Source organism: Streptomyces sp. NPDC051310 (assembly GCF_044455245.1).
Lineage (GTDB): Bacteria > Actinomycetota > Actinomycetes > Streptomycetales > Streptomycetaceae > Streptomyces.
The window spans coordinates 159,192-213,479 of the sequence record NZ_JBITEO010000001.1; the positions used below are offsets into that span (position 1 = coordinate 159,192).

At 74.1% G+C, this 54,288-nt stretch carries 56 protein-coding genes, 1 pseudogene and 1 riboswitch (1 of these 58 cut by a window edge); of the genes and pseudogenes, 34 read left to right on the forward strand and 23 right to left on the reverse strand.

Translation table 11 applies throughout. The features are described from left to right. The 3 genes in view from ACIA79_RS00680 to ACIA79_RS00690 are tightly spaced (each overlapping or abutting the next) and all read right to left on the reverse strand, a layout consistent with a single transcriptional unit that may run on beyond the window. Positions 1 to 185, reverse strand: the beginning of a protein-coding gene (locus ACIA79_RS00680; RefSeq protein ID WP_399425677.1) for a bifunctional RNase H/acid phosphatase. 1,261 nt of this gene lie to the left of the window's left edge; only the first 185 of its 1,446 coding nucleotides appear in the window; the start codon lies at positions 183 to 185; its stop codon lies off the left edge, out of view. Then, on the reverse strand, positions 185 to 928 hold the full coding sequence (locus ACIA79_RS00685; RefSeq protein WP_399426254.1) for a zinc ribbon domain-containing protein: 744 nt from the start codon (positions 926 to 928) through the stop codon (positions 185 to 187). Before ACIA79_RS00685 ends, ACIA79_RS00680 begins: the two co-directional genes overlap by 1 nt. After that, on the reverse strand, positions 925 to 1,740 hold the full coding sequence (locus ACIA79_RS00690) for a Nif3-like dinuclear metal center hexameric protein (RefSeq protein WP_399425678.1): 816 nt from the start codon (positions 1,738 to 1,740) through the stop codon (positions 925 to 927). Before ACIA79_RS00690 ends, ACIA79_RS00685 begins: the two co-directional genes overlap by 4 nt. Before the next feature lie 275 nt (positions 1,741 to 2,015). Here ACIA79_RS00690 and ACIA79_RS00695 point away from each other — a divergent pair, with 275 nt between their 5' ends. Continuing rightward, the gene (locus ACIA79_RS00695) at positions 2,016 to 3,146 is read left to right on the forward strand and encodes a hypothetical protein (RefSeq protein ID WP_399425680.1); all 1,131 of its coding nucleotides are present in this window, start codon (positions 2,016 to 2,018) and stop codon (positions 3,144 to 3,146) included. A gap of 49 nt (positions 3,147 to 3,195) precedes the next feature. Then, complete coding sequence (locus ACIA79_RS00700) at positions 3,196 to 3,351, forward strand: hypothetical protein (RefSeq protein ID WP_399425682.1); 156 nt, start codon at positions 3,196 to 3,198, stop codon at positions 3,349 to 3,351. A gap of 83 nt (positions 3,352 to 3,434) precedes the next feature. Here the strand turns inward: ACIA79_RS00700 and ACIA79_RS00705 are convergent, their stop codons facing one another. The 6 genes from ACIA79_RS00705 to ACIA79_RS00730 all read right to left on the reverse strand — a co-directional run bounded on the left by ACIA79_RS00705 (position 3,435) and on the right by ACIA79_RS00730 (position 8,937). Continuing rightward, entirely contained in the window at positions 3,435 to 4,352 is a 918-nt protein-coding gene (locus ACIA79_RS00705; RefSeq protein WP_399425683.1) for a 3-oxoacyl-ACP reductase, read from the reverse strand. A gap of 32 nt (positions 4,353 to 4,384) precedes the next feature. Then, entirely contained in the window at positions 4,385 to 5,464 is a 1,080-nt protein-coding gene (locus tag ACIA79_RS00710) for a Zn-dependent alcohol dehydrogenase (protein WP_399425685.1), read from the reverse strand. A gap of 16 nt (positions 5,465 to 5,480) precedes the next feature. After that, positions 5,481 to 6,335 carry a MaoC/PaaZ C-terminal domain-containing protein gene (locus tag ACIA79_RS00715; protein ID WP_399425687.1) on the reverse strand — a complete coding sequence of 285 codons (855 nt, stop codon included), beginning with the start codon at positions 6,333 to 6,335 and terminating at the stop codon, positions 5,481 to 5,483. A gap of 189 nt (positions 6,336 to 6,524) precedes the next feature. Beyond that, positions 6,525 to 6,746, reverse strand: a complete 222-nt coding sequence (locus ACIA79_RS00720) for a hypothetical protein (protein WP_031069430.1) — start codon at positions 6,744 to 6,746, stop codon at positions 6,525 to 6,527. A gap of 53 nt (positions 6,747 to 6,799) precedes the next feature. Continuing rightward, positions 6,800 to 8,245 carry an MFS transporter gene (locus ACIA79_RS00725; protein WP_399425688.1) on the reverse strand — a complete coding sequence of 482 codons (1,446 nt, stop codon included), beginning with the start codon at positions 8,243 to 8,245 and terminating at the stop codon, positions 6,800 to 6,802. 107 nt (positions 8,246 to 8,352) lie between these two features. Next, positions 8,353 to 8,937: a TetR/AcrR family transcriptional regulator gene (locus ACIA79_RS00730; protein WP_399425690.1), complete on the reverse strand. Its 585-nt coding sequence runs from the start codon at positions 8,935 to 8,937 to the stop codon at positions 8,353 to 8,355. 154 nt (positions 8,938 to 9,091) lie between these two features. On the opposite strand from ACIA79_RS00730, the gene ACIA79_RS00735 reads away from it, so the two are divergent. Next, the gene (locus tag ACIA79_RS00735) at positions 9,092 to 9,922 is read left to right on the forward strand and encodes an SDR family NAD(P)-dependent oxidoreductase (RefSeq protein WP_399425692.1); all 831 of its coding nucleotides are present in this window, start codon (positions 9,092 to 9,094) and stop codon (positions 9,920 to 9,922) included. Between the two features lie 76 nt (positions 9,923 to 9,998). Continuing rightward, positions 9,999 to 10,286: a chorismate mutase gene (locus tag ACIA79_RS00740; protein WP_399425694.1), complete on the forward strand. Its 288-nt coding sequence runs from the start codon at positions 9,999 to 10,001 to the stop codon at positions 10,284 to 10,286. Here the strand turns inward: ACIA79_RS00740 and ACIA79_RS00745 are convergent. Together ACIA79_RS00745 and ACIA79_RS00750 are read right to left on the reverse strand one after the other, a co-directional pair. After that, positions 10,270 to 10,557 (reverse strand): DUF397 domain-containing protein, encoded by a 288-nt coding sequence (locus ACIA79_RS00745; protein WP_399425696.1) that lies wholly within the window; start codon positions 10,555 to 10,557, stop codon positions 10,270 to 10,272. The two genes, ACIA79_RS00740 and ACIA79_RS00745, sit on opposite strands and share 17 nt — an antisense overlap. Further along, positions 10,517 to 11,365: a Scr1 family TA system antitoxin-like transcriptional regulator gene (locus ACIA79_RS00750; protein ID WP_399425698.1), complete on the reverse strand. Its 849-nt coding sequence runs from the start codon at positions 11,363 to 11,365 to the stop codon at positions 10,517 to 10,519. Before ACIA79_RS00750 ends, ACIA79_RS00745 begins: the two co-directional genes overlap by 41 nt. A gap of 84 nt (positions 11,366 to 11,449) precedes the next feature. On the opposite strand from ACIA79_RS00750, the pseudogene ACIA79_RS00755 reads away from it, so the two are divergent. The 8 genes and pseudogenes from ACIA79_RS00755 to ACIA79_RS00790 all read left to right on the forward strand — a co-directional run bounded on the left by ACIA79_RS00755 (position 11,450) and on the right by ACIA79_RS00790 (position 17,064). After that, positions 11,450 to 11,886, forward strand: a pseudogene (locus ACIA79_RS00755) (ATP-binding protein). 134 nt (positions 11,887 to 12,020) lie between these two features. Further along, positions 12,021 to 12,323, forward strand: a complete 303-nt coding sequence (locus ACIA79_RS00760; protein WP_399425700.1) for a hypothetical protein — start codon at positions 12,021 to 12,023, stop codon at positions 12,321 to 12,323. Positions 12,324 to 12,494: 171 nt separating this feature from the next. Further along, positions 12,495 to 13,076: a class I SAM-dependent methyltransferase gene (locus ACIA79_RS00765; protein ID WP_399426256.1), complete on the forward strand. Its 582-nt coding sequence runs from the start codon at positions 12,495 to 12,497 to the stop codon at positions 13,074 to 13,076. A 4-nt stretch (positions 13,077 to 13,080) separates the two neighbouring features. After that, positions 13,081 to 13,599 carry a hypothetical protein gene (locus ACIA79_RS00770; RefSeq protein WP_399425702.1) on the forward strand — a complete coding sequence of 173 codons (519 nt, stop codon included), beginning with the start codon at positions 13,081 to 13,083 and terminating at the stop codon, positions 13,597 to 13,599. 135 nt (positions 13,600 to 13,734) lie between these two features. Further along, complete coding sequence (locus ACIA79_RS00775) at positions 13,735 to 14,625, forward strand: N-acetylmuramoyl-L-alanine amidase (RefSeq protein ID WP_399425704.1); 891 nt, start codon at positions 13,735 to 13,737, stop codon at positions 14,623 to 14,625. A 97-nt stretch (positions 14,626 to 14,722) separates the two neighbouring features. Further along, positions 14,723 to 15,604, forward strand: a complete 882-nt coding sequence (locus ACIA79_RS00780) for a hypothetical protein (RefSeq protein WP_399425706.1) — start codon at positions 14,723 to 14,725, stop codon at positions 15,602 to 15,604. Positions 15,605 to 15,696: 92 nt separating this feature from the next. After that, positions 15,697 to 16,701, forward strand: coding sequence for an LLM class F420-dependent oxidoreductase (locus tag ACIA79_RS00785; RefSeq protein ID WP_399425708.1), 1,005 nt, complete (start codon positions 15,697 to 15,699; stop codon positions 16,699 to 16,701). Positions 16,702 to 16,770: 69 nt separating this feature from the next. Further along, complete coding sequence (locus tag ACIA79_RS00790; RefSeq protein ID WP_399425710.1) at positions 16,771 to 17,064, forward strand: hypothetical protein; 294 nt, start codon at positions 16,771 to 16,773, stop codon at positions 17,062 to 17,064. 31 nt (positions 17,065 to 17,095) lie between these two features. Here ACIA79_RS00790 and ACIA79_RS00795 read toward each other — a convergent pair whose 3' ends face one another. After that, positions 17,096 to 17,761, reverse strand: a complete 666-nt coding sequence (locus ACIA79_RS00795; RefSeq protein ID WP_399425711.1) for a 1,4-alpha-glucan branching protein — start codon at positions 17,759 to 17,761, stop codon at positions 17,096 to 17,098. Between the two features lie 335 nt (positions 17,762 to 18,096). Here ACIA79_RS00795 and ACIA79_RS00800 point away from each other — a divergent pair, with 335 nt between their 5' ends. Then, entirely contained in the window at positions 18,097 to 19,065 is a 969-nt protein-coding gene (locus ACIA79_RS00800) for a LuxR C-terminal-related transcriptional regulator (RefSeq protein WP_399425713.1), read from the forward strand. 837 nt (positions 19,066 to 19,902) lie between these two features. Next, the gene (locus ACIA79_RS00805) at positions 19,903 to 20,331 is read left to right on the forward strand and encodes a hypothetical protein (protein ID WP_399425715.1); all 429 of its coding nucleotides are present in this window, start codon (positions 19,903 to 19,905) and stop codon (positions 20,329 to 20,331) included. Positions 20,332 to 20,464: 133 nt separating this feature from the next. Here ACIA79_RS00805 and ACIA79_RS00810 read toward each other — a convergent pair whose 3' ends face one another. After that, complete coding sequence (locus ACIA79_RS00810; RefSeq protein ID WP_399425716.1) at positions 20,465 to 20,860, reverse strand: cupin domain-containing protein; 396 nt, start codon at positions 20,858 to 20,860, stop codon at positions 20,465 to 20,467. Between the two features lie 52 nt (positions 20,861 to 20,912). Between ACIA79_RS00810 and ACIA79_RS00815 the strand changes: the two genes are divergently transcribed. Further along, a complete protein-coding gene (locus tag ACIA79_RS00815) occupies positions 20,913 to 21,905 on the forward strand; it encodes a GlxA family transcriptional regulator (RefSeq protein ID WP_399425718.1) in 993 nt (330 codons plus the stop codon). A gap of 163 nt (positions 21,906 to 22,068) precedes the next feature. Here ACIA79_RS00815 and ACIA79_RS00820 read toward each other — a convergent pair whose 3' ends face one another. The 3 genes from ACIA79_RS00820 to ACIA79_RS00830 form a co-directional block, all read right to left on the reverse strand. Continuing rightward, a complete protein-coding gene (locus ACIA79_RS00820) occupies positions 22,069 to 23,145 on the reverse strand; it encodes a prenyltransferase (RefSeq protein ID WP_399425719.1) in 1,077 nt (358 codons plus the stop codon). Next, entirely contained in the window at positions 23,142 to 23,882 is a 741-nt protein-coding gene (locus tag ACIA79_RS00825) for a class I SAM-dependent methyltransferase (RefSeq protein ID WP_399425721.1), read from the reverse strand. The genes ACIA79_RS00820 and ACIA79_RS00825 overlap by 4 nt, the downstream gene beginning before the upstream one ends. Before the next feature lie 64 nt (positions 23,883 to 23,946). Further along, on the reverse strand, positions 23,947 to 25,275 hold the full coding sequence (locus ACIA79_RS00830; protein ID WP_399425723.1) for a glycosyltransferase family 4 protein: 1,329 nt from the start codon (positions 25,273 to 25,275) through the stop codon (positions 23,947 to 23,949). A gap of 214 nt (positions 25,276 to 25,489) precedes the next feature. Between ACIA79_RS00830 and ACIA79_RS00835 the strand changes: the two genes are divergently transcribed. Then, a complete protein-coding gene (locus ACIA79_RS00835; RefSeq protein WP_399425725.1) occupies positions 25,490 to 26,110 on the forward strand; it encodes a TetR family transcriptional regulator in 621 nt (206 codons plus the stop codon). 119 nt (positions 26,111 to 26,229) lie between these two features. Here ACIA79_RS00835 and ACIA79_RS00840 read toward each other — a convergent pair whose 3' ends face one another. Together ACIA79_RS00840 and ACIA79_RS00845 are read right to left on the reverse strand one after the other, a co-directional pair. Beyond that, positions 26,230 to 26,463 (reverse strand): ferredoxin, encoded by a 234-nt coding sequence (locus ACIA79_RS00840; RefSeq protein WP_399425728.1) that lies wholly within the window; start codon positions 26,461 to 26,463, stop codon positions 26,230 to 26,232. After that, on the reverse strand, positions 26,463 to 27,935 hold the full coding sequence (locus ACIA79_RS00845; protein ID WP_399425730.1) for an aldehyde dehydrogenase: 1,473 nt from the start codon (positions 27,933 to 27,935) through the stop codon (positions 26,463 to 26,465). The genes ACIA79_RS00840 and ACIA79_RS00845 overlap by 1 nt, the downstream gene beginning before the upstream one ends. A gap of 101 nt (positions 27,936 to 28,036) precedes the next feature. Between ACIA79_RS00845 and ACIA79_RS00850 the strand changes: the two genes are divergently transcribed. From ACIA79_RS00850 to ACIA79_RS00880, 7 genes are all read left to right on the forward strand, one after another. Next, positions 28,037 to 29,113, forward strand: a complete 1,077-nt coding sequence (locus ACIA79_RS00850; RefSeq protein WP_399425732.1) for an MBL fold metallo-hydrolase — start codon at positions 28,037 to 28,039, stop codon at positions 29,111 to 29,113. Between the two features lie 11 nt (positions 29,114 to 29,124). Beyond that, positions 29,125 to 29,258: riboswitch (cobalamin riboswitch) on the forward strand. Positions 29,259 to 29,392: 134 nt separating this feature from the next. Further along, positions 29,393 to 30,709: a prenyltransferase/squalene oxidase repeat-containing protein gene (locus tag ACIA79_RS00855; RefSeq protein WP_399425735.1), complete on the forward strand. Its 1,317-nt coding sequence runs from the start codon at positions 29,393 to 29,395 to the stop codon at positions 30,707 to 30,709. Further along, positions 30,709 to 31,437 (forward strand): SCO2322 family protein, encoded by a 729-nt coding sequence (locus tag ACIA79_RS00860; RefSeq protein ID WP_399426258.1) that lies wholly within the window; start codon positions 30,709 to 30,711, stop codon positions 31,435 to 31,437. The genes ACIA79_RS00855 and ACIA79_RS00860 overlap by 1 nt, the downstream gene beginning before the upstream one ends. After that, positions 31,434 to 32,525, forward strand: coding sequence for an energy-coupling factor transporter transmembrane component T (locus ACIA79_RS00865; protein ID WP_399425737.1), 1,092 nt, complete (start codon positions 31,434 to 31,436; stop codon positions 32,523 to 32,525). Before ACIA79_RS00860 ends, ACIA79_RS00865 begins: the two co-directional genes overlap by 4 nt. Further along, positions 32,522 to 34,372 carry an ABC transporter ATP-binding protein gene (locus ACIA79_RS00870; RefSeq protein ID WP_399425739.1) on the forward strand — a complete coding sequence of 617 codons (1,851 nt, stop codon included), beginning with the start codon at positions 32,522 to 32,524 and terminating at the stop codon, positions 34,370 to 34,372. The genes ACIA79_RS00865 and ACIA79_RS00870 overlap by 4 nt, the downstream gene beginning before the upstream one ends. Beyond that, positions 34,336 to 35,208 carry an ECF transporter S component gene (locus ACIA79_RS00875; RefSeq protein ID WP_399425741.1) on the forward strand — a complete coding sequence of 291 codons (873 nt, stop codon included), beginning with the start codon at positions 34,336 to 34,338 and terminating at the stop codon, positions 35,206 to 35,208. Before ACIA79_RS00870 ends, ACIA79_RS00875 begins: the two co-directional genes overlap by 37 nt. Before the next feature lie 311 nt (positions 35,209 to 35,519). Continuing rightward, entirely contained in the window at positions 35,520 to 35,927 is a 408-nt protein-coding gene (locus ACIA79_RS00880) for a transglycosylase SLT domain-containing protein (RefSeq protein ID WP_399425743.1), read from the forward strand. Between the two features lie 188 nt (positions 35,928 to 36,115). Here the strand turns inward: ACIA79_RS00880 and ACIA79_RS00885 are convergent, their stop codons facing one another. After that, complete coding sequence (locus ACIA79_RS00885; protein WP_399425744.1) at positions 36,116 to 37,285, reverse strand: steroid 3-ketoacyl-CoA thiolase; 1,170 nt, start codon at positions 37,283 to 37,285, stop codon at positions 36,116 to 36,118. Positions 37,286 to 37,658: 373 nt separating this feature from the next. Here ACIA79_RS00885 and ACIA79_RS00890 point away from each other — a divergent pair, with 373 nt between their 5' ends. The 4 genes from ACIA79_RS00890 to ACIA79_RS00905 all read left to right on the forward strand — a co-directional run bounded on the left by ACIA79_RS00890 (position 37,659) and on the right by ACIA79_RS00905 (position 41,335). After that, entirely contained in the window at positions 37,659 to 38,927 is a 1,269-nt protein-coding gene (locus ACIA79_RS00890) for a cytochrome P450 (RefSeq protein WP_399425746.1), read from the forward strand. 95 nt (positions 38,928 to 39,022) lie between these two features. Then, on the forward strand, positions 39,023 to 40,171 hold the full coding sequence (locus ACIA79_RS00895) for a DUF2330 domain-containing protein (RefSeq protein ID WP_399425748.1): 1,149 nt from the start codon (positions 39,023 to 39,025) through the stop codon (positions 40,169 to 40,171). Continuing rightward, a complete protein-coding gene (locus ACIA79_RS00900) occupies positions 40,168 to 40,836 on the forward strand; it encodes an O-methyltransferase (protein ID WP_399425750.1) in 669 nt (222 codons plus the stop codon). The genes ACIA79_RS00895 and ACIA79_RS00900 overlap by 4 nt, the downstream gene beginning before the upstream one ends. A gap of 4 nt (positions 40,837 to 40,840) precedes the next feature. Next, on the forward strand, positions 40,841 to 41,335 hold the full coding sequence (locus ACIA79_RS00905) for a GNAT family N-acetyltransferase (RefSeq protein WP_399425752.1): 495 nt from the start codon (positions 40,841 to 40,843) through the stop codon (positions 41,333 to 41,335). A 129-nt stretch (positions 41,336 to 41,464) separates the two neighbouring features. Here ACIA79_RS00905 and ACIA79_RS00910 read toward each other — a convergent pair whose 3' ends face one another. After that, the gene (locus tag ACIA79_RS00910; protein ID WP_399425754.1) at positions 41,465 to 43,522 is read right to left on the reverse strand and encodes a DHA2 family efflux MFS transporter permease subunit; all 2,058 of its coding nucleotides are present in this window, start codon (positions 43,520 to 43,522) and stop codon (positions 41,465 to 41,467) included. 353 nt (positions 43,523 to 43,875) lie between these two features. Here ACIA79_RS00910 and ACIA79_RS00915 point away from each other — a divergent pair, with 353 nt between their 5' ends. Together ACIA79_RS00915 and ACIA79_RS00920 are read left to right on the forward strand one after the other, a co-directional pair. After that, positions 43,876 to 45,222, forward strand: coding sequence for a peptidoglycan-binding protein (locus ACIA79_RS00915; protein ID WP_399425756.1), 1,347 nt, complete (start codon positions 43,876 to 43,878; stop codon positions 45,220 to 45,222). A gap of 160 nt (positions 45,223 to 45,382) precedes the next feature. Next, positions 45,383 to 46,057, forward strand: coding sequence for an HAD-IA family hydrolase (locus tag ACIA79_RS00920; protein WP_399425758.1), 675 nt, complete (start codon positions 45,383 to 45,385; stop codon positions 46,055 to 46,057). Positions 46,058 to 46,190: 133 nt separating this feature from the next. Here the strand turns inward: ACIA79_RS00920 and ACIA79_RS00925 are convergent, their stop codons facing one another. Then, a complete protein-coding gene (locus ACIA79_RS00925; protein ID WP_399425760.1) occupies positions 46,191 to 46,775 on the reverse strand; it encodes a TMEM165/GDT1 family protein in 585 nt (194 codons plus the stop codon). Positions 46,776 to 46,977: 202 nt separating this feature from the next. Next, positions 46,978 to 47,760 carry an ABC transporter permease gene (locus ACIA79_RS00930; protein ID WP_399425761.1) on the reverse strand — a complete coding sequence of 261 codons (783 nt, stop codon included), beginning with the start codon at positions 47,758 to 47,760 and terminating at the stop codon, positions 46,978 to 46,980. A gap of 187 nt (positions 47,761 to 47,947) precedes the next feature. Here ACIA79_RS00930 and ACIA79_RS00935 point away from each other — a divergent pair, with 187 nt between their 5' ends. From ACIA79_RS00935 to ACIA79_RS00955, 5 genes are all read left to right on the forward strand, one after another. Beyond that, positions 47,948 to 48,592, forward strand: coding sequence for an HNH endonuclease family protein (locus tag ACIA79_RS00935; protein ID WP_399425763.1), 645 nt, complete (start codon positions 47,948 to 47,950; stop codon positions 48,590 to 48,592). 74 nt (positions 48,593 to 48,666) lie between these two features. Continuing rightward, on the forward strand, positions 48,667 to 50,319 hold the full coding sequence (locus ACIA79_RS00940) for an alkaline phosphatase D family protein (protein WP_399425765.1): 1,653 nt from the start codon (positions 48,667 to 48,669) through the stop codon (positions 50,317 to 50,319). A gap of 380 nt (positions 50,320 to 50,699) precedes the next feature. Continuing rightward, on the forward strand, positions 50,700 to 52,616 hold the full coding sequence (locus ACIA79_RS00945) for an FAD/NAD(P)-binding protein (RefSeq protein ID WP_399425767.1): 1,917 nt from the start codon (positions 50,700 to 50,702) through the stop codon (positions 52,614 to 52,616). 53 nt (positions 52,617 to 52,669) lie between these two features. Next, positions 52,670 to 53,134, forward strand: a complete 465-nt coding sequence (locus ACIA79_RS00950) for a DoxX family protein (RefSeq protein ID WP_399425769.1) — start codon at positions 52,670 to 52,672, stop codon at positions 53,132 to 53,134. An 88-nt stretch (positions 53,135 to 53,222) separates the two neighbouring features. After that, complete coding sequence (locus ACIA79_RS00955; RefSeq protein ID WP_399425771.1) at positions 53,223 to 53,807, forward strand: DedA family protein; 585 nt, start codon at positions 53,223 to 53,225, stop codon at positions 53,805 to 53,807. 30 nt (positions 53,808 to 53,837) lie between these two features. Here ACIA79_RS00955 and ACIA79_RS00960 read toward each other — a convergent pair whose 3' ends face one another. After that, the gene (locus tag ACIA79_RS00960) at positions 53,838 to 54,077 is read right to left on the reverse strand and encodes a DUF2277 domain-containing protein (protein WP_399425772.1); all 240 of its coding nucleotides are present in this window, start codon (positions 54,075 to 54,077) and stop codon (positions 53,838 to 53,840) included. Positions 54,078 to 54,288: the final 211 nt, after the last annotated feature.

Consider the following 54,288-nt stretch of genomic DNA (forward strand, 5'->3'; position numbering starts at 1 on the left):
CCGGCGATCAGGCCCCGGTACTCGGCGACGTTGTTCGTGGCGACGCCGATGTACTCGGCGGCCTCGGCCAGGGGCTCCCCGGACACGGGGTCCAGGACCACCGCGCCGTACCCGGCGGGGCCCGGGTTGCCCCGGGAGCCGCCGTCCGCCTCGACGATCAGCTCGCGCAGCTCGGCGGCGGGCATCAGAGGCCGGACTCCGACGTACGGACCAGGATGCGGCGGCAGTTCTCGCAGCGCACGACGGTCTCCGGCGCGGCCGCCCGCACGTCGTTGACCTCGGTGATGTTGAGCTCGATGTGGCAGCCCTCGCAGCGGCGCTGGTACAGGCGGGCCGCGCCGACACCGCCCTGCTGCCCGCGGATCTTCTCGTACAGCTTCAGCAGGTCGGCCGGGAGGGACGCCGCGACGACCTCGCGCTCCTTGGTGACGGAGGCGGCCTCGCTGTCCAGCTCCTGCTGCGCCGCGTCCCGCCGCGCCGTCGCGTCGTCGACCCTCGCCTGTACGGAGGCGACGCGCTCGGTCAGCTCGGCCACCCGCTCCTGGGCGGACTCGCGGCGCTCCATGACCTCCAGGACGACGTCCTCCAGGTCACCCTGGCGCTTGGCGAGGGAGACGATCTCCTTCTGGAGGTTCTCCAGGTCCTTGGGGGAGGAGACAGCCCCGGAGTCCAGCCGCTGCTGGTCGCGGACGGCGCGCTGGCGCACCTGGTCGACGTCCTGCTCGGCCTTGGTCTGCTCGCGGGCGCAGTCGCTCTCCTCCGTCTGCGCGGCGACGAGCAGGTCGCGCAGCTGCGTGAGGTCCTTGGTCAGCGATTCGATCTCGGCGTGCTCGGGCAGCGACGTGCGCTTGTGGGCGAGCTGCGACAGGCGGGTGTCGAAGGCCTGGACGTCGAGGAGTCGGATCTGGTCGGCGGGCGCGGCGTTCAGTTGGGGGCTCCAGAGGAAGAGTGGTGGGTCCAGGGGTCGGTGACCGTCTTCGAGACGTGGACCCGCAGGCCCCAGCCGTGGCGGTCGGAAATCTCGTCGAGCTGGGCTGCGGCCAGCTCGCACCAGGGCCATTCGGTGGCCCAGTGCGCGGCGTCGATCAGCCCGAGCGGAGTGCGCTGGGTGGCCTCGGAGGCCGGGTGGTGGCGCAGGTCGGAGGTGAGGAAGGCGTCCACACCGGCGGCCCGTACGGCGTCGAAGAGGCTGTCGCCGGAGCCGCCGCTGACCGCGACGGTACGGACGAGCGCGTCGAGGTCACCCGCGACGCGGATGCCCTGCGCGGTGGCGGGCAGCCGCGCGGCGGCCCGGGCGGCGAAGTCCCTGAGGGTCACGGGCGGGTCGACCTCGCAGATCCTGCCGAGGCCGTTCTCGGGCACGAGCGGGCCGGTGACGCGCAGGTCGAGGGCGCCGGCGAGGGCGTCGGAGACACCGGGGTCGGCCGTGTCGGCGTTGGTGTGGGCGACGTGCAGCGCGATGTCGTGCTTGATGAGCGTGTGGACGACGCGGCCCTTGAAGTGTCCGGCCGCGACCGTCGTCGTCCCGCGCAGGTAGAGCGGGTGGTGCGTGACGATCAGGTCCGCGCCGAGCGCGATCGCCTCGTCGGCGATCTCCTGGACGGGGTCGACGGCGAACAGCACGCGCGTGACGCCGGCGTCGGGGTCGCCGCAGACGGTGCCGACGGCATCCCACTGCTCGGCCCGCTCGGGCGGCCAGAGGGCGTCGAGCTCGGCGATGACTTCAGACAGGCGGGGCACGTAGGAAAGGCTACCTGTCCTGCGCGCCCGGCCGCCCTGGCCTGTGGACAACCCTCCCGCGCGGCACCGGCGACGCACGTCCCGGGGCCCGGACGGGCCCCCGGCGGACGGCCGGCGGACGGCCGGCGGGCCCCCGGCGACCGCCCCCGCAGCACAAAGGCCACCACTTCTCCCGGCGAACCGGGACACCGCCACCCTTATAGGTGAAGCACGGCGACTCGCCCATTCGGTACGGCGTGCGATAACTACGTTCAGTCGCCGGAGGTGACGAGTCGATGACAGTCTGTGCCATCGAGACCGCCGGACGGACGGGTTTCACGATCGCGGCGGACGGTACCTACGCGGCGCGGCTGGCGGGTGACGGCGACGCGCTGTACCCCGAGCGGTGGACCCTGGACGGGCCCGAGCCGTACGCCGTGCCGCTGCCGCTCGGCCAGCCCGAGGACCCCCACGCACAAGTGCTGCCGCTGGCGGACGGACGGGTGCTGATCGCCCGCCGGGCAGGCCGGGGGCACACCTTCTCGCTGCTCTACCCGACCGGCCCCGGCACCGGCCAACTGCCGCTGGGGGCCGTGGAGTCGCCGGCGCTGCGGCTGCTCCCCCCGTCGCCGGACGGCACGTGCGCGTACGCGCTGACGGCCGGCGAGGGCTCGACCGGGGTGTGGCGGGTGGCGGGCGGGGCGTACGGGCCCGAGCACGTCGCCGAGATCGAGGGGCGCTGCACGGGCGGCGTGTGGCTGGACCGCACGGGGCGGCTGCTGGCGCTGGACCGGCAGCTCGACGGCAGGCCGGTGAAGACGGTGGCGGTGGACCTGGAGCGGGGCGGGGAGGTGACCGATCTCCTCCAGATCACCGACGACAGCGAGGACCGGCTGTTACTGGCGGACGCGGACAGCGGGCTGCTGCTCATCCGCTCCGACGCGCCCTCGCCGGGCCACGCCCGGCTCGGCTGGGGCGTGCTGGGCAGCACGCTGCCGGTGCGCTTCCCGGAGTGCCTGCGGCTGCCCGACGCGGCCGTGACGCCGTTCGCCGTCCAGCCGGGGCAGATGCTGATCCCGGAGAGCTGTGCGGTGGCGCTGCGGATCGACGCGGCGGCGGGCAGCTGGCTGGGTGTGTGGCGGCCCTCGGAGCGCCGGATGCGGCAACTGCGGGCCCCGGCCGGGTGGCTGAGGGGGGCCGGCCTGTGGACGCCCGAGGGCGAGCTGCGCCTGCCGTACGTGACGGGGGCGGTGCGGTGCGGACTGGCACGGTACGTTCCGGATGCGGTCACACAACCGTCACAACCGGAAGGCGCGGGCGGGGAACCGTCCGCGCCCGAGGTGACTCCTGGTGTGTGCAAGCCGGTTCCACTGCAGCAGGCTCCCTTGCAGCAGGCTGCGCTGACCGGCCGCACCGCCCGTGACTAGACTCTCGGGCCGCACATCATCAGCGATCACTACGGGGTGAACTTCCCACATGTCTGAGGCCATGACCGACACGACCCAGGCGCGACCGCAGGGGGACGCCGGCGGCTCCGGAAAGCACCGAGGGGGCGCGGCGGCGACGGAGGACTCGACGTCGCAGCCGCACGGCCGGCACCGCAAGGTCCCGCACCAGGGGACCGCGGCCTGACGGCCCGTCGCGACGACATGGAGGGCCGTCCCGGGGAGATCCCCCGGGGCGGCCCTCCCGCATGTACGGCCGCCGCCGCCCGCTCAGCCCTTCCTGAGGCCGAGCACCTCGGCCGCCGCGAAGGTCTCGCCCGCCGGGCGGCCGGCGTAGTGCGGGGTGAGCAGCGCGTCGAGTTCCTCGTACGAGAAGACGTCCTCGGCGGTGTCGAACTTCGCGGCCACCCGCGGCCGGTCGACGATCGCGACCATGCCGCCGTGGACGACCAGCAGCTGCCCGTTGACGCGCGCGGCGGCGGGCGAGGCGAGGTAGCCGACGAGCGGGGCGACGTGCTCGGGGGACAGCGGGTCCACGCCGGTGCCGTCGGGCTCGCCGATGCCGGCGAAGACGTCGCGGGTCATCCGGGTGCGGGCGCGCGGGCAGATGGCGTTGCAGGTCACGCCGTACCGGGCGAGGGCCAGGGCCGTCGAGGTGGTCAGGCCGACGATGCCGCCCTTGGCGGCGGCGTAGTTGGGCTGGCCCGCCGAGCCGGCCAGGAACGCCTCCGACGAGGTGTTGACGATCCGCCCGTGGACGGGTGCCCCGGCCGCCTTCGCGCGCTCGCGCCAGTGGGCGGACGCGAAGTGCGTGGTGTTGTAGTGGCCCTTGAGGTGGACCCGGATCACCGCGTCCCACTCGTCCTCGCTCATCGAGAAGATCATCCGGTCGCGCAGGATGCCCGCGTTGTTGACCAGTACGTCGAGCTTCCCGTACGTGCGGACGGCCAGGCCGACCAGTTCGCCGGCCGTGGTGTGGTCGGCGACGTCGCCGAGGTGCGCGACCGCCCGGCCGCCCGCGGCGCGGATCGCGGCGAGGACCTCCTCGGCCGCGTCCGCCGATCCCGGGCCGTGGTCGTTGACGACGACCGCGGCGCCCAGCCGGGCCAGTTCGAGGGCCTCGGCGCGGCCGAGACCGCGTCCGCCGCCGGTGACGACGGCGCACAGGCCGCGCAGCGGCGTGGCCATGGGCCCCTCCCCGGTGGTGGTCACGGAGCCGCTCACGGGATCTCGACGCAGGTGCGCAGGGCCTCGCCCGTCCGCATCTGCTCCAGCGCGTCGTTGATCCCGTCGAGCCGCACCCGGTGGGTGATCATGCCCGCGAGGTCGATGCGGCCCGCGCGCCACAGCGCGATGGCCCGTTCGTAGGACCGGAGCACGTCGCCGCCCCCGTACAGGGAGGGCAGGATCCGCTTCTCGTCGAAGAACAGCTCGAACATGTTGAGCCGGAGGTGGTCGTCCATGGCGCCCGCGCCGACGACGCACAGGGTGCCGCCGCGCCGGGTGGTCTCGTACGCGGTGCGGGCGGTGGCGGACCTGCCGACCACCTCGAAGACGTAGTCGAAGCCCTCCCCTGCCGTGATCCGCTGCTTGGCGTCGGCGAGGGCGTCGGGTGCGACCGCTTCCGTGGCCCCGAACCGCAGCGCGGCCTCGCGCCGCGACGGCACGGGGTCGACGGCCACGATCTGCGCCGCGCCCTGTAACCGGGCCCCCTGGATCGCCGAGACGCCGACGCCGCCGCACCCGATGACGGCGACCGAGGCGCCGGCCTCCACGCGTGCGGTGGTGAGGGCGGCGCCCAGTCCGGTGGTCACACCGCACCCGATGAGCGCGGCGATGTCGAAGGGCACGTCGTCCGGTATCGGCACGGCGCAGCCGGCGTCGACGACGACCTCCTCGGTGAAGGTGCCGGTCCCGGCGAAGCCGAAGACGTCCCCGCCGGGGCGCCGGAAGTTGGGCGTACCGGCGTTGAGGAAGCCCGCCAGGCACAGCTGGGTCTGGCCGCGCCTGCAGGACGCGCAGGCGCCGCAGGCGGGCAGCCAGCACATCACCACCCGGTCGCCGGGCTTCAGCGCGGTCACGCCGTCGCCCACGTCGAGGACCTCCCCCGCGCCCTCGTGTCCGGGCACGAACGGCGCGGGCTGCGGCAGGACGCCGCTCATCGCGGAGACGTCCGAGTGGCACAGGCCCGTCGCCCGCACCCGGATCCTCACCTTGCCGGGGCCGAAGCCCACCGCCTCGACGTCGTCGAGGACGTCGAGTTCGTCCTGGCCGGTCTCGTGCAGTACGGCTGCGCGCATGGCGACGCGGCTCCCTTCACACGGTTTCGACGAGGGTGTCGGCGAGGACGGGCGCGTCGTCCCGCTCGGCGGCGGACACCGCCACGCGGACTCCCCCGTCCTGCCGCCACATCCGGATGCGCAGGGTCTCGCCGGGGAAGACCACACCGGCGAAGCGGGTGCCGTACGAGCGGACCCGGGTGACGTCACCGTCGAGGAGCGTGTCGACGACGGCCTTCAGGGTCATGCCGTACGTGCACAGGCCGTGCAGGATCGGCCGGTCGAAGCCGGCGAGCTTGGCGAACTCGGGGTCGGCGTGGAGCGGGTTCCAGTCGCCGGAGAGCCGGTAGAGCAGCGCCTGGTCCTCGCGCACGGGCCGCTCCACGGTCCGGTCGGGGGCGCGGCCGGGCGGTTCGGGGCGGGCGGAGGGGCCGCGGTCGCCGCCGAAGCCGCCCTCGCCTCGTACGTAGATCTGGGCGTCCGAGGTCCACAGCGGCCCGTCGTCGTCGGCCGCCTCGGAGCGGAGCACCAGGACGGCGGCCTTGCCCTTGTCGTACACCGCGGCGACGCGGGAGCTGGTGACGGCCCGTCCCTTCACGGGGATCGGCCGGTGCAGCCGGATGTTCTGGCCGCCGTGGAGGACGGCGGCGAGGTCGATGTCGATGCCGGGCGCCGCGAGCCCGCCCATCATGCCCATGCCGGCGCCCGCCACCGTGGCGAAGCTGGGCAGGACGTGCAGCCGGGACTCCAGGGTGTAGCGCAGTTCGTCGGGGTCGGTGGCGGGGCGGCCGGCGCCGAGGCCGAGGTGGTAGAGCTGGACGTCCTTGTGGTCCCAGTGGATCTCGGCGGAGCGGGGCTCCGCCGCGATCGCCTGGCTCGCGTCGATGGGCATGGGGCTCCTGCTCGTCGCTGGAGACCCCGGCACGGCCGTCCGCACCGTCGACCGCACCGAGGCCGTGGAGGGCCCGGCACCCGGAACCGGATTAGAACGCGTTCTAGGGCCGGTGCGCCTCCTGTATAACGCAGCGCACCACGCAAGGGAATACACCCGACGCCGTGCCGGGTCGGGGTGTCGTGGGCTTCAGAGCTTGGTCATGCCCTTGTACGGACTGAGGACCCGGACCCGTCCGGGGCCGAAGTCGACGAGCGTCGCGATGCCGTCCTCGACACCGATCACGGTGCCCAGTCCGTACTGGTCGTGCGAGACGCGGTCCCCCAGGGCGAAGTCCTCGATGGGCAGGACGACGGGGGCCTTGAAGGGGCTGGTGGCGAGGTGGCGCCGGGGCGCGGGTGTTTTCGTCATTTCCGCCAGTATGCGCGCACGGAGCCGTTCTCGGGGAACCGCGACGGTGACGATCAGGACTCGGCGCCCCCTTCCGCGCGCCGCGGCAGCCACAAAAGCATCAGTACGGCACCCGCCAGAAGGATGCCGGTGCTGACCCGGAAAGCCAGGGCGTACCCCGCCGTCAGGGCCTCCGGGCCGGTGCCGCCGGCCGACCTGGCGGCCGCCACGGTGGACAGCGCGGCCAGGCCCAGGGCGCCGCCCATCGTGCGGGAGGTGTTGACCAGTCCGGAGACGAGCCCCGCGTCGCCGGGGGCCGCGCCCGAGGTGGCCAGGGAGGCGAGCGGGGTGATGATCAGCCCGATGCCGAGCATCATCAGGATGCCGGGGCCGAGGATCGTCGTGAGGTACCCGCCGTCCGCCTCCATCAGCGACTGCCAGCCGAAGCCCGTGGCGGCGATCAGCGTGCCGAGCACCGCGAGGTTCCGCGCGCCGGCCACCGGCATGAGCCGTGGCGCCAGCTTGGAGCCGACGATCACGCTGATGGAGCTCGGTACGAGCGCGAGGCCCGCCTCCAGCGGTGTGTAATGCAGCACATTCTGCGCGTACACCGTCATGAAGAACCACATGGCGAACGCCGCCGACCCGTTCACGAGCATCGACAGGTTGGCCGTCGTCACCGCCCGCGACCGGAAGACCTTCAGCGGTATCAGCGGCGCCGCGGTGCGCGCCTCCACCGCGACGAACGCCGCCAGCAGCGCCAGGCCGCCGAGGAGCGGCACCAGCGTCACGGCGGCGCCCCAGCCGGCCTGTTCCGTCTGCACGATGCCGTACGCGACGGCCGCGAGCCCGCCGGTGACCAGTACCGCGCCGGGCAGGTCGAGCCGCCGCCCGCCGCCGGTACGGCTCTCCCGGACCCACAGCGCGGCGCCGATCAGCACCACCACGCCGACGGGCACGTTGATCAGCAGCACCCATCGCCAGGAGAGCATGTCGGTGAGGACGCCGCCGACCAGTCCGCCGGCGGCGCCGCCGCCCGCCCCGACCGCCGACCAGGTGCCTATCGCCCGGGTCCGCGCGGGCCCCGCCGGTACGGCGCCGGTGACGATGGTGAGCGTCGCGGGCGCCAGCACCGCCGCCCCGAGCCCCTGCGCGGCCCGCGCGACCAGCAGCTGCCATCCCTCCACCGCGAGCCCGCCCGCCAGGGACGCGGCCGTGAACAGCCCGAGCCCGATCAGGAACATCCGCTTGTGCCCGAACAGGTCGGCGGCCCGCCCGCCGAGCAGCATGAACCCGGCGAAGGCGATCGTGTACGCGTTGAGCACCCACTGGAGGCCCAGCGCCGACAGCCCGAGATCGGTGCGCATCGAGGGCAGCGCCACATTGACGACGGAGACGTCGAGGACGACGAGGAACTGCCCGGCACAGGCGGCGAAGAGCACCGCCCACGTGTGCGGGGCACGGGGGCCGGCGGTGATCGTGGGAGCGGGGGCGTGGGTGTCGGAGCGCGGCTGGACCATGCGTGTGATGGTCGCAGCTGCCCTGCGGGCCGTACATGGGGTTTCGTCGTACGACCCGGTGTACGCGTCCTACGACAGGACCTACGTCGTAGGGCGCCCCAGGGCGGTCAGGACGCCCCCCGGCGGGGCCCGAAGCCGTGGAAGAGGGTGTCCATGATGCGGGCGGCGAGGGCGTCGGGGTCGTTCGCGGAGCCGGCGTCCTGCAGGGTCTCCCCGATCAGCGCGTAGTAGACGCGGCGGACCCAGAGGAGATCGGCCTCCGCGTCGAACAGGCCCGCCTGCTGGGCTCGCGTCAGAAGGGCCAGGCAGCGGTCCTGCACTCCGGCGAGGATGCGCTCGGCCTCGCCGCCGGGCGTCACGGCGTGGCCCAGCGCGAACCGCCAGCCCAGCTTGACCCGCAGGACGCCCGCGGTGATCTGGTGCAGCGCCACCAGCGGGGGCGCCGTCTCGGGCCGGCCCTCGGTGACGACGTCGTCGAGGTGTCGCGCCGCGTTGCCCGCCAGGGCCTCCACGAGCGCCTGCCGGTTGGCGAACCGGCGGTGGACCGTCGTCCGGGCCACTCCGGCGGCTTCGGCGATCTTCTCCATGGGCGCGGCGGGGTCGGCCTCCAGGACCCGCTCGGCGGCCTCCAGGATCAGCCGGACGCTGCGCTCCGCGTCCGCGCGCAGAGGGCGCTGCGGGGTTGCCTTCATGCCGCCTCCTCATCCCCGGAACCTGCGCAGACCGTACACCAATGAAGCGATTCACCAATTAACTGCTACATCACTGTTGCGGATAAGCCGCGAGTCGCTACAGTCGTGACTCGACGGCGGGAGAGCGACTCCCGCCGGAACGGAGGGATGTGCCATGTCAGCGACCCACCGCCCCACGGCCCTGATCACCGGAGCCTCGTCCGGGCTCGGCGCGGAGTTCGCCGCCCAGCTCGCCGCCCGCGGCAGCGACCTCGTCCTGGTCGCCCGCTCTGCCGACCGCCTCCACGGGATCGCCGGAGACCTGCGAGCCCGGCACGGCATCCGGGCGGACGTGATCGTCCAGGACCTGGCCGAACCCGACGCGGCCTCGCGCATCCACGCCCGCCTCCAGGACCTGGGCCGGAGCGTCGACCTGCTCGTCAACAACGCCGGTTTCGGCACCTGCGGCCGCTTCGAGGAGACGGAAGGAGCACGCGACCACGACCAGCTCATGGTCAACGTGGTGGCGCTGGTGGACCTCACCCACGCGCTGGTGCCCGGCATGCTCCGGCGCGGCGGCGGCGCTGTGATCAACGTCGCCTCCACCGCGGGGTTCCAGCCCTCCCCGTACTTCGCCGTCTACAGCGCGGCCAAGACGTTCGTCCTGAACTTCAGCCTCGCGCTGCGCCAGGAGTACCGGGGCCGCGGCGTACGCGTCCTCGCCCTGTGCCCCGGCCCGGTGGACACCGCGTTCTTCGACGTCATCGGCACCCGCAAGGCAGCGGTCAACGGCACCATGACCACCGCCGCGCCCGTGGTCGGCGCGGCCCTGCGCGCCCTGGACCGCGACCGCGCCTACGTCACCCCCGGGCTCTCCAACGCCCTGGCCGCGCACCTCACCCCGCGCCGGCCGCGCACCTTCGTCACGGCCGTCGCCGAGCGCATCACCCGCAAGGTGCTCGACACCCCGCGCGCCGCGAAGTCCGCCGCGACGGTGGCGGCGTGACGCGGGCCGCCCCGGCCCCGCGCACCACCGCCTGTACCACCTTCCCGCCTCTCACCGGAAGGAAACGACGCATCCCATGTCCGAACCCCAGTCCCTCGCCGAGGTGCGAGCGCACATCGACGCGCTCGACACCGAACTCACCGCCCTGCTCGCCCGCCGCCAGGAACTCGTCTGCAGGGCGGCCGACTTCAAGACCGACGAGGCGACCGTCCGCGCCCCGGGCCGCGTCGAGCAGGTCGTCGCGGCGGCCCGGGCACGGGCCGAAGCCGCCGGGCTCGCCCCCGAGGTCGCCGAAGCCGTCTGGCGGGCCATGATCGCGGCGTTCATCGACCTCGAACTGGCGGAGTTCAGCCGCGACCGGTGAAGCCGTCTTCGGCGGCGGCTGTCACGAACGCGGCGAACGCGGCGGTGGTGATGGTGAAGGCGGGGCCGTCCGGGTCCTTGGAGTCGCGGACGGCGACGCGGCAGGGCTGGGCGGCGATTTCGACGCAGTCGCCGCCGGTGTCCCCGCTGTGGCTGGACTTGCGCCAGGCGGCGGCGCCGAGGGGGGCGCACTCGACGCACTGGCCGCCCGTGTCGCCGCTGTAGCTGGACTTACGCCACCGTGCGCCCGTCAGGTTCTGGATGGTCTCCATAGCGCTCCTCCATTACGCGGGCGATCAGTGCCGCCGAATCCTCGACCGAGAGGGCGGCGGCCTGCAGGTGATCGTAACGGAGGGAACCCTCCCGGAGAGCCTGTGGATTGGCCGTCATATGGCCCTGTACGAAGTCCTCGGTATAGAGGAGATCGGGGTCGTCCTCGAACCTCAAGAGGTTGAACGAGCCCATCAGCCCCGTGTGCGCACCGGCCGTGAAGGGCAGGATTTGCACCTGCACCCACTCCCGCCCCTGGAGGTCCAACAAGTGGGCGAGTTGAGCCCGCATGACCCCCCGGCCACCGATCTCCTGGTGCAGCACCGCCTCGCTCAGCACGGCCCAGACCAGCGGCGGGTTCTCGCGCTCCAGAATCCGTTGCCGCTCCATGCGGGCGGCGACGCGGGTGTCCAGGTTGCCATCGGTCCGAGCGCCCAGCACCGCCCGGGCGTACGCCTCCGTCTGGAGCAGGCCGTAGACCAACTGCGCCTGGTACGTCGAGATGTACGCCGCCTTCGCCTCCATCTCCGCGTACGGCTGGAACCAGTGCGGCAGTTGGCTCCGCAGCACCAGCCCCACCAGCCGGGAGAAGGTCCCACCAGTCCCCAGTGCCGCGTCGGCACGCTCCGAGAAGTCCCGCGTGGGGACCTTCCGGGCGGTCTCGATCTGGCCGATCAGCGAGGCCGTGCAGAAGATGATGTCGCCGAGCTGGGCCTGCTTGAGGCCCGCCGCCTCCCGCAGGCGGCGGAGCTCGGAGCCGTAGTAGTCCAGCGGTGAGGCGCTGGGATCGAGGTCGCGGATGTTGACCATGCGGCGGCCACCCCCAAGTGCACGCCGTGCGGCGTTCGTTTCGTTTCGTAGCCGAGCGTAAGCACGTCGCCGCACTCTGGTGACATGGATCACGGGATTGAACCCTCACCGGCGAACGCGAGCGGCAGCTACCGCATGGGCTTCACCGTCGGCGAGCACTCCGCGCGGCACATCAGGCGCATCCTGCGCATGTTCCTCACGCGCTGGGACCTGGCGGAGCTGAGCGACGCCGCCGAGCTGGCGATGACGGAGCTCGTCGCCAACGTCGTACGGCATGTGCTGGGAGGCGGTGCACCATGCTCATCCTGCGCCGCCCGGAGGGGCTGCGGGTCGAGGTGACGGACGGGTCCGCGCGCCCGCCGCTCGCGGTGCGGCGGGGTGACGAACTCGCCGAGGGCGGGCGGGGGCTGTTGCTGGTGGAGGCGGTGACCGACCGCTGGGGGACGGTGCAGCTGTCGGACGGCAAGACGGTGTGGTTCGAGTGCGATGCGAAGCCGCGGGCCGCCGCACCTTCGGCCTGACGGCGGCTCCGGACGTTGCGGCGTGCTTCTTCGAGAGCTTGAACGGGGGACCGTCCTGGGCTCGGTAGCACCCGGCTCTCCGCCGAGGGACCATGGATTCGGGGATGCAACCACTCGACGTGGGGAGTGCAGCCATGGAGACCAAGCCCGCCTGCGGGCCGGAGCGCGACCCTGAATTCTTCGAAGAGGTCAGCAGACTGTTCGCCAAGTACCCCGAGGCTGCTGGGCGGTATGCGGTGAAATGCAGGAGGTTGGAGCTGGAAGTACTGAGGATCGACTTCAAGCAGCAAATAGGCGTCACGCGTGTCGAGGACGGTCGCATCGTCACGGAGTTCGTCGATCGCGACAAGGTCGACGAGCCTGACGGCCTCGCCCGGCTCTGCTGCGAGTGGCCGGACAACGACGACGGCCTGTGCAACTGGATATGCCCGAAGTGATGCACCCCCTGCGCGGGCACCCGAGGGGGCGGCAGCTCCCGGCCGATGCGCGGCGGGCGGCGGCGCCTACGATGTGACCGCCCAGTACGCACACCAGTCCAGGAGGAACCCGTGGCCTCTGCCGCGCCCAAGCCGGAGACGCTGGCCGCCTTCGAGGCCGCCAAGGGGTTCATGCCCGTACGGGAGGGGCTGGCGCTGTACGCGGCGGCGGCCGAGGCCGCGCGGCTCGGGCTGCCGCTGCTTGAGGTGGGCACGTACTGCGGGCGGTCCACGATCCTGCTGGCCGACGCGGCGCGGGCGGCGGGCACGGTGGTCGTCACGGTCGACCACCACCGGGGCAGCGAGGAGCAGCAGCCGGGCTGGGAGTACCACGACCCGACGGTGGTGGACCCGGAGATCGGACTGATGGACACGCTGCCGACGTTCCGCCGCACGCTGCACAAGGCGGGCCTGGAGGACCACGTCATCGCGGTCGTGGGCCGGTCACCCCAGGTCTCGAAGGTGTGGGCGGGGCCGGTGGGGCTGGTGTTCATCGACGGCGGTCACACCGACGAGCACGCGACCGCCGACTACGAGGGCTGGGCGCCGCGCGTGGCGCCCGGCGGGCTGCTGGTCATCCACGACGTCTTCCCGGACCCGGCGGACGGCGGCCAGGCGCCGTACCGCATCTACCTGCGGGCCCTGGAGTCGGGCGACTTCACCGAGGTGTCGGTGACGGACTCGCTGCGGGTGCTGCGGCGTACCGCCGGATGACCCGGTGACGCCGTACTCGCTGGCGTTCTACGTGGACGTCGTCACGACCGGCACCGTGCTGGGCGCGCGCCCCTCGGACTCCCCGGAGCGCGTCACGCAGGTGCTGGGGGCGGGCTTCACGGAGAACCGCTCCGGTGCGTGCAGCCTGGGGCGGGACTACGGGCTGGCCGAGTTCTTCTGGGACCGGGCCGCCGCCGGTGACCCGTGGTCGGGGCACCACGTCACCTTGCAGGTGCACCGCCTCGCCCACGGCGGCAGCAGGGTCGTCGGCGAGGTGGTGCGCGCCCGGTACGGGCGGTTCACGCCCCGGTTGCGGTTCGACAAGCTGCGGCGCCTGCTGGAGCGGCGCGGGGTCCCGCTGGTCGAGGTGCCGGAGGTGCCGGCGAACGCTCCGTACTACCGGCGGTTCCGGCAGCCCGGGTCGGGGGTCGAGGTGTCGGTCATCGGCACCTACGGCGAGTACTGCACGCCGGACACGCTGCGGGTCGGCGACGTGTACAGCATCCAGGCCGCGGCCCGCTGAGCTCCGGGTACCGGGGGCGGACCCCCGTGTGACCTCCGGTCCCGCGTGGCACGGCCCGCGGCGGGACGTGGCGCGGCTGTGCGCGGGCGTCGCGCGGTCCCACGACCGCGGGGCGCCGGCGCGTAGCATCGCCGGGTGCACGACGACGACAGCCCCTCCCCCGCCCGCCGCCGGGCCGCGGCCCTCGCGGCCGCCGCCGCGGCCCTGATCGCCGCCGCGGCGGGGTGGCTCGCGTGGGAGACGACGAGCGGCGCGGACGGCCCCGACGCGAAGGCGCCGCGGCGCGGCGTACCGACCGCCTCCGCACCCGCGACGGCGGCTTCCACGGCCGGGGCGGTGCCCACCGCGGCCGCGCCCCTCGCCGGAAAGGTCGTGGTGATCGACCCGGGACACAATCCGGGGAATTTCACACACACCCGGGAAATCGCCACGCAGGTGGATATCGGAACGAACCGCAAGGAATGCGACACCACCGGCACTGCCACCGACGCCGGTTACACCGAAGCCGAATTCACCCTGGATGTTTCACACCGTCTTCGCACCCTGCTGCAAAAGCAGGGCGCAACGGTGACTTTCACCCATGACGCCGACCGGCCGTACGGCCCCTGCATCGACGAGCGTGCCCGGATCGGCAACAAGGCGGCGGCCGATGCCGTCGTCTCGGTCCACGCGGACGGCTCGGCGGCCGGCAACCGCGGGTTCCATGTGATCCTTCCCGCCCTGGTCAAGGGCGGTGGAGCGGACACGGCGGCGATCGTCGGCCCGTCGCGCACGCTCGGCGGGCACATCGCGGCGCGGTTCGCCGCGGCCACCGGAAGCGCGCCCTCCAACTACGTCGGCGACGGTACCGGTCTGGACGTGCGCAAGGATCTCGGTGGACTGAATCTGTCGACCGTGCCCAAAGTGTTCGTCGAATGCGGCAATATGCGTGACCCGAAGGACGCCGCATTGCTGACGGATGCCGCGTGGCGGCAGAAAGCGGCCCGCGGGATCGCGGAGGGGATCAGCACCTACCTGCGGGGCTAGTCGAGACGGACGATAGATTCGGCCCGTACGATGGGGCCGCCCCCGTGCTTCGCGCCACCCCCGCACCCGACGAGACAACCGACGAAGGACTTTTCACGTGAACATCCGCTCCCTCACTCGAGGCGATGGCGTGGTGATCGGAGCAGCGGTGGTGCTGTTCGTCGCCTCGTTCCTCGGTCTGACGCCCGGCATCGACTGCCCGGCCGGCAGCAGTGTTTGCCCGGACTACGACGCCCCGAACGCCTGGGACTCCCTGGGCCTCCTGATGAGCATGTTCCTCGCCGGTGTCATCGGCGCGGCCCTGATCGTCGTCGGCCGCGCGATGCCGGGCCGGAAGGTCGTCGGCATCGACCTCGGCCAGTTCGGCGTCGCCTTCTGCATCTTCGCGCTGTGGACGGCCTTCTGGACCATCATCGACATGGAGGCCGACGCGGGCGCCGGCATGATCCTCGGCCTGCTCGCCACCATCGTGCTCGCCGCGGCGGCCGTCGCCGCTCCGCTCGTCCCGGCCTTGAAGGCCCCGCTGATGGGTGCGCCGCGTCCGCAGCAGCCGCAGCCGTACGGCGCGCAGCCGCCGGCGGGTTACGGCTACCCCGGTGGCCCGCAGCAGTCGTTCGGCGGCCAGCCGCAGGGTGGTTACGGCTACCCGGGCGCCCAGGGCGGCCAGCCGGGCCAGCCGCAGCCGGCGCAGGGCCAGCCCGCGCAGCAGCAGCCCCAGCCGGCGCAGGGCCAGGCCCCGGCGCAGGCCCAGGCACCGGGTCAGCAGGGCGGCGCCCCGTCGGACTTCTCGCCGTTCTGGTTCGCCGTCCCGGTCGCCCGTCCGCTGTACGCGGAGGACGGCTCGCCGACGCCGATCGCCGAACTGGCCCCCGGTACCTGGTACCTGGCGGTGGAGCAGCGCGGTCAGGGCCTGGTGGCCCAGACGCAGGACGGCCGCCGCGGCGTGCTCCAGGACACGACGGGCATCCAGCGCGGCTGAGACCGCCCCGCACGGCCCCTCGCCCTTCCGGGCGGGGGGCCGTTGGCGTACAGTCGACCGCTGAACTGACATACCGTCAGGAGGTCGGTGTCATGCGGCTGGGACTGGCACTGGGCTACTGGGGGCGCGGGCCGGACGCCGGTCACCTGGACCTGGCGCGTGAGGCCGAGCGGCTCGGCTACGACTCCGTGTGGACGGCCGAGGCGTGGGGATCGGACGCCTTCACCCCGCTCACCTGGATCGCCGCGCACACGTCGCGGATCCGGCTGGGCACGGCGGTCGCGCAAATGGCCGCCCGGACGCCGACCGCCACCGCGATGCACGCGCTCACGCTGGACCACCTATCCGGCGGCCGGATGATGCTGGGCCTCGGCCTGTCCGGACCGCAGGTGGTGGAGGGCTGGTACGGTCGCCCGTTCCCGGCGAGCCCGCTGACCGCGACCCGCGAGTACATCGAGGTCGTCCGCCAAGTCCTGCGCCGGGAGGGGCGGGTGCGGCTGGCGGGGCGCTTCCACCGCCATCCGTACACCGGTGCGGACGCCACCGGCCTCGGCAAGCCGCTCAAGCCCATCACCCACCCGCTCCGCCCGCACCTGCCGGTCCTGCTGGGCGCCGAGGGGCCGAAGAACATCGCGCAGACGCTGCGCATCGCCGACGGCTGGCTGCCGCTGTACTGGTCGCCGCTGCGGACGGACGTGTACGCCCTGAAGGACCTCCCGGCGGGGTTCACCGTCGCGCCGCTGGTCCGCGCGCAGGTATGCGACGACGTCGCCGCGGGCCTGCTGCCGGTGAAGGCGATGCTGGGCTTCTACATCGGCGGCATGGGCCACGCCGCCCAAAACTTCCACGCCGGCCTGATGGCCAGGATGGGGTACGCGGCCGAGGCCCGCCGCATCCAGGAGCTGTTCGCGCAGGGCCGCCGCGAGGAGGCGGTGCTCGCCGTGCCGGACGCCTTCGCCGACGAGGTCTCACTGGTCGGGCCGCGCGGGCGGATCGCCGAACGGCTGGACCTCTGGCGCGCGGGGCCGGTCACCGACCTGCTCGTGACGGCGCCCGACCCGGCGACGCTGCGGGTGCTGGCGGAGCTGAACGCGTAGGGTGTTCTCCCGATCAGACCGGGCTCGCGACATGCGTTTGACGCGAGCATGCGGGGCAACCCGTACCGCATGTCTCCCCGTCATCGGAACGGAAGCTCGCAGGCGGCGACCGCGGTCGCGGTCGTCGCGGACGTCCTGGCCGCCATCATCGGCCTGTGGATCCTGATGTACCTGCTGGAGGCCAACCGGGCCAACGACCTGGTGCAGTTCGTCCAGGACGCGGCCCGCTTCCTGGCCGGCTGGTCGCACGACCTGTTCACCTTCGACGTGACGTGGCTGCGCGTCGTGGCCGGCTACGGTCTCGCCGCGGTCGTCTACGTCTTCATCGGCCACCTGGTCGCGGGTCGGCTGCGCCGGTACTGACGGCGACCCGCTGCCGTCCCGGCCCCGGGGCTCACCCCTGGGGCGGGCCGTGCAGGACGGCGAACAGCCCCCGGGCGCGCGTGCCGTCCGGCATGCGCCAGGGGCCCGCGACATGGCCGGTCGCACCGCCGGGAAGCGCGAGCGGCCCGTCCGGCGCGGGTCGCAGGGCCCGGTGCAGGCGGAGGACGGTGTCCCGCGCGAGGACCAGGTCGGTGCCCTCCGTGTCGTCCGTGACGGTCAGGCCGGTGGGGCGGCACCGGCCGCCCGTGTGGGAGCGCGCGATCTCCGGGTCCGGGGTGTCGCTGACGCTCTGCTGCTGTGCCTCGGCGCGCCCCTCGACCAGGGCGAGCAACCGGTCGGCGAGCACCGGGTCGTGGCACCCGTCGTAGACCCAGCGGCGCCCCAGCACCCCGTGCTCCGCGGTACCGATCAGGGCGTGCTCGGCCCCGTCGAGCGGGGCGCCGCGGTAGGTGAGCGGCACGAGGCAGGCGACCGGGTGGGGGCCGGAGGAGTCGGTGACCACCATGAACTCGATGCCGACCTCCCCCTGGGGATCGTCCAGCCGGAACCCACCCGCCTTGACCGGCTCCACCCCGCCCGCGCCGGCACCACCGCGGTACCAGGGCCTGGACGGCAGCCAGGAGGCGAGCAGCTCCAGCTTGGTCGGCGTGAGGGTGGTCCGGTGGATGACGGCCATACCGAAGCTCTCTCTCGTTGCGGGGACGCGACGCTGCGAGTCTGCCATCGCCCGCGCGCGACGTCGCCGTTGCCCCGGCGACCGCCACCTCACGAGCTCCCGGGCGGCGCCTTCGGGTGGTCTCGCCTCCGCTGAAAGGGGCGTGCGCAGGAGATCACTATCCTGGACGGGCCGAAGCCGTGTCACCGACCAGTGACGCAGGAACGGGTCGGTGCCCCGGGGTGACTCGTTCGACGACTCGTCCGGGTTGCTCGGACGCGGTTGCGCCGACACGCGCACAGCGGGCTCGGGTGCCGGATGAAGGGGTGCCTGCCGGGGGAACGAGGGGGACTTGCATGTGCTCGGATGCTGCGGCAGGGAGCCAGGGGGCGGCGACGCCGCTGTGCGCGGAGGGGCTCGCCGCGTACCGGGACGCTCTGGGGGCCGGGTCGACGACCGGGCCCGTGCCGGAGTGCCTGCTCGCGTTGGGGCTGATGCGGCCGATGGCGGGGAAGCCCGAGGTCCTCGTACCCGTACCGCCGGACGTCGCGCTCAACGAGATGCAGCGGCCCGTCGAGCGGCAGATCCAGGACGCGCGGCAGCGGATGCTGGCGATGGCGGAGGCCGTCGGGCCCGCCGAGCGGCTGTACCGGGAGGAGCAGGAGCACGTCGTCACCGCGGTGCGGATGCTGCGCGGCATCGATGTCATCACCGACACGCTGCGGACGCTCAACTCCGCTTGCCGTGAGGAGCTCCTGGCGGCCCAGCCGGGCGGCCCCCGTCCGCAGTTCGTCCTCGACGAGACCGGCCCCCAGCTCCTGGCCATGCTCGGCCGGGGCGTACAGCACCGAGCGCTGTACCAGCACACGGTGCGCGCCCACGAGCCGACCCTGGAGTTCATGGCGCGGATGCACCTGGCGGGCAGCCGCTTCCGTACCGACGGGGAGCTGCCCGGGCGCCTGATCATCTACGACCGGTCCGTCGCGGTCGTTCCGGACGACCGGTACGACCGCAGTCACCACGCCCTGCTGGTGGAACACCCGGGCCTGGTGCTCTTCCTGGTCAATGTCTTCGAGCACGCCTGGAGTCTCGCGGAGCCCGTCGAGTTCGCCGCGGCGGGGAAGCCCGCCGCCCTCACGGACGAGAGGCGCCTGTCCGTCCTGCGCCTCATGGTGGAGGGGCACACCGACGCGGCGATCGCCGCGCGTCTGGGCATGAGCCCGCGCACCGTGCAGAACCACATCAAGCGGGCGTCGGACGAGTTCGGCAGTCACAGCCGGACACAGCTCGCGTACCTCCTGGCGAAGCACGGCGCCCTCGACTGACGCCGACCCTGCCGGGTCCGGGCGATACGTCCGGGTTCGCCCCCCGTGCTGCTCTCCGCATTGCCTGATCACGCAGGCCGCAGGCGGTGCGGTCGAAGGTGGCGCGGTGCCATTCTGATCACCGGGCCGCGGAAAGCAGCGGCAATTTCCGGGGGATTCCGTATGCGCACCGCCTCACCACTCCGCCGCAAAGGCCGTTCCGCCTTCGGGGGAACCTTTCGTACGGTGATCGTCTTCCGGGCTTCCGCCGCCATTCTGGCGAAAGGGGCCGAGCCCGGGCCCACGGAGGAGTGGCGGGAGGCCGGACGCGTTTCCTGCGGCCACTCCGGCACCACGGGAAAGGTGTACGAGAGTTTCCGCGGCGACGCTCCGGAACGCGGAGGAGCCGCCCGTGCGCGTGCTCCGCCGCAGGTCGCGAGCTCAGCGCCGCCGGGCGCCGGGCCGTTCAGTGCGATCCGTTCCGTTGGGACGACCCAATGACCCATCACCACGCGAAACGGTGTCATCAAGAGGTGGTTCGCCATCCTCGCCACCGCGGGTGTCACGCTGCTGACCATCCCGCCGGATTCGGCAGCGCCTTCCACCGTGAATGGGAAGGCCGTCGGTACGAACTCCAACTGGCATTGCTCCGACTATGTGAGCCCGTACAACGCCGACGGTCTGCATTTCACGTCGTGCGTCGTGGTGAATGCACCCGCGGCTGCTACTGCACCGCCAAGAGCCTGGGCTGCCGGCGAAGGGACCGGCTACTGCTGAGCCGTTCACGCAACCCCCTCCGCCCGGCCCTTGAGGACCAGCAGCACCCCGAACCACCACTGACAACAACAGGGAGCATCCATGAAGAAGTCGTTCGTACGCCGCTCACTGGCTCTGACCGCGGCAGCCGCCGGCACCGTCGCCCTCGCGGCATCGCCGGCCTCGGCCGCGGAGGTGGGCTGGAAGGCCGTCAGCACCACTCCGGACTGGAATTGCACCCCCTCCGAGTACAAACAGCACAAGGGCTCGAAGAACGTGCTCTTCAAGCTCTGCTGGGTGCACAACTCCAGCGGCGGCACCCAGACCGTCCTGGTGGTGCAGAACAGGGCGAGCGTCGCCATAGCGATCGAGGGGGAGATCCAGACCAACTACGGCGGGGACGTCGACTGCGCGCCGTCCACCCTCCAGCCCGGCTACACCCGCGGTTGCTACGGCCCCACGAAGTCGCCCACCGGCCTGGTGGTGTCGAGCGTGCGGCTGAACTTCAACGGCATCGACGACTGGATCTAGGTTGTGTCCGCCTTCCGGATCCGGGCCGAGCCACGGGGGTGCCCGGCCGGGCCGGGGGCCGGGCCGCCCGCCGGGGCCGGGAACGCCGGGCCTGGGAAGCCGGAGGCCGGAGGCGGCGGGACGCCCCGTCGGCTCAGAGGCCGAGGGCGTGCCCGGTCGTCGCGTCGACGTGGTCGGGGACCTCGTCGTGGCGGTCGCCCACGGACGGTGTGCCGGTGGGCTCGAACATCAGGATGTGGGCGCCGGAGGGAGCGAACGGCCGGTGCGGCGTGCCCCGGGGGACGGTGAAGACCGAGCCCTTCGGGAGCTGGACGGTGCGCTCCCCGGCGGGCTCGCGCAGGGAGATGTGCAGTGCGCCGTCGAGGACCAGGAAGAACTCGTCGGTGTCGTCGTGCGCGTGCCAGACGTGTTCGCCCTCGACCTTGGCGATACGGACGTCGTAGTCGTTGACGCGCGTGACGATGCGGGGGCTCCACAGGGCGTCGAAGGAGGCCAGAGCCCTGCCGAGGGAGATGGGTTCGCTGCTCATGGGCCCATCCTCGGTCGTGGCGCCCGGCCGGGGCGAGTGCTAGGAATCGCACATGGCGCAAGAATCCTCGCACGCGGCGCCGCGCGGCGCGCCGGGTCCGCACCGGGTCGTCGTGATCGTCGACGAGAACTCCAACCCGTTCGAACTGGGGTGTGCGACCGAGGTGTTCGGCCTGCGCCGGCCCGAGATCGGCCCCGATCTGTACGCCTTCCGGCTCTGCTCACCCGAGCCCCGCACCGTGATGCGTGACGGGTTCTTCACGCTCACCGGTGTCGCGGGGCTGGAAGCGGCCGACGAGGCCGACACCCTGATCGTCCCCAACCGTCCCGACGTCGAGGTGCCGCGCCGCCCCGCCGTGCTCGACGCCGTCCGGCGGGCGCACGCGCGCGGCGCGCGGCTGCTCGGCTTCTGCAGCGGGGCGTTCACGCTGGCCGAGGCCGGTGTCCTCGACGGGCGCAGGGCGGCCGTGCACTGGCAGTGGGCGGACTCCTTCCGAGCCCGCTTCCCCGCCGTCCGCCTCGAACGGGACGTGCTGTTCGTCGACGACGGCGACATCCTCACCGCCGCGGGGAGCGCCGCCGCGCTCGACCTCGGACTCCATGTGGTGCGCCGCGACCACGGCGCGGAGATCGCCGCCTCGGTGAGCCGCCGCCTGGTGTTCGCGGCCCACCGGGACGGCGGCCAGAAGCAGTTCGTGGAGCGCCCCATGCCCGACCTGCTGGACGAGTCCCTGGGGCCCGTCCTGGCCTGGGCCCAGGAACGGCTGGACGCACCGCTCACGGTGTCCGACCTCGCGGCGCGCGCGGCGGTCAGCCCGGCGACGCTGCACCGCCGTTTCCGGGCACAGCTGGGCACGACGCCCCTGGCCTGGCTCACGGGGGAGCGGCTCGCGCTGGCGTGCCGGCTGATCGAGCGCGGCGAGTCCCGGTTCGAGGTCGTCGCCCGGCGCAGCGGGCTGGGCACCGCCGCCAACCTGCGCGCGCTGATGCGCCGCGGGACCGGCATCACGCCGTCGGCGTACAAGCGCCGGTTCGGCCCCGGCTGACGCCGGGTTCAGACAGGCGTACGGGCCGGGCCACGGGCCCTCGGGGCGTGCCCCGTCCGTACCGTCCGCCCGGCGGGTGGACGGTACGGACGGGCCGACGGCGAGCGTGCGGACGGCGGCGGCAAGGAGACGGCGGCGGGCGGCTCCGCCCGCCGGGCGTGTCCTATCCGCAGCAGTCCGGTTCCAGCCCCCGCGGCAGGCGCTCGCCGCCGAACACCGCGGTGGTCGCCTCCTCGCCGCCCAGCGCGGCCACCGCCAGCAGCAGGGAGCCCGCCGTCCAGGTGGTGAGTTCCTCCGGCCAGAAGGCGCGGTTGCCCTCGAAGACGTAGCCCGTCCAGTACAAGCCGCCCTCGGCGCGCAGGTGGGCGATCGACTGGAGGATCTCCAGCGCCCGGTCGGACTCCCCCATCGCCCAGAGCGCCAGGGCGAGCTCGCAGCTCTCACCGCCGGTGACCCAGGGGTTGGGCAGCACGCAGCGCACGCCGAGGCCGGGGACCACGAAGTCGTCCCACGCGCTCTCGATGCGCTCCTTGGCCGCCTCGCCGGTGACGGCCCCGCCCAGCACCGGGTAGTACCAGTCCATCGAGTAGCGGCTCTTGTCGAGGAACCGCTCGGGGTGGTTGCGGATGGCGTGGCCGAGGGCGCCGGCCGCGAGCTCCCAGTCGGGCTGCGGCTCCTCGCGCTCCTCCGCGATGGCCAGCGCGCAGCGCAGCGCCTGGTGGATGGAGGAGGACCCGGTCAGCAGCGCGTCGGTGACGGGTGTGCCGTCGGCCTCGCGCTTCCAGCCGATCTGGCCGCCCGGCTGCTGGAGGCGCAGCACGAACTCGACGGCCGCGTACACGGCGGGCCACATCCGGTCGAGGAAGGCGTCGTCGCCGGTGGCCAGGTAGTGGTGCCAGACGCCGACCGCGATGTAGGCGCAGAAGTTGGTCTCGCGCCCCGCGTCCGTCACCCGGGTGTGGTCGCCGTCGTGGTACGCGGCGTACCAGGAGCCGTCGTCGTTCTGGTGGCGGGCCAGCCACTCGTAGGCGCGGGCGGCCGCGGCGTGCTCGCCCGCCGTGTCCAGCGCCATGGCCGCCTCGGTGTGGTCCCACGGGTCGAGGTGGTGGCCGCGGAACCACGGGATGGCTCCGTCCTCGCGCTGCGCGGCGAGGATCCCGGCGACGGTCTCGGCGGCCTGCTCGGCGGTGAGGACGCCGGGCAGGACGAGGTGCGCGGCGACCCTTTCCGGTGACGTCACTTCGTCTCCACCGCGGCGCTGGGCAGGTGGGGCTTGGTCGCGTACACCACGAAGCTCTTGCCCATGACCGGGTTGAGCGCCCGCTCGGCGAGGCGGGTGGCGAGGGGCTTCTTCATGATGTCCCAGACCAGCAGCTTGTGGTAGGCCCGCACCGGCAGCGCCTTGTCGTTGTCGACGCCGAAGGCGCACTTGAGCCACCAGTACGGCGAGTGCAGCGCGTGGGCGTGGTGGGTGCCGTACGGCTTGAGGCCCGCCTCGCGGATGCGGGTGAGGAGTTCGTCCGCCTTGTAGATGCGGATGTGGCCGCCCTCGACCTCGTGGTACGCGTCGGACAGCGCCCAGCAGACCTTCTCCGGGCCGTAGCGGGGGACGGTGACGGCGATGCGGCCGCCGGGCTTCAGCACGCGGACCATCTCGGCGAGCACCCCCTTGTCGTCGGGGATGTGCTCCATGACCTCGGAGATGATCACGACGTCGAACGACGCGTCGGGGAAGGGCAGGTTGAGGGCGTCGCCCTCCATCGCGGTGGCGGTGGCCCCGGCGGGTGCCTCACCGGCCTCCTTCATGGCGGCGAACCACTTGGCGACCTCGCGGATCTCCTCGCCGTTCTGGTCGAGGGCGACGACCTGCGCTCCGCGCCGGTAGCACTCGAACGCATGCCGGCCGGCCCCGCAGCCCAGGTCGAGCACGCGGTCGCCGGGGGCGAGCGGGAAGCGGGTGAAGTCGACGGTCAGCACGAGGGCGGCCTGCTTTCACGGTGGATGTCACGGAGGGGGGAGGGTGTACGGGAGGCGTGGGGGGTCAACGGCCGGCTCCCCGCGCCGCGATGGCCTCGCGGTACAGCGCCGCCGTGCCCTCGGCCGCGCGGGCCCAGGTGAACCTGTCCAGCACCCGGGCGCGGCCGGCCGCCCCCAGGCGGGCGCGCAGCTCGGCGCCGTCGGCCGACAGCAGCCGGCCCAGCGCTGCGGCGAGGGCGCCCGCGTCGCCGGGCGGCACCGCCAGGCAGGTCTCCCCGTCGGTGCCGGCGACCTCGGGGATCGCCCCGCCCGTGGTGGCGACCAGCGGCGTCCCGGTGGCCATCGCCTCGGCGGCGGGCAGCGAGAAGCCCTCGTACAGCGACGGTACGCACGCCACCTGGGCGCCCCGGTACAGGTCGACGAGCTCGGCGTCCGTGACGCCCTTGACGAACCGGACCGCGCCGTCGAGCCCGTACCGCTCGATGGCCTGCGCGACGGGCCCGTCCTCGGCGCGCTTGCCGACGACCACGAGGTGGGCGTCGGGGTTCTCGGTGCGCAGCTTGGCGAGCGCCTCGACGAGGTGGACCAGGCCCTTGAGGGGGACGTCCGCGCTGGAGGTGGTGACGATGCGGCCGGGCACCTCGGGCACGGCCGGGTCGGGCGACCACAGGTCGGTGTCGGCGCCGATGTGCACGACCCGGATGCGCTCCTCGCGCACTCCGAGGTCGCGGACGATCTCGTCCCGGGAGGAGCCGGAGACGGTCAGCACGGACGGCAGGCGCCGGGCGACGCGCTTCTGCATGCGGGTGAAGGCGTACCAGCGGCGTACGGAGGCGCGGCGCTTCCAGTCCTGCGCGGCGGCCAGCTCCAGCTGCCGGTCCACCGTGATGGGGTGGTGGACGGTGGTGACGAGCGGGGCGCCGAGGTCGCCGAGCAGGCCGTAGCCGAGGGTCTGGTTGTCGTGGACGACGTCGAAGTCGCCGCGGCGGGCGCGCAGGTGACGGCGGGCACGCAGGGAGAAGGTCATCGGTTCGGGGAAACCGCCGGTCCACATCGTCGCCACTTCGAGGGCGTCGATCCAGTCCCGGTACTCGTCGCGCTTGGGCGTCCGGAAGGGGTCGGGCTGCCGGTACAGGTCGAGGCTCGGCAGCTCGGTGAGCCGGAGCCCCTCCAGGCCGTCGCCCTCGTCGAGGACGGGGTAGGGCTGCGAGCCGATCACCTCGACGGAGTGCCCGAGGCGGGCGAGCTCGCGCGACAGGTGCCGTACGTACACGCCCTGGCCGCCGCAGAACGGGTTGCCCTTGTAGGTGAGGAGCGCGATCCGCAGCGGGCCGTCCCCACCGCGTCCGACGGCATGGGCGCGGGGGCCTGCCTCTATGGCCTCAGCGGTCACTCGCGGCCCCCTTCTGCCTGCGTTTCGCCGGAGCGTAACCGGTCGCGCTAATCTAGAACAAGTTACAGACTTGATCGTTCTTGATCGTTCAAAGAGCTTCGAATCTACCGGCAGGTAGCGCCGCTGTGAGAGCCGGAACAGGTGATTCGCGCCACGGCGGGCGCGCCGCCATACTGTCGCGCACCAACGTCACGGAACGGGGCCACGGGGACACATGACAGGGGAAGACAGACCGGCGTCGCCGCCGCTGACCGAGCGCCAGGAGGCGCGCCGCCGCCGCATCCTGCACGCCAGCGCGCAGCTCGCCGGCCGGGGCGGCTTCGACGCCGTCCAGATGCGGGAGGTCGCCGAGGCCGCGGGCGTCGCGCTGGGCACGCTGTACCGCTACTTCCCGTCCAAGATCCACCTGCTGGTCGCCACCATGCAGGACCAGCTGGACCACCTGCACACGACGCTGCGCAAGCGCCCGCCGGCCGGGGAGAGCGCCTCGGAGCGGGTGGCCGAGACGCTGATGCGCGCCTTCCGCGCCCTCCAGCGCGAGCCGCACCTCGCGGACGCGATGGTGCGGGCGCTGACCTTCGCGGACCGCAGCGTGAGCCCCGAGGTCGACACGGTCTCCCGGCAGACGACCGCGATCATCCTGGACGCCATGGGCCTGGAGCGCCCGACGCCCGAGCAGCTCTCCGCGGTGCGGGTGATCGAGCACACCTGGCACTCCGCGCTGATCACCTGGCTCTCGGGGCGGGCGTCGATCGCGCAGGTGAAGATCGACATCGAGACGGTGTGCCGCCTGATCGACCTGACGGCGGCCCCGGCACCCTCCCCCGCCGACTGAGCCCCCCTCCTCACCGCTGACGGCGGCGGGGCGGCGGGGCGTGGTCGCCGGAGGTGGCGGCGGGGGGTGGTTGCCGGAGGTGCTCCGAGGGGCGCGGGTGCCGGAGGCGCCGGCGGCGCTCACTCCTCCGGCGGGAACACCGCCTCCCCGCCCGGCAGCAGCGTGATCGTGATCGCTTCCACCGGGCAGCACTCCGCCGCCGCGAGGACCGCTTCGTGCGCGTCCGCTTCGGACGAGCGGGGGCGGGACCGGCGGGACGCGTCGAGGGCGAAGCCGCCCGGCGCGTGGTGCACGCACTGGCCCGAGCCGACGCACAGGCCCCGGTCGACCTCCACGTGCCACCGGTCCCCCATCACGCGTCCCCGTGGCCGGCGTCGTACCCGGCGGGCAGGTGGATCATCTTGTGCTCCAGGTACTCGCCGTACCCCTCGGGGCCGAACTCACGCCCCAGGCCCGAGTTCTTGTAGCCGCCGAAGGGGCCGAGCATGTCGAGGCTGAAGGTGTTCACGCTGAAGGTGCCGGTGCGCACCCGGCGGGCGAAGTCGATGCCGTGCCCGGTGTCGGACGTCCACACGCTGCCGCTGAGCCCGTAGTCGGAGTCGTTCGCGATCGCCAGGGCCTCGTCCTCCTCCCCGTACGGAAGGAGGCAGATCACCGGGCCGAAGATCTCCTCGCGGGCGACGCGCATGCCGTTGTGGACGTCGCCGAGGAGCGTCGGCTCGACGTACCAGCCGCGCTCCGGGCCGGCCGGGCGGCCGCCGCCGGTGAGGACCTTGGCGCCCTCCTCCTGGCCGATGCGGATGTAGTCGAGCGAGCGCTGCTGCTGGCGCCGGGCGACCAGCGGCCCGACCTGGGTCGCCGGGTCGAGCGGGTCGCCGACCACGAGCGCCCCGGCCGCGGCGGCGAACGCCTCGGCGTACTCGTCGTAGCGGGAGCGCGGAGCGAGGATGCGGGTCTGGGCCACGCACGCCTGGCCGTTGTTCATCCACGCGGCCGGGACGATCCCGGCGACCGCCGCGTCGAGGTCGGCGTCCGGCAGGATCACCGCGGCCGACTTGCCGCCCAGTTCGAGGGTGACCCGGGTGAGGTTGCGGGAGGCGACCTCCATCACGCGCCGGCCGGCCGCGACCGAGCCGGTGAAGGAGACCTTGTCGACGCCCGGGTGGCCGACCAGGTACTCGCTGACCTCGCGGTCGGCGGGCAGGATCGACAGCACGCCCTCCGGCAGCCCGGCCTCCCGGGCGATCTCCGCCAGCAGGTACGCGTCGAGCGGCGTCTCCGGTGACGGCTTCAGCACCACGGTGCACCCCGCCAGCAGCGCGGGCCCGAGCTTGGCGGCGGCGGTGAACTGCGGGACGTTCCACGGCACCACGGCCGCGACCACGCCGACCGGCTCGCGCCGCACCAGGAGGGGACCGAGCACGCCCGCCCGCTGCGCCTCGTACGGGTAGTCGCGCGCGATCGTGATCGCCGCGTCCCACACCATCAGCGCGCCGAGCGCCTGCGCGAGGACGCTCCAGGAGTACGGGGAGCCGTTCTGCGCGCTGATGACGCGGGCGATCTCCTCGTGCCGCGCCGCGACGGCGTCCTTGACGCGGGTGACGACGGCGATCCGCTCGTCCGGGGACATCCGCGGCCAGGGCCCCTCGTCGAAGGCCCGGCGCGCCGCGGCGACCGCCCGGTCGACATCGGCCTCGGAGGCGTGCGGGACACGGCCGATGACCTGCTCGGTGTGCGGCGAGACGACCTCGATGATGCCGGTCCCGGCCGGATCGACCAGCTCCCCGCCGATGAACAGCTTCCCGTGCTCGACCAGCTCGGTCATGGCAGTGCCTCCCGCCGGTTCCTGACAGTGACTCAGAACTGATACCAGTTCTAGTTATAGTGGGCAATGGCCGTACCCGCGGCGAGGGATGGGGGCGCTCCATGGCGCACGCGACGGCGACCGGCGGCGGCGGAGACCCGCGGCGGGGCGTGATCGGGCACGGTGGGGGTGTGTGGAGCATCGCGGTGCCCATTCCGGACAATCCCCTCGGGCACACCCTGGTCCACCTCCTCGACACCGGTCGCGGCCCCGTCCTGATCGACACCGGCTGGGACGATCCCGCGTCGTGGGACGCGCTCCGCGCCGGGCTGGCCGCGCTCGGGACCCGGGTCGAGGACGTGCACGGCGTCGTCATCACGCACCACCACCCCGACCACCACGGGCTCTCCGGCCGCGTCCGTGAGGCGTCCGGCGCCTGGATCGCCATGCACCCCGCCGACGCCGCCGTCGTACGCCGCACCCGCGAGGCCGAGCCCGGCGCCTGGCTCGACTTCCTCCTCGCCAGGCTCACCGCCGCGGGCGCCCCCGACGCGCACACGGCCCCGCTGCGGCAGGCGCGGGCGTCCGGGCGGGGGCGCGCCCTGCCCGTGCCGCGGCCCGCGCTGCCCGACCGGGCGATCGTCCCCGGCGGGCTCCTCGACCTCGCGGGCCGCAGGCTGCGGGCCGTCTGGACTCCCGGGCACACCCCCGGCCACGTCTGCCTGCACCTGGAGGAGGACCACCCGGCCCACCGCCCCGGGCACGGCCGCCTCTTCTCCGGCGACCACCTGCTGCCCGGGATCAGCCCGCACATCGGCCTGTACGAGGACCCCGACGACGCCACGCCCACGGACCCGCTCGGCGACTACCTCGACTCGCTGGAGCGGGCCGGCCGGCTCGGTGCCGCCGAGGTGCTCCCCGCCCACCAGCACGCCTTCACCGGCGCCGCCGCGCGCGTGGCGGAGCTGCTCGCCCACCACGAGGAGCGGCTCACCGGGCTGCTCGCCCTGCTGGCCGCGCCGCTCACCCCGTGGCAGCTCGCCGAGCGCATGACCTGGAACCGCCCCTGGGACCTCATCCCGTACGGCTCGCGCACCATCGCCGTCTCCGAGGCCGAGGCGCACCTGCGGCACCTGGTGAAGCTGGGGCGCGCCGAGCCGGTGCCGGGCAGCGCCCCCGTGACGTACGTCGCCCTGTGAGCCGTACCGACCCGCCGGTAGAGTGTGCGAGTCGTCATCATGCCCGTACGGGGGGAAGCCGGTGCAAATCCGGCGCTGACCCGCAACCGTGAGCCACCGCACCGGTGGCGAGCCGGATCGCCCCGCACGCGTACGTGTTCGGCTCGCGTCACCGGGACCGACCCCGGTGACCGGCACCGTCGAGGAATACGGAGCCGGAGCCTGGTGCCCTTCCGCGCGCGCCGGTGCCCGGCCCCGCCCAGGACCGCGCAGGAGACCGCGCAGGAGAGGCCACCCGCCATGACCACCGTTCGCCGCCGCGGCGTCGCCGCGGCGCTCGCCGCCACCGCCGTGCTGTGCACCGGCGGGGCCGCAGCCGTCACCGCCGCCCCCGCCGCGCACGCGGCGCCCTCCCCGGCGGCGTCCTCCGCGGCGCCCGTCGTCCCCTCCGGGCTGTACGGCCGGAAGGACCCGACGTACGACGGCGTGTGGCGGCAGTCCCTGGCCTTCATGGCGCAGGAGACGAGCGGTGTCGAGCCCGCCGGGAAGGCCGTGGCCTGGCTGCTGGGTCAGCAGTGCGACAACGGTGGCTTCGCCTCCTACCGGCCCGACCCGGCCAAGCCCTGCGACCCCGCCGTGCCGCTGGACACCAACGCCACCGCCGTCGCCGTCCAGGCGCTCGCGGGGCTGGACCGGCCGGAGACGGAGGACGGGGAGACCGACCCCGTGACGAAGGCCGTCGAGGCGGGCGCGGACTGGCTCACCGGCGTCCAGAACAAGGACGGCGGCTGGAGCTACAACCCGGGCGGGCCCAGCGACGCCAACTCCACCTCCGTGGTCATCAGCGCCCTCGCGGCGGCGGGCGGGAAGCCGGGCGACGTGCGGTCCGCGGACGGCCGCACCCCCTACGACGCGCTGCTCGGCTTCGCGATCCCGTGCGACGCCAGGACCGGCGCCGGTGCCTTCGCCCACCAGCCCGACCGGAACGGCACGCTGGTCGCCAACGCCGACGCCACCGCCGCCGCCGTGCTGGCGGGCCTGGGCAAGCACGTCCAGACGCGGGGCGTGAAGCCGTACCAGCCGCCGGTCTGCGAGGCCGCGGCGAAGCGGACCGCCGAGCGCGCCGCCCGCAACGGCGCCGCCTACCTGGTGACCGCCCTGGCGAAGAGCGGCCACCTCGACCTGCCCCCCATGCCCGGCACCGCGACCCCCGCCGCGCCCGCGCCCGACTTCGGCAACACGGCCGACGCCGTCGTGGCGCTCGGCGCCGCCGGTCACGGCGACAAGGCCGCCCCCGCCCTGAAGTGGCTCCAGCGGAACGCCGTGCCGTGGGCCGAGGAGAACGGCCCCGCCGCCTGGGCCCAGCTGATCTTCGCCGCGCACACCCTGGGGGCCGACGCCCGCGACTTCGGCGGCGTCGACCTCGTCCAGCGACTCAACGCCACCGGGCCGAAGCCCGAGTCGACCGTCGAGACGCGGGCGCAGGAGGAGCAGGAGAACAAGGAGTCGGGCGAGAGCAGCGGCTTCGGCGTCTGGCTGGTCGTCGGCATCTTCCTCTTCGCCGGCATGGGCATCGGCTTCCTGATCAGCGGCCGCAACAAGAACCGGCAGCCGTGATGCGGACCGCCGCCCGGCCTCCGGCCCTGCTCCTCGCCCTGGCCCTGGCTACGACTCTCGCCCTGACCTGGCTCGCCGCCGGCTCCGCCCAGGCGGCCGGCTACCGCTACTGGTCGTTCTGGCAGAGCGGCCCCGGGCCGTCGTGGGCGTACGCCACCCAGGGCCCGTCCACGGCCCGGCCCGCGGACGGTGAGGTGAACGGCTACCGCTTCGCCGTGAGCACCGGCTCGGCGGACGCCGCCCGGCCGCGCCGGGCGCCCGACTTCGCGGCGGTCTGCGACGGGACGCCCCGCACGGACGGCACCAAGCGCGTCGCGGTCGTCATCGACTTCGGCACGGCGGCGGACGCCCCGGACGGCTCCGCCACGCCGCCGGAGCCGCGGACCGCCTGCGCACGGGTACGGCAGGACGCGACGAGCGCGGACGCGCTGGCCGCGGTGGCCGGGCCGCTGCGCTACAACAGCCAGGCGCTGCTGTGCGCCATCGGGGGCTATCCGCGGACGGGCTGCGGCGAGCAGGTGTCCGACGCGGGCCCCGGCCCGGACGACGACAGCTCCGGCTCCGGCTCCCGCTCCGGGACCGACGGGAACTCCGGGAAGGACGGGGCTTCCGAGAACGGCGGGGCCTCCGGGGACGGCGGCGGCCCCTCGCTCGGACTGGCCGCCGGCCTCGCCGCCGTGCTCGGCCTGGGCGCCGCCGCCGTCGTGCAGGCCCGCCGCCGCCGATGACGCTGCGCGCACCCGCGGCGCACCGGAGCAATGCCCTGCACGCCGGCGCCTGGTGGCTGTGGGCCCTGGGGCTGGCGGCCGCCGCGTCCCGTACCACCAACCCGCTCCTGCTGGGCCTGCTGGTCGGCGTGGCCGGCTACGTGGTGGCCGCGCGCCGCACCGACGCGCCGTGGGCCCGTTCGTACGGTGCCTTCCTGAAGCTGGGGCTCGCGGTGCTCGTCATCCGGCTGGTCTTCTCGCTGGTGCTCGGCTCGCCGATCCCGGGGACGCGCGTGCTGGTCACGCTGCCCGAGGTGCCGCTGCCCGGCTGGGCGCAGGGCATCCGGATCGGCGGCCGGGTGAGCGCCGAGCAGCTCGTCTTCGCGCTGTACGACGGCGCCAAGCTGGCCACGCTGCTGATCTGCGTGGGCGCGGCGAACGCGCTCGCCAACCCCGCGCGGCTGCTCAAGTCCCTGCCGGGCGCGCTGTACGAGGTGGGGGTCGCGGTGGTGGTCGCGATGACGTTCGCGCCGCACCTGGTGGCCGATGTGGTGCGGCTGCGAACGGCGCGCCGGCTGCGCGGGCGGCCCACCGGCGGGGTGCGGGCGGTGCTCCAGATCGGCCTGCCGGTCCTGGAGGGCGCGCTGGAGCGGTCGATCGCGGTGGCGGCGTCGATGGACGCGCGCGGGTACGGCCGTACGGCGCGGGTGCCGCGCGCGGTGCGCCGTGTGACGGCGGTGCTGACCCTGGGCGGGCTGCTCGGCGTCTGCGTGGGCCTGTACGGGCTGCTGTCCGCCGACGGCGGGTCGTACGGTCCGCCGTTCGTCGCGGCGGGACTGCCGGCGGCGCTGGCGGGACTGCGTCTGGGGGGCCGCCGTTCGGTGCGGACCCGCTACCGGCCCGACCGGTGGGGCGTGCGGGCGTGGCTGGTGGCGGGGTCGGGCGCGGCGGTGGGCGGCCTGATGGCGGTGTGGGATCCGGCGGCCCTGCACCCCGGTGTGGTCCCGCTCCAGGCACCCGCCCTGCCGGTGTGGCCGGCCCTGATCATCCTGCTGGGCCTGGTGCCCGCGTTCGCAGCCCCTGCCCCGCCGTCGAAGGAGTCCTCGTGATCCGGTTCGAGAACGTCTCGGTGACGTACGACGGTGCCGGGGAGGCCACCCTGCGGGACGTGGACCTCACCGTCCCGGAGGGGGAACTGGTGCTGCTGGTCGGCCCGTCCGGGTCCGGCAAGTCGACGCTGCTGAACGCGGTGTCCGGCCTGGTGCCGCACTTCACGGGCGGCACCCTGCGCGGCCGGGTCACCGTCGACGGCCGCGACACGCGCACGCACCCGCCCCGCGAACTGGCGGACGTCGTCGGCACGGTGGGTCAGGACCCGCTCGCGCACTTCGTCACCGACACGGTCGAGGACGAGCTGGCGTACGGCATGGAGTCGCTGGGCCTGCCGCCCGCCGTGATGCGCCGCCGGGTGGAGGAGACCTTGGACCTGCTGGCCCTGGCACCGCTGCGGGACCGGCCGATCGCCACCCTCTCGGGCGGGCAGCGGCAGCGCGTGGCCATCGGGTCCGTGCTGACGCCGCACCCGAAGGTCCTCGTCCTGGACGAGCCGACGTCGGCGCTGGACCCGGCGGCGGCGGAGGAGGTCCTCGCGGTGCTGCAGCGCCTGGTGCACGACCTCGGCACGACGGTGCTGATGGCGGAACACCGCCTGGAGCGCGTGGTCCAGTACGCCGACCGCGTCGCGCTCCTGCGCTCGCCCGGGGCGCCGGTGCTGCTCGGCCCCCCGGCCGAGGTGATGGCTCTCTCGCCGGTCCACCCTCCCGTGGTGGCCCTGGCGCGGGTGGCGGGCTGGTCGCCGCCGCCCCTGACGGTCCGCGCGGCCCGTCGCCTGGCCCCCGGGCTCCGGGCCCGCCTGGCCGACGCCTCCCCGCCCGTGCCGCCTGCCCCGGCCGCGCCGGCCCGCCCGGCGGACCAAGCCCCTGCGGCGGCCTCCGCGGGCGAGCCCGCGGGCGCGGGCGCCCCGGCCGGTGCGCGCGCGGCGCTGCGCCGTCTGCTGCGCCGGCGGGGCGCGGGCACCGGGTCCGGAGGGAGGAGCACGGCGGCCCTCGCGGAGGCGGAGGCCCTCGTGCAGACGGAGACCCCCGCGAACAAGGAATCCCTCGCGCAGACGAGGTCGCCCGCGCACACGGAGGCCCTCGTACGGACGGAGGCTCTCGTGGAGGCGGCGGCGCTGCGCGTACGGCGCGGGAGCGTCGAGGCGCTGCGCCGGGTCGACCTCGCCGTGCGCGGCGGGGAGACCGTGGCGCTCATGGGCCGCAACGGGGCCGGCAAGTCCACCCTGCTGGGCGCGCTCGTCGGGATGGTGGAGCCGGCCGGCGGCCGGGTGCTCGTGGGCGGGTGCGTGCCGCACCGGACGGCTCCGCGCGAGATGGTCCGGCGGGCCGGGCTCGTACCGCAGGAGCCGCGGGACCTGCTGTACGCGGACACCGTGGCGGCCGAGTGCGCGGCCGCCGACGGTGACGCGGGCGCGCGGCCCGGGACGTGCCGGGAGATGGTGGCGCGGCTGCTGCCGGGGATCGGGGGCGGCACGCATCCGCGCGATCTGTCCGAAGGGCAGCGGCTGGCGCTGGCGCTCGCGGTGGTGCTCACCGCGCGGCCCCCGCTGCTGCTGCTCGACGAGCCGACCCGGGGCCTCGACTACGCGGCCAAGGCCCGGCTCGTCGCGGTGCTGCGGGACCTGGCCGCCAACGGGCACGGCATCCTGCTCGCCACGCACGACGTGGAGCTCGCGGCGGAGCTGGCGGACCGCGTCGTCGTGCTGGCGGAGGGCGAGGTGGTCGCGGACGGCCCGGCGGCCGAGGTCGTGACGTCCTCGCCCGCCTTCGCACCGCAGGTCGCCAAGATCCTCGCGCCCCAGCCGTGGCTGACCGTCGCACAGGTGGAGGCGGCGCTGTGAGCGCCCGACCGGTGCGCCTGGGCGTCCGTTCGGTGGCGGCGCTCGCGCTGGTCTCGGTGATCGGGGTGTTCGCCCTCGGCTGGCCGCTGCTGGCGGACGGCGCCTCCGGGGTGGCGGGCCGCGCGCAGGACGTGCCGTGGCTGTTCGCCGTGATGCTGCCGCTGCTCGTCGCCGTCGTCGTGGCGACGATCGCGGACCGCGGCATGGACGCCAAGGCGGTGGCCATGCTCGGCGTCCTGGCGGCGGTGGGGGCGGCGCTGCGGCCGCTGGGCGCGGGCACGGCGGGCCTGGAGCCGATGTTCTTCCTGATGGTGCTCAGCGGCCGGGTCCTCGGCCCCGGTTTCGGGTTCGTCCTCGGCGCGGTGACGATCTTCGCGTCGGCCCTGCTGACGGGTGGCGTCGGGCCGTGGATGCCGTTCCAGATGCTGATGATGGGCTGGTTCACGATGGGCGCCGGGCTGCTGCCGGGGCCGGACCGCCTGCGCGGGCGCGGCGAGACGGCGCTGCTCGCCGCGTACGGGGCGGTGGCGTCGTTCGCGTACGGGACCGGGATGAACCTGCAGGGCTGGGTCGTCATGGAACCGACGGGCAGTGGCGTCTCCTTCCACCCCGGTGACCCGCTCCCCGAGAACCTGGTCCGGTTCGCGGCCTACTGCGCGGCGACCTCGCTCGGGTGGGACACGGGACGGGCCGTGCTGACCGTCGTACTCACCGTCACCATCGGATCCACGGTCCTCAAGGCGCTACGACGTGCGACTCGACGGGCAAACTTCGAAGCCCAGGTCACATTCGAAGGCGCACCCACCGCCTCAGAGGGTCCCGAACCGGTGAGGTGACCCACAGGACGCAGCTCACATACGACCGGCGATAGTGGGGCGAACCGGACAGCTTTCGACCCCCGGGCTTCCCGTGGCGACGTGCGGCGATCACCGTACGGGGCCGGGGCCCTCCTCGCCGCCAGGTCCGGCATCCCTTAGTACACGGGGTCGTTGCGGCGGCTCGGCGCGGCTGCTTCTCTGGTGGACGTCGCCGGGCGAACCGCAGCGCAGCAGCAGCGGGAGCGCCCCCCGGCAGCCACTCCCCCGCCACCTGGCGCGGTACCGGCATGCCCGGGCGACGCCCCCTGTCCCCGACGTGAGGTCACTACGTGTTCCGCTCGCTCTCCAGCCGTTTTTCCGCCCGCTCCACGTCCTTCGCCGCCGGTGCCGCCGTGCTCCTCGGTGCGACCGGCGCGGTGCTGGGTACGACGGCACCGGCTTCGGCCGCCTCCGCTTCCGCGCAGGACATCGCCAAGAAGCTGGTCCCGGCCGGTCAGTACCAGTGCTTCGACAAGATCGTGGAGCACGAGTCCGGCTGGAACCCGTCCGCGACCAACGCCTCGTCCGGCGCCTACGGCCTGGTGCAGGCCCTGCCGGGCTCCAAGATGGCGTCCGCCGGCTCGGACTGGAAGACCAACCCGGCCACGCAGATCGAGTGGGGCCTGGACTACATGAACGACCGCTACGGCAGCCCCTGCGGCGCGTGGAAGTTCTGGCAGTCCAACGGCTGGTACTGAGCCGACAGCATGCAGCAGGCCCCGGTGCGGCGCACCGGGGCTTTCTCGTGCCCGCGGCGTCCCTTGTCCGCCCCCATTCCGCGCCCGCAACGCCCGCGCCGCCCGCGCCGTCGTCCCGGCGCCGTCTTCCCGCGCCCGTCTTCACCCCTTCGCCCGGGTTCGGGTCGCCGGGACCCCTGGCCCAGGGCTCAGAGCCGCTGGATGATCGTGCCGGTCGCCAGCCCGCCGCCCGCGCACATGGTCACCAGGGCGAACTCCTTGTCACGCCGCTCCAGTTCGTGCAGCGCGGTCGTCAGCAGCCGCGCTCCCGTCGCGCCCACGGGGTGGCCGAGCGCGATGGCGCCCCCGTTGACGTTCACCTTCTCCAGGTCCTGGTCGAAGACCTGGGCCCAGCTGAGCACCACGGAGGCGAAGGCCTCGTTGATCTCGACGAGGTCGATGTCGCGCAGGGACATCCCCGCCTTGCCGAGCACCGCGCGGGTGGCATCGATGGGCCCGTCGAGGTGGAAGTGCGGGTCGGACCCGACGAGCGCCTGGGTGACGATCCGGGCGCGCGGCTTCAGCTTCAGCGCCCGCGCCATGCGCTTGGACGCCCACATCAGGGCGGCGGCGCCGTCGGAGATCTGCGAGGAGTTGCCCGCGGTGTGGACCGCGGTCGGCATCACCGGCTTCAGCCCGGCGAGCGCCTCCGCGCTGGTGTCGCGCAGCCCCTCGTCACGGTCGACGAGCCGCCACATCCCCTGCCCCTCGTGCTGCTCCTCCTCGGTGGTCGGCACCTGGACGGCGAACGTCTCGCGCTTGAAGCGCTCCTCGGCCCACGCGGTGGCGGCCCGCCGCTGCGACAGCAGCCCGAGGGCGTCCACCCGCTCCCGCGTCAGGCCCCGCTTGCGGGCGATGCGCTCGGCGGCCTCGAACTGGTTGGGCAGGTCGACGTTCCACTCGTCGGGGAAGGGCTTGCCCGGCCCGTGCTTGGACCCGCTGCCCAGCGGCACGCGGGACATGGCCTCGACGCCGCAGCTGATGCCGACGTCGATGACACCGCAGGCGATCATGTTGGCGACCATGTGCGCGGCCTGCTGCGAGGAGCCGCACTGGCAGTCGACGGTGGTGGCGGCCGTCTCGTACGGCAGCCCCATGGCGAGCCAGGCGGTGCGGGCGGGGTTCATGGACTGCTCGCCGGCGTGGGTGACCGTACCGCTGACGATCTGCTCGACGCAGTCGGCGTGGAGGGCGGTCCGCCCGAGGAGTTCGCGGTAGGTCTCACCCAGCAGGTAGGCGGGGTGGAGGTTGGCGAGGGCGCCGGAGCGCCTTCCGATGGGCGTGCGTACGGCTTCGACGATGACGGGTTCCGCGGCCATGGGCTGGTCCTCTCCTGGCCGGCCGCACCGGCGTCCCGGCGCCCGCACGGACGGCTGTGTCCGTTCGGGGAACGGCTGCCCCCGAACCCCCGGCTGTCTCTGAACGGGGGGCGGCCCCCGGCCCCCCGGCCGTGCCCGGACGGAGGCGGCCCCCGGCCCCCGGCCGCATTCGTCCCGGGGCGCGCGCCCCGGACCCCGCGAACTGGTACGCGTTCTAGTTCCCGGGCCAGTCTGCTGAGGCTTACCCCCGGTACGCAAGGGTCGTGCAGGACGGCGGCCGCAACCGGACACCGCGCGCCCCTTGCCACTTGTGGAACCCGTTACTACCTTGCGGGCACTATCTGATGGTCCGTCAGACGTAGGGGAGTCGCCGATGCCCTGTCCCCATGCCCGCCCCGCACACCCCGACCTGCCCGAAGGCTTCGACCTCACCGATCCGGACCTCCTGCGCACCCGCGTCCCGCTGCCCGAGTTCGCCGCCCTGCGGCGGACCGCCCCCGTCTGGTGGTGCGCCCAGCCGCACGGCATATCCGGCTTCGACGACGACGGGTACTGGGCGGTGACGCGGCACGCCGACGTCAAGTACGTGTCCACGCACCCGGAGCTCTTCTCGTCCGCCGCCAACACCGCGATCATCCGGTTCAACGAGTCGATCGGCCGCGACCGGATCGACGCCCAGAAGCTGATCATGCTCAACATGGACCCGCCGGAGCACACCCGGGTGCGCCAGATCGTCCAGCGCGGCTTCACCCCCCGCGCCGTCCGGTCCCTGGAGTCCGCCCTGCGCGACCGGGCCCGGCGCATCGTCGGCACGGCGCTCGACGCCGCCGCGGACGGCGACGGGTCGTTCGACTTCGTCACCCGGGTCGCCGTCGAACTGCCCCTCCAGGCCATCGCCGAGCTCATCGGCGTACCGCAGCAGGACCGCGCGAGGATCTTCGACTGGTCCAACAGGATGGCGGCGTACGACGATCCCGAGTACGCCGTCACGGAGGAGGCCGGCACGGAGGCGGCCATGGAGATCGTCTCGTACGCCATGGGCCTCGCCGCCGCCCGCAAGGAGTGCCCGGCCGGGGACATCGTCTCCCGGCTCGTCGCGGCGGAGGACCAGGGCAACCTCTCCACCGACGAGTTCGGGTTCTTCGTGATCCTGCTCGCGGTGGCCGGCAACGAGACCACCCGCAACGCCATCAGCCACGGCATGCACGCCTTCCTCACCCACCCCGACCAGTGGGAGCTGTTCAAGCGGGAGCGCCCGGCCACGACGGCCGAGGAGATCGTCCGCTGGGCGACCCCCGTGGTCTCCTTCCAGCGCACCGCCACCCAGGACGTGGAGCTGGGCGGCCGGAAGATCCGCGCGGGCGACCGGGTCGGGGTCTTCTACTCCTCCGCCAACAACGACCCCGAGGTCTTCGACCACCCGGAGCTCTTCGACATCACCCGCGACCCCAACCCGCACCTCGGCTTCGGCGGCGGGGGCCCGCACTTCTGCCTGGGCAAGTCCCTCGCCGTCCTGGAGATCGACCTGATCTTCCACGCCGTGGCCGACGCCCTGCCCGGCCTCCGCCTCGCCGAGGAGCCGCGCCGGCTGCGCTCGGCCTGGCTGAACGGCATCAAGGAACTGCGGGTCACCCCCGCCTGACCGGCCGGCGCCACGCCACGTCACGCCAGGTCACGTCGTCATTTCGTGGGCACGCGGACGGGAACCGTGTGATCCGCCTCCGCGTCCGAGCGGGCATGCGGGGGAAACAACGGATACTCGGTCTCGTCGTCGCGCTGCTCGCGCTGCAGCTCGGCTCTCTCATCAGCCCGGCGTACGCGTGCGGCTGCGGCGCGATGATCCCGGACCGGGCGTCACGGATCGGCGTCCAGCGCGAGACCTCGGTGGTGCACTGGGACGCCCGGTCGCGCACCGAGCAGATCGTGATGCGCTTCTCGGTCCGCGGGACGGCGCGCGAGGCCGCCTGGATCATGCCCGTGCCCGGCCGGGCGGACGTCGAGCTGGGCGACCCGTACCTGTTCGAGGAGCTGCGCGAGCTGACCGCGCCGGAGCACCGCACCCGGCACTACTTCTGGCCCCGCTCCGGCGACTGGCCGTTCGGCGGGGGCGGCGACAGCGCCGCCGCGCCGGCTCCCGGTGCGGCCCCGGACGCCGCCGCGCCGCCGGTCGGCGTGGTCGGCCGGGAGCGGCTCGGCGACTTCGACGTCGCCCGGCTGACCGCGACCGACCCGGACGCACTGCGCGACTGGCTGGACGACAACGGCTTCGAGCTCCCCGAGCGGCTCAGCGGCGAACTGCGGCCCTACGTCGAGCAGAAGTGGGAGTACGTCGCGGTGCGCCTGGCGCCCGAGGAGCGCGGCGCGGCGCTGTACGGCACCCTCGACCCGCTGCGGATCACCTTCACCAGCGAGCGGCCGGTCTACCCGATGCGGCTGTCGCGGCTGGCGACCACGCCGCAGTCGCTCGGCCTGTACGTGCTCTCCGAGCACCGGATGGAGCCGCGCGGCACCATCGGCGGGGACGCGCCGGAAGTCACGTACGCGGGCGAGATCGCGGCGGAGGGCGCGGTGGGCGAGCTGACGGGCCGCGGCAGCGGGGAAGGGAACGGCGGCGGGGGGCGCGAGGGGGACGGGGACAGGGGCGCGCGGCTGTTCCTGACGGCCGTCGAGCAGGAGTTCCCGGAGCCCGGCCGGATCGACGGCGACCACGAGCTGCGGGCGGCCAACGCGGACACCCCGTACCGCCAAGTCGTCTTCCACGACCGGCTGCTGACGATCGGCGGCGAGGTGCCGGTCTGGCTGGTGACCGCCGTGGGCGTGCCGGCGGTGGCGTCGGCTCTTCTGTGGGGCCTGCGGCGACGGCGTGCAGTACGTTCGGCGGCATGACACAAGCTGAGTGGAACGCCGTGTCGGACTACCTCACCGACATGCTGGCGCCCCCGGACGAGGCACTGACCGCCGCGCTCGCCGCCGCAGCAGCGGCGGGGCTGCCGGACATCGCCGTGTCGCCGACGGAGGGCAAGCTGCTGCATCTGCTGGCCCGTACGCAGGGGGCGCGCACCGTCCTGGAGATCGGCACCCTCGCCGGCTACAGCACCATCTGGCTGGCCCGGGCGCTGCCGCCGGACGGGCGGCTGGTCACCCTGGAGTACGAACCGGCCCACGCCGACGTGGCCCGCGCGAACCTCGCACACGCCGGGCTCGGATCGATCGCGCAGGTGCGCACGGGTGCCGCCCTCGACCTCCTGCCCCGGCTGGCCGAGGAAGGCGCGGGCCCCTTCGACTTCGTCTTCATCGACGCCGACAAGCGGAACAACGCGCGGTACGTGGAGTGGGCGCTGCGGCTCACCCGGCCGGGCAGCCTGATCGTCGTCGACAACGTCGTACGCGGCGGTGCGGTCACCGACGAGACCGGTACCGACCCGTCGGTGGCCGGCACCCGCGAGATGCTCGACCTGGTCGCCCGCGACCCCCGGCTGGACGCCACGGCCCTGCAGACGGTGGGCCCGAAGGGCCACGACGGGATGCTGCTGGCCCGCGTGGTGGACTGACCCCATGACGACCAGCACGTGGGCCGTGGAGCCCGAGCCGTACGACACCGCCGACGCCACCGCGCTGCGGCGCGAGTACTACGCCGATGTGGCGGGCCGCTACTGGCGGCGGCCGGCGACCTCCGCCGAGGTGGACGAAGGGCTCGCCGGGGACGGCGTGGAGCTGCTGACGCCGCCCACCGGGCAGTTCGTGGTCGGCCGGGTGGCCGGCGCGCCGGCCGCCTGCGGCGGGGTGCTGATGCTGGACGCGGAACGGGCCGAGCTCACGCGGGTGTTCATACGCCCCGCCTACCGCGGCACCGGCGGCGCGGCGCTGCTGCTGTCCGTGCTGGAGGACGCCGCGCGCGGGCTGGGCGCGCGGCGCATGGTGCTCAACACCCGGCTGGACCTGGTGGAGGCGCGGGCGCTGTACACCCGCAACGGCTACCGGGAGATCCCGGCGTACTGCGAGGGCCCGTACATGGAGGTCTGGTACGGCAAGGAGCTCCACGCCACTTAGCGCGGCGGATGCCGGGCCACCCGGCGCGCCGCGCGACGGCCGCGCGGCGCGCCCGGCTCCGCTCGGCCTGGGTGGCGCGGCGCGAGCGGCTCCGCTCAGCCCGTGTGGCGCGGTGCGCACGGTTCCCGCTCAGCCCGTGTGCGCCGCGTGGTCGCGGCGCGGGCCGGCGGTGCGCGGCCGTTCCCGGGAGGAGCCGCACAGCTCGGCCGTCAGCTGCTCCACCAGGTGCACCAGGTCGGTCGGCCGCTGCGGACCCCACCAGTCGCCCAGCAGCTCCGCCAGCGATTCCTCACGGGCGTGCGCCAGCCGGGCCGCCACGGTCACGCCCTCGTCGGTGAGGACCAGTTGCAGGCCCACCCGGCGCACCAGGCGCCGCTCCTCCAGTTGCCGGGCCGCCTCGGTGACCACCCTGATCGGTACGGGGGTGGTGTCGGCGAGTCGGGCGGGCTCGACCGCGCCGTGGCGCCGCACCCGCAGCAGCAGCCAGCTCGCGGCGGGCAGCAGGTCCAGGCCCGCCCGTTCGGTGATCCCCTCGTAGACGGCCTTGCGGCCCTCGCGGGAGCCGAGCACCGACAGGGCGCGGGCGCACTCCTCGTACGACGACCGCTCCACGGGGTTGGAGGCGAGGGTCTGGCTGGGATCGGGCGCGGTGACCGAGCCGCGCAGCCGGTCCTCCTTCAGCAGCCAGGCGAGGAGGAAGGCGACCAGCACGACCGGGGCCGCGTACAGGAACACGTCCGTGATGGACGTGGCGTAGGCGTGCAGCACGTCGGGGCGCAGGGCGGGCGGCAGGTCCGTGATGGCCCGCGGATCCGCGGCGACCCGGTCCGCGCTCGCACCGGGCGGGACCTCCTGGCCGGCGAGGGCGGCCTCCAGCTTGCTCGTGAGCCGGCTGGTGAAGACCGTGCCGAAGATCGCGACGCCGAAGGAGGCGCCGATGGAGCGGAAGAAGGTGGCGCCGGAGGTGGCGACGCCGAGGTCCTCGTACGCGACGGCGTTCTGCACCACCAGGACCAGCACCTGCATGACCAGGCCGAGCCCGGCGCCGAAGACGAAGAAGTACACGCTCATCTCCGCGTCGGAGCTGGACTCCTTCATCCGGTGCAGCAGGACCAGGCCGAGGGCGGTGATCGCGGTCCCGGCCACGGGAAAGACCTTCCAGCGGCCGGTGCGGCTGACGATCTGGCCGGAGGCGGTGGAGGTGAGCAGCATGCCGAGGACCATCGGCAGCATGTGGACACCCGACATGGTCGGTGACACACCCCGCACCACCTGGAGGAACGTCGGCAGGTAGGTCATCGCGCCGAACATCGCGAAGCCCACGACGAAGCTGATGGCGGAGACCAGCGTGAAGGTGCGGATCCGGAACAGCTTCAGCGGCAGGACCGGTTCGGCGGCGCGCCGCTCGACCCGGACGAACCAGACCAGCAGGACGGCGCCGAGGACCGCGAGACCGATGATCTGCCAGGAGCCCCACTCCCAGGTGGTGCCGCCGAGGGACGCCACGAGCACCAGACAGGTGGCGACCGAGGCGATGAGGAAGGTGCCGAGGTAGTCGATGGTGTGGCGGGTGGCGCGCACCGGGATGTGGAGCACGGCGGCGATGACGAAGAGGGCCACGACCCCGACGGGCAGATTGATGTAGAACACCCACCGCCAGGACAGGTGCTGGGTGAACAGCCCGCCGAGCAGCGGCCCGAGGATGCTGGTCACGCCGAAGACGGCACCGAAGAGGCCCTGGTAGCGCCCGCGTTCCCGCGGCGGGACGATGTCGCCGACGATCGCCATGGAGAGCACCATCAGCCCGCCGCCGCCCAGCCCCTGGACGGCCCGGAAGGCGATCAGCTGCGGCATGTTCTGCGCGATGCCGCACAGCGCCGAGCCGATGAGGAAGAGGACGATCGCAGCCTGGAAGAGCTTCTTGCGGCCGTACTGGTCGCCGAGCTTGCCCCACAGGGGCGTGGCGGCGGTGGACGCCAGCATGTAGGCGGTGACGACCCAGGACAGGTGCTCCATGCCGCCGAGCTCGCTGACGATGGTCGGCAGGGCGGTGGAGACGATGGTCTGGTCGAGCGCGGCCAGCAGCATGCCGAGGAGCAGGGCTCCGATCGCGACCAGGACCGAGCGGCGGGGGAGACCTTCGCCCGGGGCGGGGCTGGTGGCCGGGGTGCTCACTTGCTGCGCCATCGACATCCTCTCCCTGTCTGACCGCGTTCTCTCGCGTCTTGGCGCCCTTCGCGCCCTTCGAGCCTTTCCGAGCCTTCCGCGAGTGACGGGCGGCGCGCGCCAACGGGCCGTCGGGGCCGCCGGGTGCGTCGCGTACCCCCTGTTTCCTCTCCCATCCTGGGCGTTCTGGCCTGTTATGGCCTGTCGAGCGGACGGAGGCCGGATTCATGCGCCCGGGAGGGGCTGCATAATCGCTGGCAGTTCAAGGGGAGGGGACCCACGTGACGGGACGGGTGTGTCCTGAATGCGGTGCTGCACCGCACAAGGGCTGCGGCTGCGCCGACGGTTTCGAGCCACTGCGTATCGGCCCGTACGTGAACCTCGACGCGCCGCACGGGCCGGACGGGCCGGGCGACGCCGCGACGACGATGCCGCTGCCTCTGTACGCGCCCGAGGCGGGGCTCCCGGGCCCCCTGCCGGGCCTCGGGGAGGCGTCACCGGCCGTGGATCCGCAGCCGGAGGCGCTGGCGGCCCCTGCGCCGTCGGCCCATCCGGGGCCGATGCCGCCGGCGCTGCCGACGGCGCCGGCGGGACCCGGTCCGCTGCCGGACGCGGTACCGGAGCCGGGCGGGGCGGTGGGGCCGGAGGCCGCGGCGGACGCTCCGGTATCCGCGCCGTCCAGCACGGCGACGGGCACCCAGCCGCCGGGCTCGCACGACACGCCCGCGTACGGCACACCCGCGCACGACACACATCCGCACGACCCGGAGCCGTACGCCCCCGACCCGTACGCAGCGGCGCCCTACGCAGCGCAGCCGTACGCCGCGGAGCGGTACACCGCGGAGCCCTACCCCACCGAGCCCTACCCCACCGAGCCCTGCGCCGCGGGGCCGCAGGGCCGGCAGTCCGAGGGGCGGGCACCGCACGGCCAGGGCCCCTACGCCCCGGCACCGCAGGATCGCCGACCGGAGGCCGCGGGCCCGCAGGGCTGGGAGCCCGAGGCGCGGGACTCCGGGGAGCTGCTCGCTCCCTCGTGGGAGCCGGCGGACGGGCTGGGGCCCCGCCGGTCACGCGCGCGGGAACGGGAGCGCGCCCGCGAGCAGGAGCGCCGCCGGCCCTACGCGGCGCTCGGTGCGGCGGCCGCGGTGGTGGCCGTGGCCTGCGCGGTGGCGTTCGCCGGCGGCATGTTCGACGGCGCCGAGGAGGCGGATAAGGTGCTGCCCGATCTGGACGTGAGCGCGCCCGCGTTCCCGAGCGGCCCGCCCGACGCACCCTCGGACCTCTCCTCGCCCTCGGCGTCCGCATCGGAATCCGCTTCCGCCGAGGCGTCGCCGTCCGCGTCCGCCTCGCCGTCCGCTTCCCCCACGCCCTCGGTGTCGCCCCTCTCGTCCGCACCCGCCGCACCGGGCGCCGGCGGCGACGCACAGCCGTCGGCCTCCCGCAGCCGCGGCCCGGCCCCGGACACGTCGCCGACCGCGGAGCCCGCCCCGGAGCAGCCCTCGGCCCTCCGCCGAGGCGACCGCGGCGCCGAGGTGACCGACCTCCAGCACCGCCTGCGGCAGGCCGGCCTCTACGACGGCCCCCTGCACGGCCGCTACGACAAGAACGTCGAGGAGGCGGTGTACCGGTACCAGTGGGCCCGCTCGATCGACGAGGACGGCTGGGGCGTGTACGGCCCGGCGACCCGGCAGTCCCTGGAGGCGGAGACGACGGGCGGGTGAGACCAGGCCAGGCAAGACGAGGGGCCGGTGCACCGGGGGCGGGGTGGCGCGTACCCGCCTCGTTTTGTATCGTGGAGGAACAAAGTGGTTCCCGCCCGTATACCCTGACCGGCGGGCGGGGCCACTTCGTACCGCATCCCTCTGCCCGTGGAGCCCGTCCATGACGTCCGCGTCCGCCGTCCCGCACCTGACCGCCAGGGCCCTCCTGCTCGACATGGACGGCACGCTCGTCAACTCCGACGCCGTCGTGGAGCGCTGCTGGCGCCGCTGGGCCCTGCGGCACGGGCTGGATCCCGCGGAGGTGCTCCAGGTCGTCCACGGCCGCCAGGGGTACGCCACGATGGCCCTGCTGCTGCCGGACCGGCCCATGGAGCAGAACCACGCCGAGAACCGGGTGCTGCTCGCGGAGGAGACCGCCGACCTCGACGGCGTCGTGCCGATCGGCGGCGCGCCCGCGTTCATGGCGGCCGTCGCCGCGCTGCCGCACGCCCTCGTGACCTCCGCCGACGCGGCGCTGGCCCGGGCCCGCATGGGCGCCGCGGGGCTGCGCATGCCGCGGGTGCGGGTGACCGCGGAGTGCGTGGGCGCGAGCAAGCCGGACCCCGAGGGCTTCCTGAAGGGCGCCGCCGAGCTGGGCGTCGACCCGGCGGAGTGCGTGGTGTTCGAGGACTCCGAGGCGGGCATCCTGGCCGGCCGCGCCGCCGGGATGCGCGTGGTGGGCGTCGGACCGCGCGCGGGCGCCTTCGCCCCCGACGTGCACGTACCGGACCTGACGCACGTGCGCGTGACGGCGGACGGCCCCGACGGCACGATCCGCCTCCACGTCACCGCGTAGCGCGCCCGTACCGCTCCACATCACCGCACAGCGCGCGTCACCGCGCCACGCGGCCGCTCGCCTCCGCGGGCGTCACCGCCCACCACGTCGCCCGGACGGCGCCGCCCGGCGCGCGGCGCCGTGGGCGCGTACGTCAGGGCGCCAGCGCCTCGTACAGACTGAAGCCCGCCAGCGCCAGCATCAGGCAGGCCGCGATCTTGGTGATCAGCCGCAGCGGTACGTACTTCATGAGCGTGCGGCCGCCGAGGATGCCCAGCCCGGCGACCGTCCACAGGGCGAGCACGGCGCCGAGGCCGACGGAGAGCGGGTTGTCGTAGCGGGCGGCGAGGTTCGCGGTCATGATCTGCGTCAGGTCACCGAACTCGGCGACCAGGATCAGCATGAAGCCCGCCCCGGACACCTTCCAGAAGGACTCGTCGGCCGGGGCCTTGATGTTCTCGTCCTCGCCGTGGTCCTTCTTCAGCAGCAGCACCGCGGCCCCGCACAGGAACAGCACGCCCACCAGTGCCTGCACCAGCCGGTGCGGCAGCAGGGTCAGCACGCTGCCGGCGGCGACGGCCAGCGCGACGTGGACGGCGAACGCCGCGGCGACGCCCGCGAAGACGTAGGACGCCCGGTAGCGGGTGCCCAGCATGAGGCCGGCGAGCGCGGTCTTGTCGGGGAGCTCGGCGAGGAAGACGACGCCGAAGGTGATCGCCATGATCGTGAGGCTGAGCACGGGATGGGTTCCTCAATCGGTCGGGCACCGCCGTACCGAGAAGAGACGTGTCAGGGGTCGCTCCGGCTCGGCGGCACCATGGGCATGTCGGGCATGGCATGGCACTGCTGTTGCCGAAGGTCTCGCTGGCCGCCCCGCAGGGCCGCCTCCGGGCGCCGGCCGGGCGCGAGGCCCAGCAGTATGTCGACGGTCCGGCGAAGAGCTACTCCCCTTCTGCTCCGTCCAGGGTACGTGATGGGCCCGGTGACGCCTCGCGCCGGTGCAGTCTCCCCCGCGCGACCAGCTCCAGGACCGCCGCCACCGCGACCGCCTGCACCGCCATCAGCCCCACCAGCACGAACAGCTGCACCGCTCCGGCCTCCAGCGGCTCCGCCCCGCCCAGCAGCATCCCGACGAACGCCCCGGGCAGCGTGACCAGCCCCACCGTCCGGGTCTGGTCGAGGCCGGGCAGCAGCGCGTCGGCCGCCGCCTCCCGCGCCACCTCCAGCCGCGCGTCGCGCTCCAGCAGCCCCAGCGCGAGCCCCGCCTCGACCTCGCCGTGCCGGGTGCGGAGCTCGTCCAGGGCGCGCCGCCCGCCGAGCACCGTCGCGGTGAGCGCCCCGCCGATGAGGATGCCGGTCACCGGGATCAGCGCGATGCCCTTCAGCGGTACGAGCCCGGTGAGCAGCAGCGCGGCGACGACGGGGACGACCCCCGCGGCGATGGGGACGGCCGCCCACCACCAGGTGCCGTTCGGGGTCACCCGGCGTCCGGCGGTGCGGACCGCGACCGCGTACATCAGCAGCAGGAAGAGCAGCAGCAGCGGTACGACCCGGACGACCCAGCCGATCACCAGCGAGACGGCGGCGAGCTGGACCGCGGCGCGCACGCCTGCCGTGACGGTGTCGCGCGCCGGCCGCAGGCGGGCGACCGCCACCACCGTGGCGGCGAGGGCGAGCAGGACGGCGAGAACGGCCCCGAACGTGACATTGACGGGCAGAAGCACCCGCCAACCGTAGTGCGGCGGTGGGGATCTGGCGTGACGTCAGCACGCCAAACCCTTGATCTGACGTGAGCATGTCGCCACTCTGTTACCTGGCGCCCGCCTGACCGAAACCTGGCGCCGCAACCCTGGCCGAGCCGCCCGCCGGGCGGGATCTCGGCCAAGGCCCCCCACTTCACTAGGAGTTCGCATGTCCGGTGTCTACGCGCGTCGAATAGCCGTGCTCGCCGCCTCCGCAGCACTCACCGCCACCGGCGTCCTGGCCACCGCCCCCGCCGCCCAGGCCGCCCCGCCCACCCCCGTCAGCGCCGCCACCGCACGCTCCTACCTGAGCCAGCTCACGGTGAAGGCGGAAGGTTCCTCCAGCGGTTACAGCCGTGACCTGTTCCCGCACTGGAGCACCCAGTCGGGCACCTGCAACACCCGTGAGGTCGTCCTCAAGCGCGACGGCGTCGACGTGGTCCAGGACTCCGGCTGCGCGGCGGTCAGCGGCACCTGGTACTCGGAGTACGACGGCGCCACCTGGCGCGCGGCCTCGGACCTGGACATCGACCATGTGGTCGCCCTCGCCGAGGCGTGGCGCTCGGGCGCCAGCAGCTGGACGACCTCGCAGCGCCAGGCGTTCGCCAACGACCTGTCCCGCCCGCAGCTGATCGCGGTGACGGACGACGTGAACCAGGCCAAGAGCGACCTCGACCCGGCCGAGTGGCTGCCGCCCCGCACCGCGTACCGCTGCACCTACGCCCGGATGTGGGTGCACGTGAAGTACCACTGGAAGCTGAGCGTGGACTCGGCGGAGAAGAGCGCGCTGCAGTCGGTCCTCAACGGCTGCTGAGCCCCCCGGCTCCCGGCCTCCCCCGTCGTTCCGTACCGTATGAGTACGGGGACGGGCGACGGAGGAGGCCACGCATGGCAGCCGGATTGCGCTTGGGACCGGTCCTGCGGTACGTCGACTGGGCCGGCGGCGACCGTGCCACGGTCTGGGTCGAGGCGGACCGGCCCTGTACGGCCGAGGTGCGGTGCGCCGACGGGGCCGGGGGTGCCGCGCCCACCTTCCGGATCGCCGGGCACTACTACGCCCTCGTGACCGTCACCGGGCTGACGCCCGGCACGACGACCCCGTACGAGGTGCTGCTGGACGACCGCACGGTGTGGCCGCCCGCGGAGGCGCGGTACCCGGCGAGCACCATCACCACGCCGGGCCCCGGTGCCGGCGAGGTCCGCGTCACCTTCGGGTCCTGCCGCTGGTCCGCGCCGCCCGGCGACGGCAAGGACCCCGTGGGCGCGGACGCGCTGGACAAGCTCGCCGCCCGCCTGGCGGCCGACCCCAGCGCCGTGCGCCCCGACGTCCTGCTGCTCCTCGGCGACCAGGTGTACGCCGACGAGACGTCCGAGGCGACGCGCCGGTGGCTGGCCGCGCGGCGCGACCTGGACGAGCCGCCGGGCGCCCAGGTGGCGGACTACGAGGAGTACACCCACCTCTACTACGAGTCCTGGCTGGACCCGGGCGTGCGCTGGCTGCTGTCCACCGTGCCCAGCTGCATGATCTTCGACGACCACGACGTCGTCGACGACTGGAACACCAGCGCCGCGTGGGTGGCCGACATGCGCCGTACGACCTGGTGGCGGGAGCGCATCCTGAGCGGGCTGATGTCGTACTGGGTCCACCAGCACCTGGGCAACCTCTCCCCCGACGAGCTGGACGCCGACCCGCTGTACGCGGCGGTGCGCGCGGCACCGGACGGGACCGAGGTGCTGCGGCGGTTCGCGGCGGAGGCGGACGAGAAGCCGGCCCGGGTGCGCTGGAGCTACCGGCGGGACTTCGGCCGCACCCGGCTGCTGATGGTGGACACCCGGGCGGCCCGGGTGCTGGACGAGCACGAACGGTCGATGCAGGACGAGGCCGAGGAGCGGTGGATGCGGGAGGAGGCGCTGGCCGACCGCGCCTCCTGCGACCACCTGCTGATCGGCACCTCGCTGCCCTGGCTGCTGCCGCCGCTGATGCACGACGCGGAGGCCTGGAACGCGGCGCTGTGCCGGGGCGGGCGCGGGGCGCGCTGGGCCCGGGTCTCGGAAGCGGTGCGCCGCAAGGCGGACCTGGAGCACTGGTCGGCGTTCCCGGAGTCGTTCGACCGGCTGGCGCGGCTGCTGGCGGAGGCGGGCGGCGGGCCGGACGCCCCGGCGACGGTGTGCGTGCTGTCGGGCGACGTGCACCACGCGTACCTCGCGGAGCCGGTCTGGCCGGGCACCACCGGTGAGACTCCGGAGGCGCGCGTGGTGCAGCTGACCTGTTCCCCGGTGCACAACCGCATCCCGCGCTCCCTGCGCTGGGGCTTCCGCTTCGGCTGGAGCCGCGCGGGGCGCCGGCTCGGCCACGCCCTGCGGCGGCACGCGCGCGCCGCGCCGCCCGCGGTGGACTGGCACCGTACGGGCGGCCCCTGGTTCGGCAACCAGCTGATGACGCTGACGGTGCGCGGGCGCGCGGCGGAGCTGCGCCTGGAGCAGGCGCGCGGGGACGCGGGGCTGAGCACCGTATGGGAGGGGACGCTGGCACGGGACTGACACCGGCGACGCACGGGACCCACACCGGTGGGCGCACGGGACCGACACCGGCGACGCGGCGGCGGGGCGCGGGTCCGGCGGCGGGCCGCGCGGCGGTGGCGGGGCGGTTCCGGAAGCACCACGCGTCGCGGCGGGGCGGTTCCGGAAGTGAGCCGCGCGGTCTCGGCGAGGCGGTTCCGGATGCGGGCCGGGCGGTCGCGGCGGGGCGGGTGGCGGGTGCCGCGCCGGTGGCTGTGAACGTCAGGTGAACGTCCCGTTCAGACCCCCCGACGATCCCCGCATAGCGGACGGTAACGCTCTCCGCAGTGCTTCGGTGAGCCGGGCCGCACCGGCATGATGAGCGTTCCGCTTGCCGCCCCCCGCTGCCCGGGAGCCGTGTCTTGTCCGTCTCGTCCGTCCCCTCCGCGACCCCTCCTGCCATAGCCCTGGTCGGCGCAGGTCCGCGCGGTACATCGGTGCTCGAAAGACTCTGCGCCTCCGCCCCCGAGCTCGCCCCCGGCACCCCGGTGACCGTCCACGTCGTCGACCCGTCCCCACCGGGCCCCGGCCGGGTCTGGCGCACCGACCAGCCGGCCGAGCTGCTGATGAACACCGTCGCGTCGCAGGTCACGGTCTTCACCGACGACAGCGTGCGCTGCGAGGGCCCGGTGCGCCGGGGCCCCAGCCTGTACGAGTGGGCCGCGAGCCGTTCGTACCGGCTCGGTGCCGACGACTACCCCACCCGCGCCTGCTACGGCGCCTACCTGGCCTGGGCGTTCGCGCGCACGGTGCGCGAGGCGCCGCCGCAGGTGACCGTGCGGGTGCACCGCGCCCGGGCCGTACGCCTGCGGGACGGCGCCGACGAGGCGCACCGCGGGTGCGGCACCCCGGCGCGGCGTGACGCGGCCGCCGCGGGCCCACCGCAGACGCTGACGCTGGACGACGGCACGGTGCTCACGGGCCTCGGCGCGGTGGTGCTGGCGCAGGGCCACCTGCCGGCGGCCGCCGGGGAGACGGAGGCCCGGCTCGCCGCCCACGCGGAGCGGCACGGGCTGCGGTACCTGCCGCCGGCCAACCCCGCGGACCTCGACCTGTCGTTCCCGGCGCCCGGCGAGCCCGTGCTGCTGCGGGGCCTGGGGCTGAACTTCTTCGACCACATGGCGCTGCTGACGGCGGGTCGGGGCGGCCGGTTCGAGCGGGCGGGCTCCGGGCTGGTGTACCGCCCCTCGGGCCGCGAGCCGCGCCTGTACGCGGGTTCGCGGCGCGGGGTTCCGTACCAGGCCCGCGGCGACAACGAGAAGGGCGTGTCGGAACGGCACGAGCCCCTCGTGCTGACGGCGGACGTCATCGAGGCGTTCCGCAAGCGCGCCGAGGCGGGTGACCCGCCGGACTTCCTCGACGAGATATGGCCCCTGGTGGCGCTGGAGGTCGAGGCGACGTACTACGGGACGCTCCTGCGGGACCCGCGCGGCTTCCGTCCGCTGTTCCTGACCGACCCGCAGGCCGCCCTGGACGCGTACGGCGTCCCGGAGCACGAGCGCTGGTGCTGGGAGCGGCTCGCGCACCCGCACCGGGGGGAAACGTTCCACTCCCCGGAGGACCACCGCGCCTGGCTGCTGGCGTACCTGCGCCGGGACGCGGCCCGGGCGGCGCTCGGCAACACCACGGGCCCGCTGAAGGCGGCCCTGGACGTGCTGCGCGACATCCGCAACGAACTGCGGCTGATCGTGGACCACGCGGGACTGCCGGGCGCCTCCCGCCGCGACCACCTCGACCGCTGGTACACGCCGCTGAACGCCTTCCTCTCGATCGGCCCGCCGCGCCGGCGCATCGAGGAGATGACGGCGCTGATCGAGGCGGGCGTCCTGGAGGTGCTCGGCCCGCGGATGGAGGTGCGGGCCGAGGAGGGGGCCTTCGCCGGGTGGTCGCCGGACGTCCCCGGCCCGGCCGTGCGCGCGGCGACGCTGATCGAGGCGCGGCTGCCGGAGCCGGACCTGCGGCGCACCGGCGACCCCCTGCTGGCGGACCTGCTGCGGGAGGGCGGGTGCCGGACCCATGTCGTCGACGGTTACGACACCGGTGGTCTGGATGTCACACCGAGCCCGTACCGTCTGATCGATGCTCAGGGGCGCGCGCACGCACGCCGGTTCGCGCTCGGTGTGCCCACCGAGGGGGTGCACTGGGTGACGGCCGCGGGCGCGCGGCCCGGCGTGGACTCGGTGACCTTGTCGGACGCGGACGCGGTGGCCCGCGCAGCCCTGCTGGTCTGCGCGCCGGAGCGCCAAGCTCCGATTATTGAACTTGCAAGTATTGATTAGGGACGCCTAACGTGTCCCCTCATCGGTTCCGTCCCCAACCGAATGGAGACCCCATGTCCCGCCTGAGAAACAGTCTCGACGAGGCCAGCCCGTACGCACTGGGCCTCTTCCGGATCGTCATCGGCCTGCTCTTCCTGTGCCACGGAGCCGCCTCGCTCTTCGGCGTCCTCGGTGGCGCGCACGGCGGCGGCACCGTCCCCGTCGGCTCCTGGCCCGGCTGGTACGCCGCCGTGATCCAGCTCGTGGGCGGCGGCCTGGTGCTGCTCGGCCTGGGCACCCGCAGCGCCGCGTTCGTCGCGTCCGGCTCGATGGCGTACGCGTACTTCAAGGTCCACCAGCCGGAGGCGCTGTTCCCGCTGCAGAACGGCGGCGAGCCGTCCGCGATGTTCTGCTGGGCGCTGCTGCTCCTGGTCTTCACGGGTCCGGGCGCCCTGGCCCTGGACTCCCTGTTCGGCTCCCGCACCGCGTCCGCCACCGCGGCCGAGCGTGACGGGAAGGGCGCCCCCGCCGCCGTGTGACCCCCGTCCGGGCGTACGCTGTGGGGCTGTCGGCCGCCGCTGTGGGGCTGTCAGCAGCCGCCCATGCCGGACGGGACCGGGGAGTGAAGTGCTCGAAAGCGTGGGGTCGCTGACCGTCGGCCCATGGATCTACGTGGCGGTCGCGGTGTCGGTCCTGCTGGACGTGTTCCTCCCGGTCCTGCCGAGCGGCATCCTGGTGATCACGGCCGCGACCGCCGCCGCCACGGGCACCGGCTCCCTGCTCACCCTCACCCTGTGCGCGGCGGCCGCCTCGCTCGCCGGTGACCTGGTCGCGTACGCGCTGGCCCGGCGCGGCGGCGCGCGCCTGGACCGGGCCATCGCCCGCTCGCGCCGCCTGACCAGGGCGCAGGAACGTCTCGGCACGGCGCTCGCGCGGGGCGGTGGCCTGCTCGTCGTGATCGCCCGCTTCGCCCCGGCCGGCCGCTCCGTGGTGGCCCTGGGCGCCGGCGCGGCGCGGCGCAAGTCCAGCCAGTTCCTGCCGTGGTCGGCGCTGGCGGGCGTGGCGTGGGCGACGTACAGCGTGGGCCTGGGGTATTTCGGCGGCCAGTGGCTGGGCGCGACCTGGACCGGCGTGGCGGTCTCCGCCCTCGCCCTGTTCCTGGCGGGCAGCCTGGCCGCCTATGTCATGCGGCGCCCTCTGCCGGCCGCCTAGCGCACTCCACCGCAAGCCCGGCCGCCCGCCTCATACGGCGCCCTCTGCCGACCGGCCGGTGCTCCCCCGCACCTCGATGCCCGCGAGAAGTTCGCGGGTCGCCTCGGCGATCTCGGCGACGGCCCGCTCGAAGACCTCACGGTTGTGCGCGGCCGGGGCGCGGAAGCCGGACACCTTCCGTACGTACTGGAGGGCGGCGGCACGCACGTCCTCCTCGGTGGCCTCGTGGGGCAGGGCGGGCGGGCGAAGGGTCTTGATGCTGCGGCACATGCCTCCAGTGTCCTCCAGCGGCCCCGTGTCGCGGGGCTTCGCGGGCGCTCCCCCCCCGGAGCGCCCGCTACCCACCCCTCCCCCGCCACGTCCTCCGGCGGCCGCCTGCGCGCGGGCTTCGCGGGCGCTCACCCCCCAGGACCCCGGTACCCGCCCGCCCCCCGTCCCGCCATCCGGCGGCCGCCTGCCGCCCGCGGGGCCCGTCCGGTGC

What these genes read in the sequence shown, in the direction of transcription:
- ACIA79_RS00920 (WP_399425758.1), top strand. Translation starts at nt 45,383, where the DNA reads ATGACGTCCGCGTCCGCCGTCCCGCACCTGACCGCCAGGGCCCTCCTG.
- ACIA79_RS00725 (WP_399425688.1), bottom strand. Translation starts at nt 8,245, where the DNA reads ATGGTCCAGCCGCGCTCCGACACCCACGCCCCCGCTCCCACGATCACC.
- ACIA79_RS00715 (WP_399425687.1), bottom strand. Translation starts at nt 6,335, where the DNA reads ATGCCCATCGACGCGAGCCAGGCGATCGCGGCGGAGCCCCGCTCCGCC.
- ACIA79_RS00860 (WP_399426258.1), top strand. Translation starts at nt 30,709, where the DNA reads ATGCGGACCGCCGCCCGGCCTCCGGCCCTGCTCCTCGCCCTGGCCCTG.
- ACIA79_RS00745 (WP_399425696.1), bottom strand. Translation starts at nt 10,557, where the DNA reads ATGGAGACCATCCAGAACCTGACGGGCGCACGGTGGCGTAAGTCCAGC.
- ACIA79_RS00935 (WP_399425763.1), top strand. Translation starts at nt 47,948, where the DNA reads ATGTCCGGTGTCTACGCGCGTCGAATAGCCGTGCTCGCCGCCTCCGCA.
- ACIA79_RS00700 (WP_399425682.1), top strand. Translation starts at nt 3,196, where the DNA reads ATGTCTGAGGCCATGACCGACACGACCCAGGCGCGACCGCAGGGGGAC.
- ACIA79_RS00845 (WP_399425730.1), bottom strand. Translation starts at nt 27,935, where the DNA reads ATGACCGAGCTGGTCGAGCACGGGAAGCTGTTCATCGGCGGGGAGCTG.
- ACIA79_RS00760 (WP_399425700.1), top strand. Translation starts at nt 12,021, where the DNA reads ATGGAGACCAAGCCCGCCTGCGGGCCGGAGCGCGACCCTGAATTCTTC.
- ACIA79_RS00865 (WP_399425737.1), top strand. Translation starts at nt 31,434, where the DNA reads ATGACGCTGCGCGCACCCGCGGCGCACCGGAGCAATGCCCTGCACGCC.
- ACIA79_RS00960 (WP_399425772.1), bottom strand. Translation starts at nt 54,077, where the DNA reads ATGTGCCGCAGCATCAAGACCCTTCGCCCGCCCGCCCTGCCCCACGAG.
- ACIA79_RS00705 (WP_399425683.1), bottom strand. Translation starts at nt 4,352, where the DNA reads ATGGCCACGCCGCTGCGCGGCCTGTGCGCCGTCGTCACCGGCGGCGGA.
- ACIA79_RS00810 (WP_399425716.1), bottom strand. Translation starts at nt 20,860, where the DNA reads ATGAGCAGCGAACCCATCTCCCTCGGCAGGGCTCTGGCCTCCTTCGAC.
- ACIA79_RS00900 (WP_399425750.1), top strand. Translation starts at nt 40,168, where the DNA reads ATGACACAAGCTGAGTGGAACGCCGTGTCGGACTACCTCACCGACATG.
- ACIA79_RS00735 (WP_399425692.1), top strand. Translation starts at nt 9,092, where the DNA reads ATGTCAGCGACCCACCGCCCCACGGCCCTGATCACCGGAGCCTCGTCC.
- ACIA79_RS00850 (WP_399425732.1), top strand. Translation starts at nt 28,037, where the DNA reads ATGGCGCACGCGACGGCGACCGGCGGCGGCGGAGACCCGCGGCGGGGC.
- ACIA79_RS00785 (WP_399425708.1), top strand. Translation starts at nt 15,697, where the DNA reads ATGCGGCTGGGACTGGCACTGGGCTACTGGGGGCGCGGGCCGGACGCC.
- ACIA79_RS00710 (WP_399425685.1), bottom strand. Translation starts at nt 5,464, where the DNA reads ATGCGCGCAGCCGTACTGCACGAGACCGGCCAGGACGAACTCGACGTC.
- ACIA79_RS00750 (WP_399425698.1), bottom strand. Translation starts at nt 11,365, where the DNA reads ATGGTCAACATCCGCGACCTCGATCCCAGCGCCTCACCGCTGGACTAC.
- ACIA79_RS00885 (WP_399425744.1), bottom strand. Translation starts at nt 37,285, where the DNA reads ATGGCCGCGGAACCCGTCATCGTCGAAGCCGTACGCACGCCCATCGGA.
- ACIA79_RS00800 (WP_399425713.1), top strand. Translation starts at nt 18,097, where the DNA reads ATGTGCTCGGATGCTGCGGCAGGGAGCCAGGGGGCGGCGACGCCGCTG.
- ACIA79_RS00805 (WP_399425715.1), top strand. Translation starts at nt 19,903, where the DNA reads ATGAAGAAGTCGTTCGTACGCCGCTCACTGGCTCTGACCGCGGCAGCC.
- ACIA79_RS00905 (WP_399425752.1), top strand. Translation starts at nt 40,841, where the DNA reads ATGACGACCAGCACGTGGGCCGTGGAGCCCGAGCCGTACGACACCGCC.
- ACIA79_RS00840 (WP_399425728.1), bottom strand. Translation starts at nt 26,463, where the DNA reads ATGGGGGACCGGTGGCACGTGGAGGTCGACCGGGGCCTGTGCGTCGGC.
- ACIA79_RS00815 (WP_399425718.1), top strand. Translation starts at nt 20,913, where the DNA reads ATGGCGCAAGAATCCTCGCACGCGGCGCCGCGCGGCGCGCCGGGTCCG.
- ACIA79_RS00890 (WP_399425746.1), top strand. Translation starts at nt 37,659, where the DNA reads ATGCCCTGTCCCCATGCCCGCCCCGCACACCCCGACCTGCCCGAAGGC.
- ACIA79_RS00855 (WP_399425735.1), top strand. Translation starts at nt 29,393, where the DNA reads ATGACCACCGTTCGCCGCCGCGGCGTCGCCGCGGCGCTCGCCGCCACC.
- ACIA79_RS00740 (WP_399425694.1), top strand. Translation starts at nt 9,999, where the DNA reads ATGTCCGAACCCCAGTCCCTCGCCGAGGTGCGAGCGCACATCGACGCG.
- ACIA79_RS00695 (WP_399425680.1), top strand. Translation starts at nt 2,016, where the DNA reads ATGACAGTCTGTGCCATCGAGACCGCCGGACGGACGGGTTTCACGATC.
- ACIA79_RS00910 (WP_399425754.1), bottom strand. Translation starts at nt 43,522, where the DNA reads ATGGCGCAGCAAGTGAGCACCCCGGCCACCAGCCCCGCCCCGGGCGAA.
- ACIA79_RS00765 (WP_399426256.1), top strand. Translation starts at nt 12,495, where the DNA reads ATGCCCGTACGGGAGGGGCTGGCGCTGTACGCGGCGGCGGCCGAGGCC.
- ACIA79_RS00795 (WP_399425711.1), bottom strand. Translation starts at nt 17,761, where the DNA reads ATGGCCGTCATCCACCGGACCACCCTCACGCCGACCAAGCTGGAGCTG.
- ACIA79_RS00835 (WP_399425725.1), top strand. Translation starts at nt 25,490, where the DNA reads ATGACAGGGGAAGACAGACCGGCGTCGCCGCCGCTGACCGAGCGCCAG.
- ACIA79_RS00950 (WP_399425769.1), top strand. Translation starts at nt 52,670, where the DNA reads ATGTCCCGCCTGAGAAACAGTCTCGACGAGGCCAGCCCGTACGCACTG.
- ACIA79_RS00720 (WP_031069430.1), bottom strand. Translation starts at nt 6,746, where the DNA reads ATGACGAAAACACCCGCGCCCCGGCGCCACCTCGCCACCAGCCCCTTC.
- ACIA79_RS00790 (WP_399425710.1), top strand. Translation starts at nt 16,771, where the DNA reads ATGTCTCCCCGTCATCGGAACGGAAGCTCGCAGGCGGCGACCGCGGTC.
- ACIA79_RS00940 (WP_399425765.1), top strand. Translation starts at nt 48,667, where the DNA reads ATGGCAGCCGGATTGCGCTTGGGACCGGTCCTGCGGTACGTCGACTGG.
- ACIA79_RS00895 (WP_399425748.1), top strand. Translation starts at nt 39,023, where the DNA reads ATGCGGGGGAAACAACGGATACTCGGTCTCGTCGTCGCGCTGCTCGCG.
- ACIA79_RS00730 (WP_399425690.1), bottom strand. Translation starts at nt 8,937, where the DNA reads ATGAAGGCAACCCCGCAGCGCCCTCTGCGCGCGGACGCGGAGCGCAGC.